The following is a 57,339-nucleotide window of genomic DNA, read 5'->3' as shown; positions in this document are numbered from 1 at the left end:
GCACCACCAGCAGCGAACTCAGTGCCATGCCCAGCCCGGCCAGCCAGGCGGGCATCCAACCCGCCACGGCCAGCGGCACGCACAGCGCGTTGTAGCCCGCAGCCCACCACAGGTTCTGGCGCACCACACGCAGCGTGCGGCGCGCCAGCAACACGGTCTGCGGCACCAGCGCCAGGCTGTCGCCCAGAACCACAAAATCTGCCCGCGACTGCGCCAGCGGCACGGCACGGCCAAACGCAAACGACACATGGGCCCCGGCCAGCACCGGGCCGTCGTTGAGGCCATCGCCCACCATGGCCACCTGGTGCCCGCCCGCCTGCAGCGCCCGCAGGGCCTCCAGCTTGCCCTGGGGCGAGCACTCGCCCTGCACCTGCGCAATGCCCGCCTGTGCGGCCACACGCTGCACGGCCCCCAATCGGTCGCCAGACAGCAACTGCACCGCCACGCCTTCCTGCTGAAGCGTGGCGACCACGGCTGGCGCCTCGCTGCGCAGGTCTTCCACCAGATCGAACCGGGCCAGCTCCAGCAGATCGCCACCGGCCCCTTGCTCAAGCCCTTGCGCCGACAGCACCACCTGCAACGCTGCAGTGCCCTGCTGCGCTGCCACCCCGGCGTGGCGGGCCGAGCCCAGCCAGACCCTGCAACCGGGCACAGCACCCGTGTTGTCCGACACCGTAGCGCTCAGACCCAGGCCCGCGTCCTCTTGCAGATTGGCGACACGCCAGCGCCCCTGCGGCGCTGGCACCGATGCCGAGGCGGCAGCCACCACCGCACGCGATGCAGGGTGCATGGAGTGGCGCGCCAGCGCGGCCGCCAGGCTCAGCACGTCGTCGGCCGACCAGCCCTGCATGGTGTGCACGGCCTGCAGAGCCATGCCGTCGCGGGTCAATGTGCCGGTCTTGTCAAACACCAGGGTGTCCACCTGGGCCAGCGCCTCCAGCCCCTGCAGGTTGCGCACCAGCACCCCGTGGCGCGCCAGGGTGCCCGCCGCCGTGAGCATGGCCACCGGCGTGGCCAGTGACAGCGCACAGGGGCAGGTCACGATGAGCACAGCCACCGCCACCATGAGCGCATGCCCGGGGTCCGACGGCCACCACCATGCGGCGGCCAGCCCCGCCGCCAGCAGCACGGCCAGCAGAAACGGCCGTGCAATGCGGTCGGCCAGCAAGGCCAGCCGGGGCTTTTGCAACGATGCGCTTTCCATCAGCGCCACGATCTGCGCAAACCGGGTCTGCCCGCCCGTGCCCTCCACCCGCACTTCAACAGGTGACTGCAAGTTGTAGCTGCCCGCCGTGACATGGCTGCCCAGCGGGCGTGCCACGGGGGTGGATTCGCCGGTCAGCAGCGCCTCGTCGGCATGTGTATTGCCTGCGGTGATGCACCCGTCGGCCGGAAAGGCCTCGCCCGGCAACACGCGGATGGTGTCGCCCACCACCAGGCGGCGCGTGGCCACGCGGGCAAAAATGCCGGTGGCCTCATCACGCCGCTCCACGCTGTCGGGCAGGCGGTTCATCACCGCCTCCAGCGCACCGGCTGTGCGGTCGCGCAGGCGCAGCTCCAGCCAGCGGCCGGTGAGCAGGAAAAACACGAACATGGTCAGGGAGTCGTAATACACCTCCTTGCCAAAGATGCCACTCGGGTCGAACGTGCCCGCCGTGCTGACCACAAAGGTGATCGCCATGCCCAGCGCCACCGGCAGGTCCATGCTGACGCGGCGCAGCCGCACATCGCGCAGTGCGCTGGCAAAGAAGGGGCCACACGAGAACACCACCATGGGCAGCGTGATGACCCAGGAGGCCCAGCGCAGCAGCTGCTCCATCTCGCCCGAGAGGTCGCCGGGCTGCGCCACATAGGCGGGCCACGCGTACATCATCACCTGCATCATGCAAAAGCCCGCCACCAGCCAGCGCCACAGGGCACGGCGGCTTTCACGCTGGCGCTGTGCGCGGGCAAACGCATCCATGGCCGGCATGGCGCGGTAGCCCGCGTTCTGCACGGCCTTCATCCACTGCGAGGGCAGCACCCTGCCCGGCTGCCACACCACGCGGGCACGGCGCGTGGCCGCACTCACGTCGGCCTGCAGCACGCCGGGCACGGCGCGCAGGGCGTCTTCGATGGTGAGGGCACAGGCGGCGCAATGCATGCCCTCCAGCACCACGTGCGAATCCCAGGTGGCGGCCTCGGGGCAGGCCAGCACTGCCTCGACGGCCTGGGCGGGCAAGGGGCTGCCTGCGGGTGTGCAGGGGCGGCCAAACGCCAGCCATTCCTGCGGGTCGTCCAGCAGCTGGGTGGGCGCGGTGGGCGATGAATCCGCCACGCCATCAGGCAGATGCGCCGGGGAGGCCACCGACGCATCGGGTCGAAACATTGACATGGTTCAAGCCTATCGTTGGGCCATGACAGGTACATTGACCTGCATCAAGTCCCGGAACATGATTCATCCTAAGCTTGATCCATCGTTTTGAGGAGACCTTTATGTACAAACGCATCCTGATCGCAACGGACGGCTCCCCCCTCTCGGACAAAGCCGTGGAACACGGGCTGTCGCTGGCCGCCCTCACCGGCGCCTCTGCGGTGGCCCTCAAGGTGGTGCCCCGCTACCCCCGCAGCTACTTTGAAGGCGGCATGCCCGTCGATGCCAACGATGTGAAGCGCATCGAAACGCAGTGGGGCGATGCGGCCCAGGCCATGGTCGATGGCGTGAAGGCCCAAGGCGAAGCCCAGGGCGTATCGGTCAAGCCCGTCATCGCCAAGTCCGACCTGGTGGCCGAGGCCATCATCTCTGCCGCCAAGAAGCACAAGTGCGACGTGATCGTGATGGCATCACATGGCCGCAAGGGCCTCAAGCGGCTGCTGCTGGGCAGCGAGACCCAGCATGTGCTGACGCACTCGCACATCCCGGTGCTGGTGCTGCGATAAGAAAATATGAACAAAAACAGCCGTTACCGCTCATCCATAAAGCGGTATTAGCTATCAATAAATGAGCAAAACAAATGGGGCCTGCGCGGCCCCATTTGTTCTTGTCCTGCCACCGGCCGTCTGGCCGTCTGGCTATCAGGCAAACAGCCCCTTGTGCTGCTCGCGCAGCAGGTTCTTCTGCACCTTGCCCATGGTGTTGCGCGGCAGTTCGGGCACCACAAAACACTTCTTGGGGATCTTGAAGTTGGCCAACTGCGACTTCAGCTGCGCCACGATGGCGTCGGGGTTCAGGCTGGCGCCGGGCTTGGCAATCACCACCGCCACACCGACCTCGCCAAAGTCGGGGTGGGGCACGCCCACCAGGGCACTCTCGGCCACGCCGGGCATGTCGTTGATGTAGCCCTCGATCTCGGCGGGGTAGACGTTGTAGCCGCCGCTGATGATCAGGTCCTTGCTGCGGCCCACGATGCTCACGTAGTCGCGCTCGTCCACCTTGCCCACGTCGCCGGTCTTGAACCAGCCGTCCGCCGTGAACTCTTCCTTGGTCTTCTCGGGCATGCGCCAGTAGCCCTTGAACACGTTGGGGCCCTGCACCTGGATGTTGCCGATCTCGCCCACGGGCAGCGGCTTGTTCGCGTCGTCCACCACACGCAGGCCCACCCCCGGCAGCGGAAAGCCCACGGTGGCACCGCGCCGCTCGGACTGCCCCGCGTGGCGCTTGTCGGCCGCGTAGGGGTTGGAGGTGAGCATGATGGTCTCGCTCATGCCGTAGCGCTCCAGGATGGTGTGGCCGGTGCGCCGCTGCCATTCGGTGAAGGTCTCGATCAAGAGCGGCGCAGAGCCCGCGATGAACAGGCGCATGTTCTTGGCCGCATCCTTGGTGAGCCCGGCCTCGGCCAGCAGACGCACATACAGCGTGGGCACGCCCATGAAGACCGTGGCGCGTGGCATGGCGGCCAGCACGGCCTTGGGGTCGAACTTGGCGAACCAGATCATCTTGCTGCCGTTGATGAGCGCGCCGTGGATGGCCACGAACAGGCCGTGAACGTGAAAGATGGGCAGCGCGTGGATGAGCACGTCACCACGGCCATCAGGCCCTCCGGTAGCCGTCCAGCCCCAGTAGTCCTTCAAGGTCACGGCATTGCTCAGCAGGTTGCCGTGCGTGAGCATCGCACCCTTGCTGCGGCCCGTGGTGCCGCTGGTGTAGAGGATGGCGGCCAGGTCGTCGGCCGACTTCTGCACCGGCTGGTGCACGTCACTGTGGTGCGCCGCGCGCTCCAGCAGGCTGCCCGTGCGGTCATCGCCGAGCGTGAACACATGGCCCGTGCCCTGGTTGAAGGCGATCTTGCTCACCCAGCCAAAGTTGCCGGGCGTGCACACCACCACACCTGGCTCGGCGTTGCCGATGAAGTACTCGATCTCGGCGCTCTGGTAGGCCGTGTTGAGCGGCAAAAACACATAACCCGCGCGCAGCGTGGCCAGGTACAGCACCATGGCCTCGACCGATTTCTCTACCTGTACGGCCACGCGGCTGCCCTCGGGCAGCTTCAGCGATGCCAGCAAGTTGGCCATGCGGGCGCTGGCGCGGTCCAGGTCGCCCCAGGTGTAGAACAGGGGCGTTCCATCGGGCGCCGTGGTCTCCACGGCGGTGCTCGACAGGTCGGCAGGGAAGGCTGCGCGCAGGGCGCTGAAGAGGTTGTGATGGCTCATGGCTTGGGCTTGGTTTTTTTGAAACAAGGAAGAAGGCGAAAGGCGGGCCTGCGGCGGTCCGGTCAAAACACCGGCGGGCGCTTGTCCAGGAACGCGGTGATGCCCTCGCGGTGCTCGGCGCTGTTGGCATAGCCGTAGGGGTCGGGGGCACCGTTTACTATCCTTTCGATAGCTGGAAACTCTTTACTGTCGCGCACAGAAGGCATTTTTAATGCCCTGAATGTCTGTTTGTTCAGGCGCGCAGCCTGCGGGGCGAGCGCCGCCACCCGCTGCGCACTGCCCAGGGCGTCGGTGGCCACCATGTCGTCGGCCACCACCCGGCTCAGAAAACCACGCACCAGCATGTCGGCAGCACTGAAGGTGGCGGCCTCCAGCAGCATCTGGCGCGCCACCACCTCGCCCACGGCGCCCGCCACCAGCTGCGCCTCGCGCGGGGCCATGGGAAAGCCGAGCTTGGCAATGGGCGCGCCAAAACGGGCAGCGCTGCCCGCAATGCGGATGTCGCAGCAGCTCGCAATCTCCACCCCCGCGCCCATGCAAGCCCCACGGATGCTGGCCACGATGGGTACATCGCAGGCCAGCATGGCGTGGAGCCCGCCCCACACGTCGTTTTCATGGAAGTCGCGCAGGGCGGCAGGGTCGAAACGAAAATCGGGGTACTCGGATATATCGCCACCAGCACAAAACGCCCCGCCCTCACCCGTGATGAGCACGCAGCGTGCATCGGCCCGGCGCTGAACATCTTCAAACACCGCACGCAGCTGCCGCCACATGGGCCGCGACATGGCATTCAGCCGCCCGGTGTGGCGCAGGGTGACATGCACCACACCGCCCTCACCGGCATTCATCAACACTTCACCCGACATCTTTGTTTCCATTCCCTTCACATACCGCCACGGCCTTCGTACCCGCGCTGCGCCATCGCCAGTGCCACCGTGGAACTGGCTCCGCCAAGCCACGGGTGGCGTCCCCCTTGGGGGGATGGCGCGAAGCGCCTCATGGGGTTAGTCAAGCTTTGCGCCGGAGGCTTTCACCACCGCCGCCCAGCGCTTGACCTCGCTGCTCACCATGCCCGCAAACTGCTGCTGCGTCATGCCGCCATACTCCGCGCCGTTGTTGGCCCAGATGGCCTTGAGTTCATCGGCACTGCCCAGCTTGCGCACCTCGTCCACGATGCGCGCCTGCACGTCGGCGGGTGTGCCCTTGGGCGCCCACAGGCCGTACCAGGTGGTCACGGTGTAGTCGGGCAAGCCCACTTCGGCAGCGCAGGGCACGTCAGGGAAGGCCGCATTGCGCTTGGCGCCCGACACCATCAGCGCCTTGATGCGGCCAGCCTTGATATGCGCTGCCGACGAACCCAGGCCGTCAAACATCATGTCCACCTGGCCGCCGATCAGGTCCTGCAGCGCAGGGCCTGCGCCCCGGTAGGGGATGTGGGTGATGAAGGTGCCCGTCTGCTGCTTGAAAAGCTCGCCCGCCAGATGGTGCGAGGTGCCCGCACCGGCCGAGCCATAGTTGAGCTTTGCCGGGTTGCGCTTGACGTAGTCCATGAACTGCTGAAAGTTGTTCACGGGCACGGCCTTGGGGTTGACCACCACCACCTGGGGCACGTTGGCCAGCAGGAACAGCGGCACGAAGTCCTTCTCGATGTCGTAGTCGAGCTTGGGGTACATCGACGGCGCAATCGCGTGGTGCACCGCCCCCATGAACAGGGTGTAGCCGTCTGGCGCCGCCTTGGAGGCAAAGCTGGCCCCCACCGTGCCGCCCGCGCCACCCCGGTTGTCGATCACCAGCGTCTTGCCAGTGGCCTTGGAAAACTGCGCCGCCAGCGGGCGCGCAAAGGCATCGGTACCGCCCCCGGCCGGAAACGGCACCACCAGGTTCACCGGCTTGGCGGGCCAGGCCGAGGCCTGCGCCCAGCTGCTGCCGCTGGCCAGGCCCAAGCCCGCAGCGGCAGCGCCCAGCAGCACATCCCGGCGTTGAATTCGCGATGGGTTTCTATTCATTCGCTTGTCTCCTGTCGTTGTAAAAAATCATTGTCAGCAACGCAGGCCGGGCGCCATGTGGGGCACCCGGCCACGCTCCGTCATTCACTCCGTCACGCACTTACCGACCAACTCACAACTCACTCACCCCATTGGCCGCCTACACCCTCATTCAGTCGCGGCACAGGCTGTCGATGTCGCCCGACACCGGCACCTTGCCCTGCGCCAGCAGGCTGCGGTGCTTGTCGATGCGTTTCAGGTCATACAGGTAATTCACCATGAGTCCGTACGACTGTTTCTGCCCCTTGGACGACGGATCGCCCGCCCAGTTGAGGCGCTCTACCCGAGCACCGTTGCCCAGGTGGAAGCGGGCCACCGGGTCCACCGGCTTGCCCTCCTGCATCTCGCGGCCCAGATAGTACGCGGCGCATTCCAGCAGCATCTGGCGTACGGGCGACCTGGCATCCAGCTCCAGCGCCTTGTCGATGGCGCCCAGCAAGTGCGTGGCCTGCGGCGGCTCAAAGCCCACGGCGCGGCCCAGTTCGGCCCGGCGTTTGTCGTCCAGGCGCTCCAGCATGGCGCCCGCATGTTTGGAAAGCCAGGCGCGGAAGCCCGGGATGGGCGACAACGTGGCAAAGGTGCGCAGGCGCGGAAACTCGGCAGTGAGCGTTTCCACCACATGCTTGATGAGCGAATCGCCAAAGCTCACGCCGCGCAGGCCCGTCTGCGTGTTGCTGATCGAATAGAAGATGGCGGTGGTGGCCCGTGTGATATCCACGGGCGCAGCGGCCTCATCCAGCAACGGGGTAATGCTGGACGAGATCTTGTCGAGCAACGCCACCTCCACAAAGATCAGCGGTTCGTTGGGCAGGCGCGGGTGGAAGAAGCCGTAGCAGCGGCGGTCGCTGTCCAGGCGGTTCTTCAGGTCGGCCCAGCTGCGGATGTCGTGCACGGCCTCGTACTTGATGAGCTTTTCGAGCAGCGACGCGGGCGAGTCCCACGAAAGGCGGCGCAGCTCCAGAAAGGCCACATCGAACCAGGTCGAGAACAGGTGCTCCAGCTCGGCATCGAGCGGCAGCAAGCGCTTGTCGGCCTTGAGCAAGGGCAGGATCTCGGCACGCATGTCCACGAGAAAGCGCATGCCTTCGGGGAAGGCCGAAAACCGCTGCAGCAGCCGCGTGCGCGGCGACACCAAAGCACGGCGCAGGCTGATCTCGGCCTGGCCCTCCTCGGCCGTGCCCGCCGCCGCTTCGTAACGCTGGCGGGCCGACTTGAAGCGCGTGGCATCGGGCGCGAACTGCTCGCACATCAGCAGCCACATGTCGCGCCTTTCCTCGGGCTCGGCCTTCGCATACCACTCGGCCACGGCCTGCGCGCGGCGCCCGCCTTCGATTTCGCTCACCTGCGGGGCCACCACCTCCTGCAGGTCGGCCAGCAGGCGGCGCAGCGCGCGGGGCGACAGTGCCTCCTGCCCCCGGCGCAGCGTGGCGGCCAGCCGCTCGTTGGTGGAACGTGGCACGGCCACCTTGGCCACCACATCGGTCACGGATTTGTCGAGGGCCGACTTGGCCAGCTTGTCACCGGCCTTGTCGGCCGCGGGGGCACTAGGGCGCAGGCGCGACACGCTGCGGGTGATCCATTCGGGGGTGCTGTTCATCATGGTGTCAACCTCGATTGCTGATTGCGGGCGATGTCGCGCAGCGCATCGCGCTGGCGCAACAGATGGGTGCGCATGGCCTCTTCGGCGGCTTCCGAGTCACGGGCCTTGAGGGCAGCAAACACGGCCAGGTGCTCGGCCAGGCTTTGCTGCAGGCGGCCCGGGGCGTGCAAGGTCTGGTGGCGCGCCAGGCGCAGGATCTTGCGCAGGTCACCAATCACCTGGGCCAGCCAGCGGTTATCGGCCAGCGTGATGAAGGCCTCGTGGATGGCGTAGTTGGCCTCGTAGTAATCGGTGATGCGCCCCTCGGCCGCACACTGCTGCAGCCGCTGGTGCAGCAGCTCCAGCGCCGCCACATCGGCCCCGCTCGCCTTGTTCGTGGCCTCGTGCGCTGCGCGGCCTTCCAGCAGCGCAATCACCGGGAACAGGTCGTCCAGGTCCTTGTCGGTGATCTCGGCCACAAAACAGCCCCGGCGCGGCTCGTGGCGCAGCAGCCCCTCGGCCACCAGCACCTTGAGCGCCTCGCGCAGCGGCGTGCGCGAGATTTCGAGCCGCTCGCACAGCGCGGCCTCGTCCAGAAAACTGCCGGGCCGCAGATCCCCCGCAAAAATCAGGTCCCGCAGCCGCGAGGCGACTTCATCGTGCAGGGAGTTCGGAACGGGACGCATGGTGGGCTGGGCTCCAGGGTCATCGACCCACTGAGATACCTTTTGATCGCTTGATTGCCATGGCGCGCAGATCAGAAGAAGCCGCCGCAGACACCCAACGGCTTGCCCCACCTTTACTGCTCGCAACACACCGTTAAATGCTGGCTACCGGGTGCATCGCTTCGCCATGCACGTAATTTCTCATAATTACGCAAAATAACAAGCAAAAAATGCGTATTGAAGGGTTCAGTTACACAAAAGTGGGGGATTGCGGCGGCGGAGCAACGTGGGGGCGCTGGGCGGGCGGTGCTGGACGCCCAAAAAACGCCACTCACGGCGCTCCGACCCGGTGACAGGGCTGACCCCATCTCATCGCGCCCCAGTCCGCTGACGGCAGACATCCCCCCCAGCGTTGCGCAAAAAAATAGCCCGCACGGGGCGGGCTAAATCTTGCATATCTCGATGCTTCGTGGGATCGAACCGTCAGAATTAACGGCATCGAGATGGTAGGGCCGCAATTGCCAGACAACAAAGATTGCAGGCCGCGAAGCGTGACATATGCCTCACTTTGCCCGTACGTGCGTCACAGAGTGCGTACGAGCGTCATTCAGAAAAAGCGGATCTGGTGCGAACGCATGGCGACCTCAATAGGCGGCGGAACTTCGCGACGGCAACACCAGATGCTGTTCGAAGAATGAACACGCCAAGTTTGCAACTGCATCTTGGATGGCCCTCCGATCGATCAAGGGATCGTCTACACAGAGTAGCGGTAGCTGTTTCTTGCCAGCAGCTGTGGGTTCCGCCAAAAAAACGTAGTGTCCAGCCGGACCATCAATCCAGGTGAGTTCAGCCGAAGCGATGTGATTCGCATAGCGGGAGCCATTCGATAGCGGCGGCACCTCTTGGTCGCCTGCCGTGACTACGATATGAACAGGCACGCGGATATCGGCCAGTCCGCCAGCGTCAAACGCCCCACCGAGCGCTGGGTTCATCACAAATGCCGCCTTGATCCGCTCGTCGCGGTACGAGCGCGCATGCTCTGCAACGGAGTTCACAAACGCAGGATCGGTGTTCATGAGTTCGTCCCACACCTTACCCACGTCGGGGAACTCGCGAGGACCCGCAGGCGCAGATTCACCGTTCGCGCGACTGAGCGCAAAAAAATGCTCCAGGCTGCAACGGCCACCCACGACGGTCAAAGCCGTGTAGCCGCCGAGCGAGAAGCCAGCAGCTCCGATACGAGCAACATCAACCCGATCACCCAAGAGCGGGTCCGCCAGAAGCTGATCCAGCGCAGCAGTCAAGTCCTTCGCGCGCTCCCACCACAGCAAAAATCCGTGTGGCACGTACGGCTCAATGCTTGTGTTGCCGTGGTGATTCACAGCCACAGCGATATGGCCTTGGGCCGCGAGAGCACGGCCAAGCCACCCCAGCTGGAATGCGCTGCCGCCGGTACCGTGCGACAACAGCACTACGGGAAAAACGCGAGGACTTGCCAAAACAGGCGCGTCGCGCGCCACATCGCGCAACAGAAACAATGGCTCCGGCGCCCCGATGAGGAAGTCCTCTTCCTCGGCTCCACCATCTGCCGGATACCAGATCACCGTAGTGAGAGGTCGAGCGTCAGACTTGGACCAGTTCTGTCGCGAAACATCCTTCCATCTTTTGACTTGCTGTCCAACCTTGTACATCGCTACTCCTATGTGACCTTGTTGCTGGCTCAGGGCAAGCTGGCTGCCCGGCGAACTGGCTCAACCTACTCCACCCCCGCAAACCCCAACACCAGGTGGTCAATCCACACCCGCAGCTTCGCGGGCAAAAACCGATTCGGCGGGTACAGCAGCCAGGCCGTGCCCGCGTACGAGGTCTTGTGCTGCCAGTCCGGCAGCACGGCCACCAGATCACCCCGCTCCAGCGCCGCGCGCGCCGTGAAGCCCGGCAGGCTGGCAATGCCCAGGTGGCTCAAAGCCGCCTCCAGCCGCACCTCGCTGTGGTTGGCCACGTAGCGGCCGCGCACGGCCACGGTGGCGGCTTCGCCCGCGCCTTCAAAACGCCAGTGCCGGTCGCGCTCGTCCTCGCCCAGGGTGATGCAGGCGTGCTGCTCCAGATCGCGCGGGTGCTGGGGATGGCCGCGCTCGGCCAGGTAACGCGGGCTGGCGCAGATGCAGTGGTGCAAGGTGGCGAGCGGCCGCCCTGCCAGGCCGGGGGGCGGCGTGTCGGTCACGCGCAGGGCCAGGTCGATGGATTCCTCGAACAGGTCCACCGTGCGGTCGGTGATGAGCAGTTGCACGTCCACCTCGGGGTACTTTTGCAAAAACGGTAGCACCAGCGGGTGCACCAGCTGGCGGCCCACGGCCTTGGGCATGCTCATGCGCACCAGGCCCGAGGGCGCGGCCGAGTGGGTGTCGCTCAGCGCCCACACCTCGCGCGCGGCGGCCACCATGGCCTGGCAGCGGCTGTAGGCGGCGGCCCCAGCGTCGGTGAGCTTGAGCTTGCGGGTGGTGCGCTCCAGCAGACGCACACGCAGAGCGCCCTCCAGCCGCGCCACCTGGCGGCTCACGGCCGATGGGGTGATGCCCAGCTGCCGGGCCGCTTCAGAAAAGCTGCCCGCGTCCACCACGCGCGCAAACACCGCCATGTCGGGCAGGCTGTCGAGGGGTTGATTGATGCTCATCGTGCACAAGTTCTGTTCCTGGATGGCGATTATCACCACGCATGCGCAAATCGATAATTTCAGTGCCCTGCAAAACTGCCGCAGAGCCCCCTCCTCCACCCACCGGCCCGCCTACCTTCCCCATGCACTCCACCCTGTCGCTCGCCCCCGCATCCCCCCTGGCCCCGCGCCTGTCTGACCTGGCGCTGCTGCTGGTCGCCGTGGTGTGGGGCACCAGCTATGGCGTCGCCAAGGGGGCGCTGGTGTTTTACCCCGTGCTGGGGTTTCTGGCCGTGCGTTTTTTGCTGACTTTTGCGCTGCTGCTGCCCGCGCTGCTGCGCGCCCCGGCGCCAGAGCGGCGCGATGCCCTGGCGGCGGGTCTGCCCCTGGGTGCGCTGATGCTGGGCATTTTTCTGTGCGAAACCTTTGGGCTGGCGCTCACGCAGGCCAGCAATGCGGCTTTTCTGATCAGCCTGTGTGTGGTGTTTACCCCGTTTGCCGAGTGGTGGCTGCTGCGCCAGCGGCCCGGCCGCGCGATGTTTGCCTTTGCAGCGGTCTCGCTGCTAGGCGCTGCGCTGCTCAGCGGCGGCTTTTCGGGCCAGTGGGGCTGGGGCGACGCACTGATGCTGGCTGCCGCCGTGCTGCGCGCCATCACCGTGTGCCAGACCACCCGGCTCGCCCGCCGCCGCAACGCACCCGTGCTGGCGCTCACGGCGGTGCAGGCAGGGGTGATTGGCCTGGGCAGCCTGCTGTTGGCACTGGCCCTGCCGGGCACACTGCCACCGCTGCCCTCGCTCTCCGATGGCAGCGCCTTCTGGCTGGCCTGCGTCTACCTGGTGCTGGGCTGTACGGTGTTTGCGTTTGTGGTGCAAAACTGGGCCCTGCGCCACAGCCCACCCACCCGCGTGGGCCTGCTCATGGGCAGCGAACCCGCGTTTGGCGCGCTGTTTGCGGTGTTCTGGCTGGGCGAGCAGCTCAGCCCCACCGCCTGGCTAGGCGGCGCGCTCATCGTTGGTGCAGCGCTGTGGACCATGGCCCGGCGCAGCCCATCGCCCGCCTGATGCTTCCTGGCCGCATCACGGCTTGGTGGGCGCTGCCGTCTGGCTGACCTGGCCAATCAGCCGGTGATAGAACCGGATCGCATCCGCATAGTTGGCAATCTCCAGCCGCTCGTCAGTGCCATGAAAACGCTTCAGGTCTTCTGAATTGGCACGCACGGGCGAGAACTTGAAGATGTGGTCGCTGATGGCGCCGTAGTGTTGCGAATCCGTGCCCGCCACCATCAGCCCCGGGGCCACCAGCACGTCGGGGAAAACCTCGCGGATGGTCTGGTTGAGCAGGCGGTACTGGGTGGAGTCGGTAGGCGCCACCTTGGACGCCTCGACCGCGCCGGGCAAGGTGCTCAGCTCCACCTGTGCGGCGGGCGCGCTGATCTTGCTGCGCACATGGTCCATCACATGCTCCTGGGTATCGCCGGGCAGCAGGCGGAAGTTGACCGTGGCCTCGGCGCGGCCGGGCACCACGTTGTCGCGGTTGCCAGCCTGAACGATGGTCAGCGCCGTGGTGGTGCGCAGCATGGCGTTGGTGCTGGCTGCGCCTTCGAGCTGCTTTTGCACCACGGGGCGAAACAGCCACAGGTTGGACAGCACCACACGGTTCACGCCGCCCATCTCGGGCGCCAGGGTGTCAAACAGCTCGCCCGCCACGCCCCGGATGCCGCCGGGCATCTGCTCCTCGTCCAGGCGCTTGAGCGCGTCACTCATCATGGCGATGGCGCTGCTGCCCTTGTGCGGCGGCATGGACGAATGGCCGGGCGTGCCGGACATTTTCATCACCACCGACATATAGCCCTTCTCGGCCACGCCGATGACGGCAGCGGGTTTGGACAGGCCGGGCATCACGCCGTCCAGAATCAGCAGGCCCTCGTCGATCACGAAGTCCAGCCGCACCTTGCGCTGTTGCAGCAGCGCGGCGATCTGGGCGGCGCCGCGCAGGCCGCCCACTTCTTCGTCAGCACCAAAGGCCAGGTAGATGGTGCGCTGGGGCGTGAAGCCGCTGGCCAGCAGCATCTCCACAGCCTCCAACTGGCTCATGAGATTGCCCTTGTCGTCCCACGAGCCCCGGCCCCAGACATAGCCGCCCTCGATGGCGCCGGAGTACGGAGGTTGCGCCCAATCGCCCTCGGTGCCGGGGGCCACGGGCACCACGTCCTGGTGCGCCATCAGCATTACCGGCGCGGCGCCAGCATCGCCGCCGGGCCAGGTATAGAGCAGGCTCAGGTCGCCTACCACTTCGCGCTTCAGTTTGGCGTGCACCAGCGGAAAACGCTGCTGCAGCAGCGCGTGGAACTGCAAAAACTGGCCCACATTGGCCTGGGCATCGTCGCGCGAGGACTCGGTGCGCAGGCGCACGGCCTCGGCCAGGCGCTGGGCCACGGCGGCATCGTCCACCGGCAGGCGGGCAATGGGCGGCACCTCCAGTTGGCGCGATCCCTTGCGCGCCGTGTTGATGCCCAGGGCGGCGGCCAGCAGCAGCACCAGAGCGAGCAGCCCGAGCAGGATTTTTTTGATCATCGACGTCGCAGCTTTCTCAGAAATGGATGGGCGCTGGCAAGCAGCGCACCGAAAAAGAAAGCGGATGCTAATGCGGTAACTAAATGTTAGTCCAATGCATAATTTCGGCCGATTTGTTCGGTTTTCTGCATGACAACCACCATTGCCCAGTTGCGCCACTTCATCGCCCTGGCCGACAGCGGCAGCTTCACGCGAGCGGCCGACAGCACCCAGCGCTCGCAGGCCGCCTTCAGCCGCAGCATCGCCATGCTGGAGGCGCACCTGGGCGCAGCGCTGGTCGAGCGCAGCGGCCACCGCAACGCGCTCACGCCCATCGGCCGTACGGTGCTGGAACATGCACGCCAGGTGGTGGCGCAGGCCGACGAGTTGCACCAGGTGGTGCGCCACCATGTCAGTGGCGAAGCGGGCGCGGTGCGCCTGGGAATGACCGCCACGCCCCACGCTCTGCTCGGCCGCCACCTGCTGCACATGGCCGCCACGCATACCGGCCACATGCGCCTGCAGTTGAGCGGTGGTGCCCAGGCCCAGCAGATACAGGCTCTGCGGGACCACACGCTGGATGCGCTGGTGATGGACCAGCGTTCCATCCCCGGCGCCCATGCCGATCTGGAGGTGCATCGGCTGGCACAGCTGCCCACTGGCGTCATGGTGCGCCCCGGCCATCCGTTGACGCAGCGCCATCCGATCATGTTTGCCGACCTCACGGGGTTTCCCGTGGCCTGCACCGGCATGAGCGTGGCGATGGGGCGGCTGCTGGTGCAGCGCCTGGGCCTGCAGGCGCATCCAGACACGCTGATCACCCTGGGCAGCGAATCGGTGGCCGATCTGCTGGACGTGGCCTGCCGCACCGACGCGATCTATCTGGGCATCATGGCCCCGGCGGCGCCCCTCCTCGCGCAGGGTCAGCTGGTGGCACTGGACATTCCGACGCAGGGCCTGGAGTCACACATCGCGTGGGTGCAACGCGTGGCGCGCGCACCCAACCCCGTGCTCGACGGCATCCGGCAGCAGGTGCAGGGCTGGCTGGACGAAACCGGCCTGTTGAGATAGGAGCTTGCTGGCAGCCGTCAGCCCAGCAGGGACGATCTGAACACCGGGTGCTCCCCGGGCAGCACCCGCTGCGCCAGCGGCGCAGCCAGGGCCATCCCCCGGTCGCTGTTCGTCAGCAGCACGAAGCCATCGCGGGTGGTGGGCGAGACCATGGCGAAATTGCGAAAGCCCGGGTTGTTGCCCCACTGCCAGAGCAGGGGGCCCGCCTGCGTGCGCTCGATGCCCCAGCCATAGCCCCATTCCAATGACAAATCCTTGTCTGCCACTACAGGGGCCGACAGAGCCAGTGCACACAGCTTCTCGTCAGATACGAAAGCCGCCAGCAAGCGCGCAAAGTCGCCGGCCGTGGTGTACAGGGATGCGGCGGCCACCGGCTGGCGCCATGTCACCCCACTGGCGCCGCCATCGGCATGCATTGCCCGGCCTGCGTAGGCGCTTTTCCACACCAGGCTGGAGTCGTGCATGCCCAGGGGCGCAAAGACCTGCGCGTCCATCCACGGTGCAATGGGCACGCCAGTGACGGCCTCCATCACGGCCTGCAGCAGCACATAACCTTCGCCGGAATAGCGCCAGCGCTGGCCGGGATCGAAGGCCGGAGCCAGTGCGCCGCCCGTCCAGTTAGGCAGGCCCGAGGTGTGGTTGAGCAGGCTGGCCAACGGAATGCGGACCAGCGTGCTGGCGGGAACCGTGTCGCTGGCGTCGCCCGGTGCGCGCCGCAGCGCATGCTGGTAGTGCACATAGCCCTGCGGCAGGTACTGCGAGACGGGCGCCTGCAGGTCCAGCTGCCCTGCCAGCACCAGGCGCAGCGCCCCGTAGGCGACGGCAGGCTTGGTCAGCGAGGCCGCCTGGAACACGGCGTCCGGGGCCACACTGCAGCGGCCTGCCACCTCGGTCGGCTGTGCCTTGCCGACACGCAATGTGGCGAATGCGGCAGCGCATACACCCAGCTCCGACGCCACCTCAACCACCGGCCGGCCCTGGTAGCGGGTCAGGTCTGCAGCGCACGAGGCCAGAAGTGGCGACGCCGCAGCACTGGCCAGCAGGAGCTGGCGGCGGGTCAGCGGTGGCAGAGCCATGTCACCAGGTCAGGACTTGGATGCAGTGAGTGCGCCCGTGCCGCCTTCGTGCTTGCCAGCCCACAGCCATAGCGCGATGCCACCCACGATCATCGGCACACACAGCCACTGCCCCATGCTCATGCCCAGCGACAGGATGCCCAGGAAGGCATCGGGCTCGCGGAAGTATTCGGCAATGAAGCGGAACACGCCGTAGCCGAACAGGAAGGCAGCTGCCACCTGGCCCTGGCGGCGCTCCTTGCGCGCGTACAACCACAGCAGGATGAACAGCAGCAACCCTTCCATCAGGAACTGGTAGACCTGCGAAGGGTGGCGTGGCTGCATCGAGCCACTGTGCGCAAACACCATGCCCCAGGGCAGATCGGAGCTGGCAAAGCGGCCCCACAGTTCGCCGTTGATGAAGTTGCCCACCCGCCCGGCCGCGAGACCCGTGGGCACGCAGGGCGCCACAAAGTCGGCCACCTGCAGCCAGGGGCGCTGGCGCGAATGCGCAAACCACAGCATGGCCACGATCACGCCCAGCAAACCGCCATGGAAGGCCATACCGCCCTGCCACACGGCAAAAATCTCCAGCGGATGGGTCAGGTAGTAGCCGGGTTTGTAGAACAGGCAGTACCCCAGCCGCCCGCCGATGACCACACCGGCCACGCCCAGGAAGAGGATGTCCTCCACGTCCTTGCGCGTCCAGGCGCCCGGGCCAGTGATGGAGGCGAAGGGCTCGTGCTGCAGGCGCCGGATGCCCAGCAGCATGAACAGGCCAAAGGCCGCCAGATAGGTAAGGCCGTACCAGTGAATGGCCAGCGGGCCGATCTGCAGGGCGACGGGGTCGATGTGGGGGTAGGTCAGCATGGTGGGCGGTATTGTGCCTTTGCGCGAATGGCCCGGGCGCTATGCGTCCAATCCACGCCATCCACCCACTCAATGCGAACGCGTCTGATCACCGTACGCATGCAGAGCGCGAATGCGGGGACATTGGCTTTGGGCCGCTCGGGACCGCGCGATACTCGCCGCCCAGAAGCAAAGGACAAAAACATGCAGGGAAACCCACAGGTCATCGAGTATTTCAAGGAACTGCTGCGCGGCGAGCTGGCCGCGCGCGACCAGTATTTCGTGCACTCGCGCACCTATGAGGATCTGGGCTTCATCAAGCTCTACACGCGCCTGGACCACGAGATGCAGGAAGAAACCCAGCACGCCGACGCGCTGCTGCGCCGCATCCTCTTTCTGGGCGGCCGCCCCGACATGCGCCCCAACCCCTTCACCCCGGGCGAGACCGTGCCCGAGATGCTGCAAAAAGACCTGGCCACCGAATACGAGGTGCGCGCCGCGCTGCAAAAAGGCATGGCCCTGTGCGAGAGCGTGGGCGACTACGTGAGCCGCGACCTGCTGCTGGCCCAGCTGCGCGACACCGAGGAAGACCACGCCTATTGGCTTGAAAAACAGCTGGGCCTAATCGACAAGATTGGCCTGCCCAACTACCTGCAGTCACAGATGGGCAGCGCGGCGGCGTAGGCCATACACCTCAAAACTTCAGAAGAAAATCGGCCTCTGCGCGCGACCAGCATGCCCGATATGCTATCAAAATAGAAGCAAAACCCATAAAAAAGCCGCACCCTCGGGATGCGGCTTTTTTGTGGGTGGAGGGGCGTTGCCCCTCCCCTGCGGCCGGTCAGTCTTCCAGCAGCGACAAATCGCGCACAGCGCCCTTGTCGGCCGACATCACCAGCTTGGCATAGGCCTTGAGCGCGGCCGACACCTTGCGTGGGCGCGGCTGGGCGGGCTTCCAGCCCTTGGCGTTCTGCGCTTCGCGGCGCTTGGCCAGTTCTTCATCGCTCACCAGCACATTGATCGTGCGGTTGGGGATGTCGATGCGGATGCGGTCGCCGTTCTGCACCAGGCCGATGGCACCGCCCGCAGCGGCTTCGGGCGAGCAGTGGCCAATCGACAGGCCCGAGGTGCCGCCCGAGAAGCGCCCGTCCGTCAGCAGCGCGCAGGCCTTGCCCAGGCCCTTGGACTTGATGTAGCTGGTGGGGTAGAGCATTTCCTGCATGCCGGGGCCGCCCTTGGGGCCTTCATAACGCACGATGACCACGTCACCGGCCTTGACCTTGTCGGCCAGGATGTTGGCAACGGCCTCGTCCTGCGACTCGGTGACATGGGCCGTGCCCTCGAACACCAGGATGCTTTCGTCCACACCGGCCGACTTGACCACGCAGCCGTCCACCGCGATGTTGCCGGTCAGCACGGCCAGGCCGCCTTCCTTGCTGAAGGCGTGGTCGTAGGAGCGGATGCAGCCCTCGGCGCGGTCCAGGTCCAGGCTGGGCCAGCGGGTGTTCTGGCTGAACGCCACCTGGGTGGGGATGCCTGCGGGGCCTGCCATGTAGAAGGTGCGCACGGCTTCGTCTTGTGTGCGCACGATGTCCCACTGATCCAGCGCGTCTTTCAGCGTGGGGGCGTGCACAGTCGGCACATCGGTGTGCAGCTTGCCCGCGCGGTCCAGCTCGCCCAGGATGGCCATGATGCCGCCCGCGCGGTGCACGTCTTCGATGTGGTACTTGTTGGTGTTGGGCGCCACCTTGCACAGCTGCGGCACGACGCGCGAGAGGCGGTCGATGTCGGCCATGGTGAAAGGGATCTCGGCCTCTTTGGCAATCGCCAGCAGGTGCAGGATGGTATTGGTGGAGCCGCCCATGGCGATGTCCAGCGTCATGGCGTTTTCAAACGCCTTGAAGCCCACCGAGCGGGGCAGCACGCGTTCGTCGTCCTGCTCGTAGTACTGCTTGGCCAGGTCCACGATGCGGCGGCCTGCACGCTTGAAGAGTTGCTCGCGGTCGGCGTGCGTGGCCACCACCGTGCCGTTGCCGGGCAGCGACAGGCCCAGCGCTTCGGTCAGGCAGTTCATGGAGTTGGCGGTGAACATGCCCGAGCACGAACCGCAAGTGGGGCAGGCCGAGCGCTCGACCTCGGCCACGTCGGCGTCGGAGTAGTTGGTGTCGGCGGCAATCACCATCGCATCCACCAGGTCGAGCTTCTTGAACTCCATGACCTTGGTGACCGGGTTGGCTAGGCGGGTCTTGCCCGCTTCCATCGGGCCGCCGGAGACGAAAATGACCGGGATGTTCAGGCGCATCGCGGCCATCAGCATGCCGGGGGTGATCTTGTCGCAGTTGGAGATACACACCATGGCATCAGCGCAGTGCGCGTTGACCATGTACTCGACCGAGTCGGCAATGATGTCGCGGCTGGGCAGCGAATACAGCATGCCGTCGTGGCCCATGGCGATGCCGTCGTCCACGGCAATGGTGTTGAACTCTTTTGCCACGCCGCCAGCGGCTTCGATCTCGCGGGCCACCAGCTGGCCCAGGTCCTTCAGGTGCACGTGGCCGGGCACGAACTGGGTGAACGAATTGACCACCGCGATGATCGGCTTGCTGAAGTCATCGTCTTTCATGCCGGTGGCGCGCCACAGGGAGCGGGCTCCTGCCATGTTGCGACCGGCGGTGGAGGTTTTGGAACGGTAGATGGGCATCGTGCTGGCTCAGGGAATATCGCGGGGAAGTGAAGCGGGCCACGGGAATAAAGACCCCTCTCGCACCCGTCGCAACAGCCTCTTGAGCCGTGCCGGGGGCAAACCTGTCAATTATCGCCCAGCCCTCTGGGCCCGCCCGGGGGCGGCGGCGTTGGGGATTGCGGGGGCAGCCCCCACGCCCCGCGACGGCGCTGGCAGAATGATCCATTCCGCTCCAGCCCCCAACCCCGAGACCAGGACGCCCCACGATGACCGACTCCAGCAAGCCCTCCGCGCCCATCAACCGCCGCAGCGCCAACATCACCCAGGGCAAGTCGCGCGCACCCAACCGCTCCATGTACTACGCCATGGGCTACGAGGAAGGCGACTTCGTGAAACCCATGGTGGGCGTGGCCAACGGCCACAGCACCATCACCCCCTGCAACAGCGGCCTGCAGAAGCTGGCCGACGCAGCCATCGCGGGCATCGAAGAAGCCGGTGGCAACGCCCAGGTGTTCGGCACCCCCACCATCAGCGATGGCATGGCCATGGGCACCGAAGGCATGAAGTACAGCCTGGTGAGCCGTGAGGTCATCAGCGACTGCATCGAGACCTGCGTGGGCGGCCAGTGGATGGACGGCGTGCTGGTGGTCGGTGGCTGCGACAAGAACATGCCCGGCGGCCTGATGGGCATGCTGCGCGCCAACGTGCCCGCCATCTACGTGTACGGTGGCACCATCCTGCCCGGCCACTACCAGGGCAAGGACCTGAACATCGTGAGCGTGTTCGAGGCCGTGGGCGAGAACGCGGCGGGCAAGCTGAGCGACTTCGACCTCAAGGAAATCGAAAAGCGTGCCATCCCCGGCACGGGCTCCTGCGGCGGCATGTACACCGCCAACACGATGAGCAGCGCGTTCGAGGCCCTGGGCATCAGCCTGCCGTATTCGTCCACCATGGCCAACCCGCACGACGAGAAGATGAACTCGGCCAAGGAGTCGGCCAAGGTGCTGATCGAGGCCATCAAGAAGGACATCAAGCCGCGCGACATCGTGACCAAGAAGTCCATCGAGAACGCCGTGGCCGTGATCATGGCCACGGGCGGATCGACCAACGCCGTGCTGCACTTCCTGGCCATTGCCCACGCAGCAGGCGTGGAGTGGAGCATTGACGACTTTGAGCGCGTGCGCGCAAAAACCCCCGTGCTGTGCGACTTGAAGCCCAGCGGCAAGTACCTCGCTGTGGACCTGCACCGCGCAGGCGGCATCCCGCAGGTCATGAAGATCCTGCTGAATGCGGGCCTGCTGCATGGCGACTGCCTCACCATCGAGGGCAAGACGATTGCCGAGGTGCTGAAGGACGTGCCGGACCAGCCGCGCGCCGACCAGGACGTGATCCGCCCCATCAGCAACCCCATGTACGCGCAGGGTCACCTGGCCATCCTGAAGGGCAACCTGAGCCCCGAGGGGTCGGTGGCCAAGATCACCGGTCTGAAGAACCCCGTGATCACCGGCCCGGCCCGCGTGTTTGACGACGAGCAGTCGGCACTGGAAGCCATCCTCGCGGGCAAGATCAAGGCCGGCGACGTGATGGTGCTGCGCTACCTGGGCCCCAAGGGCGGCCCCGGCATGCCCGAGATGCTGGCACCCACCGGCGCTCTGATCGGCGCGGGCCTGGGCGAGAGCGTGGGCCTGATCACCGACGGCCGCTTCTCCGGCGGAACCTGGGGCATGGTGGTCGGCCACGTTGCGCCCGAGGCCGCGGCGGGCGGCACGATTGCTTTCGTCAACGAAGGCGACAGCATCACCATCGACGCGCGCCAGCTGCTGCTGCAGCTCAATGTGCCCGACGAAGAGATCGCCCAGCGCCGCGCCGCCTGGACGGCCCCTGCCCCACGTTACACGCGGGGCGTGCAGGCCAAGTTTGCATTCAATGCATCGAGCGCCAGCAAGGGGGCGGTGCTGGATGCTTTTTGAAGCGTTATCGGTGGGCCATGAGGCCGGGTGAGTTCGGGGGGCAAGCTCAGCGGCCCCACCCGCTCCAGACAACAAAAAAACGCCCGAAAGCAATGCTCCGGGCGTTTTTTGTTGTTGGTGGGCAAACCACACCAGCGCTGCATCCAGCGCGCCAGCTGTTCAGCGCGGCTTGCGCGGCTGAATGCCCAGGGCTTCCTTGTGCTTGTTGATGCGGTCCTGCTTGCGCTGGTCCATTTTTTCCATGGCCTTGCGCTTGGTGTAGCCCGTGGAATCGGCCCAGGCCCACCACAGTGCTGTGGCCCCGAAAGGCGCCAGCACCCACCACCAGGACCAGGCCGCCACGGGGCCGATTTCGAAATATTTCAGTGCCAGTATGAGAAGGGAAAGACCCAGCAGATACATCGCAATCTCCAGAAAATGCCATCACAGGCCTGATTGATGCGGGACAAGGGTTTGTCAACCCAAGTCACTACAATCCCATTAAAAGCACTGTAACTCAACCACAGGAAATCCCACCATGAAGCGTACCCTGATCACTCTTGCCATGACGCTGTCGGTTGCGGCACCCGCAATGGCCGACATGGCCCTGGCGACATCGAAGAACTGCATGGCCTGCCATGCGGTGGACAAGAAACTGGTGGGCCCGTCGTACAAGGACGTGGCGGCCAAGTACGCAGGCCAGAAAGACGCCGTGGACAAGCTGGCTGCCAAGATCGTCAAGGGTGGTTCTGGCGTGTGGGGCCCCGTACCCATGCCTGCCAACGCACAGGTCAACGACGCAGACGCCAAGAAGCTGGCCGCCTGGGTGCTGACGCAGAAGTAAGTCACCGTTAAAGCCGCTGCGGCGCTGGGCGCAACGCCCCAAAGCCGCAACAAAAAAGCCGCGCCACAGGGTATGTGACGCGGCTTTACTTTTTTGGGGGTAATCGCCAGCGCTGCGCAGACCCCGCGTGCGCAGGGCACTACAAGATCAATTGGTCTGGGCCAATTGATCCAGAATTGCCGGATTCTGTGGCCACGTCACATCGCTGCGCGATATGAGTGTCCACGAACCCTGCAAGCGCTATGCGCGGGCGCCTTCGGCGCCCTCCTCGATCAGTTGGCCTTGGCCAACTGATCGAGAATTGCAGGGTTCTCCAATGTGCTGGTGTCCTGCGTGATGGCCTCGCCCTTTGCAATGCTGCGCAGCAGGCGGCGCATGATCTTGCCGCTGCGGGTCTTGGGCAGGTTGTCGCCAAAGCGGATGTCCTTGGGCTTGGCGATGGGCCCGATTTCCTTGGCCACCCAGTTGCGCAGTTCGTTGGCGATCTGCTTGGCTTCTTCGCCGGTGGGGCGGGCGCGCTTGAGCACAACAAACGCGCAGATGGCTTCGCCGGTCACATCGTCCGGGCGGCCCACCACGGCGGCTTCGGCGACCAAGTCGGTCTTGGACACCAGGGCCGACTCGATCTCCATCGTGCCCATGCGGTGACCCGAGACGTTGAGCACGTCGTCGATGCGGCCGGTGATGCGGAAGTAGCCCCGGTCGGCACTGCGCACCGCGCCGTCACCGGCCAGGTAGTAGCCCTTGAGCTCTTCGGGGAAGTAGGCCTTCTTGAAGCGCTCGGGGTCGTTCCAGATGGTGCGGATCATGCTGGGCCAGGGCTTCTTGATGACCAGGATGCCGCCCGCGCCGTTGGCGACATCATTGCCGGTTTCATCCACGATGGCGGCGGCGATGCCGGGCAGAGGCAGCGTGCAGCTGCCGGGCACCAGCGGCGTGGCGCCGGGCAGCGGGGTGATGACATGGCCGCCGGTTTCGGTCTGCCAGAAGGTGTCCACGATGGGGCAGCGCTCGCCGCCCACGTTCTTGTGGTACCACATCCAGGCTTCGGGGTTGATGGGCTCGCCCACGCTGCCCAGGATGCGCAGGCTCGACAGGTCCGAACGCGCGGGGTGCACGGCAGCATCGCCCTCAGCGGCCTTGATGAGCGAACGGATGGCGGTAGGCGCGGTGTAGAAGATCGTGCACTTGTGCTTTTCGATCATCTGCCAGAAGCGACCGGCGTTGGGGAAGGTCGGGATGCCTTCAAAGATGATCTGCGTGGCGCCCGCTGCCAGCGGTCCGTAGGCCACGTAGGTGTGGCCGGTGATCCAGCCGATGTCGGCCGTGCACCAGAACACGTCGTCGGCCCGCAGGTCGAACGTCCAGTCCATGGTGAGCTTGGCCCACAGCAGGTAGCCACCGGTGCTGTGCTGCACGCCCTTTGGCTTGCCGGTGGAGCCGCTGGTGTACAGGATGAACAACGGGTGCTCGGCCCCCACGGGCACGGGGGCACATTCGGTGCTCTGCCCGGCCAGAATCTCGCCAAAGGTCTTGTCGCGCCCAGGCACCATGTTGCAGGTCGTCGCCGTGCGCTCAAACACGAAGACGTTGCGGATGGTGTCGCAGCCGCCCATGGCCAGGGCTTCGTCGATGATGGCCTTGAGCGGCAGCTCCTTGCCCCCACGCATCTGGTAATTGGCGGTGATCACGGCCACCGCGCCCGCGTCGATGATGCGCTCCTGCACCGCCTTGGCGCTAAAGCCGCCGAACACCACGCTGTGCGTGGCGCCGATGCGTGCGCAGGCCTGCATGGCGATCACGCCCTCGATGGTCATGGGCATGTAGATCAGCACGCGGTCGCCCTTGGCCACGCCGTGGGCCTTGAGCGCGTTGGCAAACTGGCTCACGCGGGCCAGCAATTCCTTGTAGGTGATCTTGGTGACCGCGCCATCGTCGGCTTCGAAGACGATGGCGGTCTTGTTCTCGGTGGGGGTGCCGATGTGGCGGTCCAGGCAGTTGGCCGATGCGTTCAGCTCGCCATCGTCAAACCATTTGAAGAACGGGGCGTTGGACGTGTCCAGCGTGCGCGTGAAGGGCTTGCTCCAGTTCACGTTTTCGCGCGCCAGGCGTGCCCAGAAGCCCTCGAAGTCCTTGTCGGCCTCGGCACACAGTGCGTCGTAGCCCGCCATGCCGGAAACGCGGGCCGCCTTGACGACCGCATCGGACGGCGGGAACACGCGGTTCTCGACCAAAACGGACTCGATCGCGGATGTGGGCGCACTCATGGTGTTGTCTCCTGGTTTTGATGGAATTGAAATTGGGCGGTACTGTCGGGCGCAGCACTTACAAGCCACTGACTGGCGCGAAGCTTACAGAATCTACACCCTGCACCATGTCGGGATGGCCACTGGGGAGAAGGGCTGTCACACCACGCCCCTAAAATCGCGCGACCCCGGACCCTCCGATCTTTCCCTATCCCTCTATGACCCAGCCCAAAAACCCCGCCTCCCCGTCGCCCATGCGCCCCCTGCCCTCGCTGATTTTTGCCAGCCGCTGGCTGCAGTTGCCCCTGTACCTGGGCCTGATTCTGGCGCAGGCGGTGTATGTCTTCCACTTCTGGGTGGAGCTGGTACACCTGATCGAAGCCGCCTTTGGCAACACTGGGGCGCTCAAGAGTCTGGTCTCCAGCATTGGTTACAAGAGCGATTTTGAGGTCACCGCACTCAATGAGACCATCATCATGCTGGTGGTGCTGGCGCTGATCGACGTGGTCATGATCTCCAACCTGCTCATCATGGTGATTGTGGGCGGCTACGAAACCTTTGTTTCGCGCCTGCACCTTGAAGACCACCCCGACCAGCCCGAATGGCTGAGCCACGTGAACGCCTCGGTGCTCAAGGTCAAGCTGGCCACCGCCATCATCGGCATCAGCTCCATCCACCTGCTCAAGACCTTCATCAACGCCGCCAACTACGACGTCAAGGTGCTGATGTGGCAGACCATCATCCACACCGTGTTCCTGCTCAGCGCGCTGGCCATTGCACTGACCGACCGCCTGATGTCGCACACGGCCCCCGCTGCAAGCCACCACTGAGGCCCCGGCCACCGCAGCGCCATGCAATGCACGCAGTGCAACTGGCAGAACCCGGCCTCGTACACCCACTGCTTCAGCTGCAATGCGCCGCTGGCCGCAGCGGGTGAGGGGATCGGCCCACGCACTGCAGGGGCGGCCACTGCCAAGGCGCGCCCCCGGCCACAGTCGCCCTCCGTCCCATCGCCAGCACAGCACGCGCAGGCGGCCGTGTTCCCCAGCATGCTGGCGCGCCTGGGGGCCACGCTGATCGATGGCCTGGCCATGGCGGCCGTCCCGGCGGCCCTGCTGACCGCCTGGGCGCTGGCCAGCAGCGCCCTCGACGGCGCACCACCCGGCCCCCTGCTGGCCGCCGCGCTGGCGCTGGGCGCCTTGGGGCTACTCCTGCCGGGACTGATGGATGCGCTGGGCGCGGGCTCTTTCGGCAAGCGGGTACTGGGCCTGCGGGTGGTCACCCGCACGGGCGAGCGCCCGGGCGTGGCGCGCTCGGCGTTGCGACACTTCCTGAAATACTCGCTCACCCTCGGCCTCACGCTGGCCGTGCCGTTTCTGCTGCACCGCCTGCTTACAGCGCTGTTTGGCGAGCGCGGCCTGCACAGCTCCATGACGGGCACCTTTGTGGTTGCGCGCGATGCCGACGATGCGGCCATCCGCGAGGCGATTGCCAACGCCCCAGGGCCCGGCTGGTTCCTCAAAGGGCTGGTGGTGCTGGGCGGCCTGGCGGTGCTGGGCCTGGCCGTTGTGGTGACGTTGGTGCTGTGGAGCCCCCGCAGCGAGCCCGCCAACCCGTTGCGCGACACCGTGCGCCAGCTTGACGGCGCGGCGCGCGTGGTGCTGCAGCTGGTGGAGAACCACTACCGCAGCACAGGCAAGTTTCCGCCCAGTGCAGCCGCCATCGGCCTGGGTCCGTCCGGCCCGACCGAACGCCTGCCTGCGGGCTTCCAGGCCCTGAGCATCGACCCCGCCAGCGGCGTGGTGCGGCTGACGATTGCCGAGGGCGTGGGTGGCACAGAGGGCGCAGCCCTGGCGGGCAAGCACCTGGTCTACACCCCGCTGCTGCGCACCCGCAAACAGCAGACCGACATCCGCCAATGGCAATGTGGCAGCGACGACATTGCGCGCAGCGACCGCCCGTTCCAGTGCCGCCACGCGTCCACCCGTGCAGCGCCGTAGGGAGGCCGTGGCCCGGCCCGGGCCCGGTGCATGGCGCTGTTGAACGGCGCAAGGACCAAAAACTTGAATAAAAACAGTGCTTACCGCGCAACAGTCATGCCCTGATAGCTATTAAAAATATAGCAACCACACCCCACCCTCCCGCTCCCAGATTTCTCCCCAATCGGGCGGCACAGTGCAGGCCATCCCCCCACTGTTCCTACCTGCAGGAGAAATCCATGGACCACAGCCTCCACAACCCACTCCCCTCTGCTCCCCTCACCCCTGCCGCGCAGGCCTCTGCCAACCGCCGTCTTGCCCTGAGCGCCCTGGGCTCGCTGGGTGTCGCCACCCTGTGGGGTTGCGGCGGAGGGGGCAGCGACACTGCCGCCACGGACACCACCGATACCTCCGGTACGGGAACAGGCACTGGAACCGGGACCGGAACGGGAACCGGCACCGGGACGGGTACAGGCACCACCACCACCTGCTCGGTCGTGCCCGAGGAAACCGCCGGCCCCTACCCCGCCGACGGCTCCACGGCCAGCAACAACACCTACAACGTGCTGGCGCTCAGCGGCATCGTGCGCTCGGACATCCGCAGCTCCATCGGCTCGTCCACCCAGGTCGGGGGCGTGCCGCTCACCATCACCATCACGCTGACCAACACCCAGGCCAGCTGCGCCCCGCTCGCGGGCTACGCCATCTATCTGTGGCACTGCACGCAGGACGGCAACTACTCGGTCTACACCTCCAACAACATCGCCGACAACTACCTGCGCGGCGTGCAGGCCACCGATGCCAGCGGCACCGTCACCTTCACCACCATCGTGCCCGGCTGCTACGCAGGCCGCATGCCCCACATGCACCTGGAGGTGTACCCCAGCCTCGCCGCCGCCAGCAACGCACGCAACAAGGTCAAGACCACGCAGCTGGCCTTCCCCACCGCGCTGCTCAGCAGCATCTACAGCAGCAATGCGGGCTACAGCGCCAGCGTGCGCAACCTGGCTGCCATCACCTTTGCCACCGACAACGTGTTCAGCGACGGCACCGCGCTGGAGATGACCACCATGCAGGCCAACACCGGCGGTGGCTACGCCGCCAGCATCACGATCTCGATCGCGGCCTGACCCCAACCCCTCTCCTTCACAAGGTAACCCCATGTCCCTGATTCGCAGCTCTCTCGCCCGCCTGGCCCTTCTGGCCCTGGGCGCCACCACCGTCGCCGCCTGGGCCCAGCCAGAGCGTGGCGGCACCCCGCCCGCACCACCGCCCGAGGCGTACGCCGCCTGCAAGGGCAAGGCCGAAGGCGCCAGCGTCACGCTGACCATGCCCGACGGGAAATCACTGACAGGCACATGCCGCACAATGAATGGCACCCTGGTGGCCATGCCCGCAGGCGGGCCTGGTGGCCCCGGCGGCGCGGGCGGCCCGCCACCTGCCCGCTGATCGCTGAACGCCACCCCAGCTCCATGCCCCACCTGACCCTGCACCGCAAAGCCTTCCTCGCCCTGGCCGCCCTGCTGGTGGCCCTGCTGCTGATCTTTGCGGGCTTCTCGCGCCTGGGTCTGCAGCGCGGGCTGGGGCCGTATGTGGCCGAGATCGAGCTGGCGCGCATGGACTGGCTGGCCGAGCGCCTGCAGGCCCACCACGCCCAGGCGGGCGGATGGGACAGCCTGCGCAGCCAGTCCACGCTGTGGGGCCGCCTCAGCCACCCCGGCGGTGGCCCGCGCCGCCCCGGCCCACCGCCCTCGGGCGATCCCGGCAGTGCGCCCGACACACGCCCCGGCCCGCCCCCGGGCCAGGCAGAGTCGGCCCCTCCGCCCCCACCGCCCGACGACCTGCGCAGCCAGGGCCCGGGCAGCTTCCCGCCCCCACCGCGCCACCGCGATGACATCTACCCCCGCCTGGGCCTGCTCGACGCGCAGGAGCGCCTGGTGGTGGGCACCGCGCCCCAGCCCGGCGGCGCACGCCTGGCGCTGCGCGGCGAGGGCGGCCAGACCATCGGCCACCTGGTGCTGGCGCCGCCCCAGGGCGTGCGCAGCGAGGCCGACCAGGCCTTTCTGGCGCAGCACCTGGGCTTTGTGGCCTGGACGGGCCTGACCGGGCTGGCGCTGGCGCTGCTGCTGTCCGGCTGGCTGGCCCGGCGCTGGCTGGGCCCGGTCGAGGCCCTGGCCACCGGCGCACGCGGCATTGCACAAGGCGCCCTGCACACCCGTGTGCCCGTGCACGGCAATGACGAACTGGCCCAGCTGGCCCGCACCTTCAACACCATGGCCGAACAACTGAGCAGCATCGAGGCCAGCCGCCGCCAGTGGCTGGGCGACGTGGCCCACGAGCTGCGCACCCCCCTGGCCGCCATGCGCGCCGAGATCGAGGCCGTGCAGGACGGCATCCGCCCCTTTGACGACAAGACCGCGCTGCGCCTGCACCGGCAGGTGATGCGCCTGATCCAGCTGGTGGGCGACCTGCGCGCCAGCCTGGATGCAGCGGGCACCAGCGCGCCCTCGGCCCAGGTGCCCGTGCACCCGCTGTCACTGCTGGGCGAAGCACTGGCGTCGATGCGCCCACGCCTGGCGCAGGCGGGCATCGATGTGGACACCACGGGCCTGGACGCTCTGGCCGCACAGGTGCCCGCGCCACTGGTGCTAGGCGACGCGCAGCAATTGCACCAGGTGTTTTTGAACCTGCTGGAGAACAGCTTGCGCTACACCGATGCTGGTGGCCTGCTGCAGATCACGGCGCGCGAAGTGGCAGCCCCCGGCAGCGCGGCCCACCTGCCGATGCTGCAGGTGCAACTGGACGACAGCACGCCCGGCGTGCCCGCGCACGAGCTGCCCCGCATCTTTGAGCGCCTGTACCGCGCCGAGACCTCGCGCAACCGCGACCATGGCGGCTCGGGACTGGGCCTGGCGATCTGCCGTGCCATCGTACTCGCACATGGCGGCACGCTGGCGGCCGAGGCATCGCCCCTGGGCGGGCTGCGCATCACGCTGACTCTGCCCCTTCTGGACAACACCGCCCCATGAGCCCACGCATCCTTGTCGTCGAAGACGAACCCGACATCGCCACCATCGTGGTGGACTACCTGCGCCACGCGGGCTACACCGTCGAGCACCAGGTCGATGGCCGCGCAGCCCTCGCCAGCATCGTGGCCGCGCCGCCCGACCTCACGCTGCTGGACATCATGCTGCCCGGCATGGACGGCCTCGACATCCTGCGCCAGGCGCGGCGCCACACGCAGAACCCCATCATCATGCTCACTGCCCGCGTGGAAGAGGTGGACCGCCTGATTGGCCTGGAGCTGGGCGCGGACGACTACATCTGCAAGCCGTTTTCGCCGCGCGAGGTGGTGGCCCGCGTCAAGGCCGTGCTGCGCCGCAGCGCTGCAGCGCAGGAGCCACCGACGGCCCCCACCACGGTGGCAGCGCTGGCGCTCGACGAATCACACTGGCAAGCCACATTGCACGGCACGCCGCTCAACCTCACACGCCGCGAATTCAAGCTGCTGCAGGTGCTGGCGCGCCAGCGGGGCCGCATCTTCTCGCGCGCCCAACTGCTCGACCAGGCCTATGACGACACGCTGGACGTGAACGAGCGCGCCATCGACAGCCACATCAAGAACCTGCGCAAAAAGCTCAAGGCCGCCAGTGGTGATGACACCGACTGGATCCGTTCGGTGTACGGCGTGGGCTTTGCGCTCGACCCGGGCGCAACGAACTGAGCCAGCGTGCCGCAGTGTCGCGCAGGTGCAGCGACGCAGGGCGGCAGGCCGGGGCCCGCCGCTAAACTGGCGCTTTCGCCCCCTGCCGACCCTGCACGGCGCAGTGGCCGCCCCGGCCCTGCGCCCAGAGAGCCCGCCCATGTATGCCACCACCCTGCCCGAGTCCGCCGCCAGCCTTGAACACCCCCTGCAGCGGCCCTTATTGAGCCCGGCGGAGCGCGAGGCCATCAACCGGGGCCGCTGGTTTGCCGCGCTCACACCCTCGCTGCGGCACGACATCTTCCGGCTGGGCCGCGTCACACGCTATGCACATGGCCAGGCGATCGTCCTGCAGGGCGAACCCGCCCAGGACTGGTTTGCCTGCGCCAGCGGCGCCATCCGCTTTCGGCGCACCACACCCGCAGGCAAGCAGGTGACGCTGGCCTATGTAGAGCCCGGCATCTGGGTGGGCGAGGCCGAGGTGCTGCACGGCGGGCCGAACACCTATGACGGACATGCCCACGGGCCCACCACGGTGCTCAGCCTGGCCGAGGGCGTGTTCCGCCAGCTGCTGCGCGCGCACCCCGAGTTTGGCGAAGCGCTGCTCACGCTGCAGGCACGGCGCATGCGCTACCTGTACTGGATGATGGAAGACATGGCCACCCTGCCCCTGCGCGCACGACTGGCCAAGCAGCTGCTGCATGTGCTGCGCCGCTTTGGCGAGCGCGCCGCCATGCCGGGCCAGCGCGGCGCCATCGGGCTGTCGCTGGTGCAGGATGAGCTGGCGCAGCTGCTGGGCGGCTCGCGCCAGCGTATCAATGTGGAACTGAAATGGATGGAGCGCGAGGGCATCATCGGCATCCACCAGCGCAGCATCGTGGTCTACCAGCAGGACCAGCTCGAAGCACTGGCGCAGCAGGAGGTGTCGGACGCCCGGGCCGAAACAATGGGCGGCAGCCAGGGCAATTCGCCGCGCTGAGAACCGGTGAGGAGGCAGGCCGCCCCGTCAGCCCCCACTCTCCCGGCACACCTCAAACCATCAAATTTGATAGCAAACAGCGCTTGATGGACGCGCGCAAACGCCTATTTTCTTCATAAATCCAGTGGCATACAGGGCACACTGGGGCGCAGCACCCCACGCTGGCGTCAACGCCCCACCATCTGCGCTGGCACCACCCACTGGTCAAACTGCTCGCCCGTCACATGGCCCGAGGCCACAGCCGCCTCGCGCAGGCGGGTGCCTTCCTTGTGCGCCTTCTTGGCGATGAAGGCCGCCTTGTCGTAGCCGATGTGGGGGTTCAGCGCCGTCACCAGCATCAGCGATTGCTCCACCAGGTCGTTGATGCGCGCCTGGTTCGGCGCTATGCCCACGGCGCAATGCTCGTTGAAGCTGGCCATGCCATCGGCCAGCAGGCGCACGCTCTGCAAAAAGTTGTGGATGACCAGGGGGCGGAACACGTTCAGCTCGAAGTTGCCCGAGGCCCCGCCGATGTTGATGGCCACGTCGTTGCCCATCACCTGCGCGCACAGCATGGTCAGCGCCTCGCACTGCGTGGGGTTGACCTTGCCGGGCATGATGGACGAGCCCGGCTCGTTCTCAGGGATGGTGATCTCGCCCAGCCCGCTGCGCGGGCCGCTGGCCAGCCAGCGCACGTCGTTGGCAATCTTCATCAGGCTGGCCGCCAGGGTCTTGAGCGCACCGTGGGCATGCACCAGCGCATCGCAGCTGGCCAGGGCCTCGAACTTGTTGGGGGCGGTGACCAGCGGCAGACCGGTCAGGTCGGCCAGCTCCTTCGCCACCGCGTGCGCATAACCGGCAGGCGCATTGAGCCCGGTGCCCACGGCCGTGCCCCCCAGGGCCAGCTCGCCCAGGTGGGGCAGCGCGGCGCGCACATGCTGCTCGCCATGCTGCAGCTGCGCCACCCAGCCCGAGATCTCCTGGCCCAGCGTGAGGGGGGTGGCGTCCTGCAGGTGCGTGCGGCCGATCTTCACGATGCCGTCAAACGCCTTCGCCTTGGCCGCCAGCGTGGTGCGCAGGCCGTGCAGCGCGGGCAGCAGGCGGTGCATCAGCGCGTCCACCGCCGCCAGGTGCATGGCGGTGGGGAACACATCGTTGCTCGACTGGCTCTTGTTCACCTCGTCGTTGGGGTGCACCAGGCGCGCTTCGCCGCGCGGGCCACCCAGCAGCTCGCTGGCGCGGTTGGCCAGCACCTCGTTCATGTTCATGTTGGTCTGCGTGCCCGAGCCGGTCTGCCACACCACCAGCGGGAACTCCTGCAGGTGGCCGCCGCCAATCACCTCGTCCGCCGCCGCCACGATGGCCGTGGTCTTGGCGGCGTCGAGCAGGCCCAGCGCGTTGTTCACATAGGCACTGGCCCGCTTGACCTGGGCCAGCGCGCGGATCAGCTCGGGCGCCATCCTCTCGCCCGAGATCGCAAAGTGGTGCAGCGAGCGCTGCGTCTGCGCGCCCCACAGCCGGTCGGCAGGCACATCGATGGGGCCGAAGGTGTCTTTTTCGGTGCGGACTGCGGTCGGGGCGGGGGTGGAGGTTTTCACGGGTGGGCCTTGCCGCTCAGCGAGCGAATGGGAGTGGAACGAAACACCAGACCGCAGCATACCCACCCCAGGCCACGGCGCGCCACCACCCCTCTTCTCCCCCGACAGGCCCGCGCAAGCCCGGCAGGGGATAATTAAGGGTTCGCGTTTTCCCTAAAACCCCCACCGCCATGACCACGACGACCATTCGCCAAGAAGACCTGATCGAATCCATTGCCGGCGCGCTGCAGTACATCAGCTACTACCACCCCACCGACTACATCGCCCATCTGGCACGCGCCTACGAGCGCGAGAAGAGCCCGGCGGCCAAGGATGCGATCGCCCAGATCCTCACCAACAGCAAGATGAGCGCCACCGGCCAGCGCCCCATCTGCCAGGACACCGGCATCGTCAACGTCTTCCTGAAAGTGGGCATGGACGTGCGCTGGGAAGGTTTCAGCGGCAGCCTGGACGACGCCATCAACGAAGGCGTGCGCCGTGGCTACAACCACCCCGACAACACGCTGCGCGCCTCGGTCGTGGCCGACCCGCAGTTCGCCCGCAAGAACACCAAGGACAACACCCCCGCCGTGATCTTCACCGAGATCGTGCCCGGCAACACCGTGGACATCACCGTGGCGGCCAAGGGCGGCGGCTCGGAGAACAAGTCCAAGATGTACATGCTCAACCCCGGCGACAACGTCGTGGACTGGGTGCTCAAGACCGTGCCCACCATGGGCGCTGGCTGGTGCCCGCCCGGCATGCTGGGCATTGGCATCGGCGGCACGGCCGAAAAGGCGGTGCTGATGGCCAAGGAAAGCCTGATGGACGACCTGGACATGTACGAACTGCAGGCCAAGCAAGCCAGCGGGGCCGAACTCGACAATGTCGAAAAGCTGCGCCTGGAGCTGTTTGAAAAGGTCAACGCCCTGGGCATCGGCGCCCAAGGCCTGGGCGGCCTGACCACAGTGCTGGACGTCAAGATCAAGATGTACCCCACGCACGCGGCCAGCAAGCCCATCGCAATGATCCCCAACTGCGCCGCCACGCGCCACGCGCACTTCGTGATGGACGGCTCGGGCCCCGTGTACCTCACGCCCCCGAGCCTCGACCTGTGGCCCAACGTGGACTGGGCGCCCGACTACAACAAGAGCAAGAAGGTCAACCTCGACACGCTGACCAAGGAAGAAGTGGCCAGCTGGAAGCCGGGCGACACGCTGCTGCTCAACGGCAAGATGCTCACCGGCCGCGATGCCGCACACAAGCGCATCCAGGACATGCTGGCCAAGGGCGAGAAGCTGCCCGTGGACTTCACCAACCGCATCATTTACTACGTGGGCCCCGTGGACCCCGTCAAGGGCGAGGCCGTGGGCCCCGCAGGCCCCACCACCGCCACGCGCATGGACGGCTTCACCGAGATGATGCTGGCCCAGACCGGCCTGATCGCCATGGTGGGCAAGGCCGAGCGCGGCCCGGTCGCCATCGAGGCCATCAAGAAGCACCAGAGCGCCTACCTGATGGCCGTGGGCGGCGCCGCCTACCTGGTCTCCAAGGCCATCAAGACCGCCAAGGTCGTGGGCTTTGAAGACCTGGGCATGGAAGCCATTTACGAGTTCGACGTGGTGGACATGCCCGTGACCGTGGCCGTGGACGCCGGCGGCACCAGCGCCCACATCACCGGCCCGGCCGAGTGGCAAAAGCGCATCGCCTCGGGCGAGTTCAAGGGCATTGAAGTCGCCACGGCCTGAGCCCCGGCCCTGCACCGAGCCCCGTGCCAGGCTCCGTTCCGGCACCAGGGCAACGGCTCTCTAAACCGCCCTCGGGCGGTTTTTTCTTGCGCGCTTGCACCTTCCAGCACGGGAGCGGCGTCTTTCCTACAATCCACGCTTTCGTCCAACAGCCAGAGCTTGGTTCCTCGATGCCGCAGGCCTCTTCTCCCATCGGTGTTTTTGACAGTGGCGTCGGCGGGCTGAGCGTGCTGCGCGCGCTGCTGGCCGCCATGCCGCACGAACGTTTTGTGTACCTGGCCGACAGCGCCCACGCGCCTTACGGCGAACGGGGCGACGCCTATGTGGCGGCGCGCACCCATGCCATCACACAGTACCTGTGCGAGCAGCATGGCATCAAGGCCCTGGTCGTGGCCTGCAACACCGCCACGGCAGCCGCCATCCACGAAGTGCGCAGCAGCCACCCCACGTTGCCCCTGGTGGGCCTGGAACCTGCCATCAAGCCCGCGCTGGCCGTCACCAAGACCGGGCACGTGGGCGTGATCGGCACGCGGGGCACGCTGACCAGTGCGAAGTTCGGCAAGCTCATGGCTTCACTGGCAGGCCAGGCGCAGTTTGTTGTGCAGCCCTGCGATGGCCTGGCCCATGCCATCGAGCGCAGCGTGGCGCTTCCAATAGCCGCCCCGGACAGCCCCGTCGAAGCCACCGAGACTGGCGCGCTGTGCGCGCGTTATGTCCAGGCCATGGGCAGTTTTGGCACCGCCGCTGGGCAGATGGACACCCTGGTGCTGGGCTGCACACACTACATCTTTGTGGCCCATGAACTGCGCGCGCTGGTGGGGCCTGACGTCCAGTTCATCGAGACCGGCGAGCCCGTGGCCCGCCAGACGCGGCGCCTGCTGGAAGCTGCTGGCCTGCTGCATGTGCCCGCAGAAACTCGGCCGGGCCAGCCCCCCGTACCGCAGTCTGAGGCCACGCCCCCGGTGCAACTGCTGACCACAGGCCCCGTCGCCATGCTGGAGGCCGCGGCGCAGCGCTGGTTGGACCTGCCCGCGAGTTGCTGCCAGTCTGTGCAAGTGCCCTGATTCAAAGCAAAAATCGGCCTCTGTGCGCGTCCACCAAGCCTGAATAGCTATCGAAAGAATAGCAATTCCGGCTTATGTCACAGCTCTCAGGGCTGCTCCACACCCCACAACCGGGTGCCCGCGTGTTCCACATGCGTGAGGTACAGCCGCAGGTCGAACTCGTACTGGTGGTACTGCGGCTCCATGTGGGTGCACAGCTGGTAGAAGGCTTTGCCATGGTCCTTCTCACGCAGGTGGGCCAGTTCGTGGACCACGATCATGCGCAGAAACTCGTCCGGCGCCTGCTTGAACATCGCGGCAATGCGGATCTCGTGTTTGGCCGTCAAGCGATTGCCCTGCACACGCGACACCGCCGTGTGCAAACCCAGCGCGTGGCGCACCACGTGGATCTTGTTGTCGAACAGCACCTTGTTGACTGTGCCCGCGTTGCGCAGGTAGCGCGCCTTCAGCTCCTGCGTGTAGTCGTACAGCGCCTTGTCGCTGCGCACGGCATGGGCAGCGGGGTACTTGCGTTGCAGCACCGCACCGAGCTTTCCCTGCACCAGCAGGTCGCGCGCCTGCGCCTGCAAGGCCGCAGGGTAAGAACGCAGATAAGGGAGGTCGGAGGTCATGGGGGAGCAGCGTGGCTGCAAGGCTGCAACGCGGTGGCAAGACGGCGGTCAGCCGCGCAGATGCCCGAGCCACAGCAAGCCAGTGCGGCCAACCTGCGGCGTTGAAAGCCTTGCTTGCAGCGAGGATGTCAGTGCAGGTGGCGGGGACGGCGACCACCGCCGCCACCATGGCCACTGCTGCCTGGCCCCCCCGGGCCGCGCGGGGGCTTGCCGATTTCCAGCGAGTTCACCAGCGCATCAAACCGTTGGCTGAAAAGCTTGTCGATTTCCGCGACCACGCCCCCCAGCTCGGCGCCATCAAAATGGCGCTCCATCATGTTCACCACGTCCTGCACCAGCAAATCACGCTGCACCTGCATGATGGCGGCCGGGGTGGGCCCCACGAAGAGCATCACAAAGTCGTCGCGCGACTCGGCGCCCTGCTCTTCCTCTTCCTCGTCAAAGTCGGCGTCGTAGAACGTGACCTCGATCGCGGCCCCCTGCTCGGCCAGTTCGTTGAGGCTCATGCACATCTCGTCGAGCGACTGGCGAAAGTCTTCATCGCCCCGCACGGTCCAGCACATTTGCAGCAAGTGCTCTTGCGCATCGAACTTGATGCCTGGCTCTTCCTCGTAGGCACTGGCAGCGCCATCGGCCAGCGAACGGGCTCCAGCGTACTTCCACAAAGGCTTGAGCGCTTCCTGGAGCTGGTCAAAACTCACATCAGCGCGCAAGGGGACCTGTCCGTGGACGTGGATTTCAAAGGGAGCGTTGTAACTTGACATGATTGAATCCTAGAGCCTGTTCAATGTCTTTTTGGAGTCGCACAAGTCCCTTGCCCACAGGGTTGGAGTGAAATCGGGCGATTGGACGCCCCGGTTGCTTGCATGGGCATGAGCCCATACTGCGCAGCCGGAGCATCCACTCATCCCGATTGCACTCCAATGCGATCTCCAAAAAGACATTGAACAGGCTCTTCGTGGTGCCCCGAGCCGGGGTCGAACCGGCACGCCCCTTTTCAGGAAAGCGGCGGATTTTAAGTCCGCAGTGTCTACCAATTTCACCATCGGGGCGCCGGCCGCTGAGCGCACACCTGCATTGCAGCGTAACCCGGGCAGCACATGCGCGCAATGCCCTGTCGCATCTCGGTCCACAGGCTTGCGCTGGAAAACGACGCAACCCGGCGGACCAAGAAAAAAGGGAAGCCTAGGCTTCCCTTTTCAAAATTGGAGCGGGAAAAGAGTCTCGAACTCTCGACCTCAACCTTGGCAAGGTTGCGCTCTACCAACTGAGCTATTCCCGCATTTGCTTGCCGCCTTAACGTTTCCGTTAGTGCTTATCAGCAAGCCTCAAATTATATCGCTATTTTTGGCCTCATTCGATTGCTGGCCAAAAATTTTCCAATCACCACCCAGCCTTGCCCGTCTTCATCACAACCAGGATCTCCAAAGATCCTGAGCCATCGACGGTGCAGACCGTATCTGGAGGCGCGGTCCGGAGTCGAACCGGACTAACCGGATTTGCAATCCGGGGCATAACCGCTTTGCTACCGCGCCAGGAATTCACATTCCTCTGACAAAAAAGGGAAGCATTTGCTTCCCTTTTTCTGGAAATTGGAGCGGGAAAAGAGTCTCGAACTCTCGACCTCAACCTTGGCAAGGTTGCGCTCTACCAACTGAGCTATTCCCGCATTTACCGAAGCCTTACATTGTACAACGTTTGCTGCGATGGAATGAATTGTAGCGCATTTTTGGAGCTCTTCAAAAAATTTTGCGTCAATGTTTCAAACCATCGGCCACCGCTGACGAGGCGGCTGCTTTTTCGGCCGGAGCCGGCGCCACCACCGCCACCGCCACCTCTTCGTCCGTCAAGGGCACGGGTTTGCTCTCCAGCGCCACTTCCAGCACCTTGTCGATCCAGCGCACGGGCACGATTTCCAGCCCGCTCTTCACGTTGTCGGGTATCTCCTGCAGATCCTTCACGTTTTCTTCAGGGATCAACACTGTCTTGATGCCGCCGCGCAAAGCTGCCAACAGCTTTTCCTTAAGCCCACCAATCGCAGTGACTTCACCCCGCAACGTGATTTCGCCGGTCATGGCCACATCACCGCGCACAGGGATGCCCGTCAGCGCCGAAACAAACGCGGTGGTCATCGCAGCGCCCGCGCTCGGGCCGTCCTTGGGCGTGGCGCCGTCTGGCACGTGGATGTGGATGTCGCGCTTCTCGAACGCTTCATCCTTGATACCCAGGATGCGCGCACGGCTGCGCACCACCGTGCGGGCAGCCTCTACGGACTCCTTCATCACATCGCCCAGCGAGCCGGTGCGCGTGATCACGCCCTTGCCGGGCATGATGGCCGCTTCAATGGTCAGCAGGTCGCCGCCCACTTCGGTCCAGGCCAGGCCCACGACCTGCCCCACCTGGTTTTGCAACTCGGCGCGGCCATAGGTGTACTTGCGCACACCCAGGAAGTCGGGCAGGTTGTCCGCTGTCACTACCACCTGGGGCGTGAGCTTCTTGAGCTGCAAGCCCTTCACCACCTTGCGGCAGATCTTCGAGAGCTCGCGCTCCAGCGAACGCACGCCCGCCTCCCTTGTGTAGTACCGCACCATGTCGCGCACGGCGGCTTCGGTGATCAGCAGTTCCTCGTCCTTCACGCCATTGTTCTTGAGCTGCTTGGGCAGCAGGTACTTCATGGCGATGCTGGTTTTTTCGTCCTCGGTGTAACCCGACAGGCGAATCACCTCCATCCGATCCAGCAAAGCGGGCGGGATGTTCATCGAGTTGGACGTGGCCACGAACATCACGTCGGAGAGGTCGAAGTCCACCTCGACATAGTGGTCGCCGAAGGTGTGGTTCTGCTCGGGGTCCAGCACCTCGAGCAGCGCGCTCGATGGATCGCCCCGGAAGTCCGTGCCCAGCTTGTCGATCTCGTCGAGCAGGAACAGCGGATTGCGCGTGCCCACCTTGGAGAGGCTCTGCAGAACCTTGCCCGGCAGCGCGCCGATGTAGGTGCGGCGGTGTCCACGGATCTCGGCTTCGTCGCGCATGCCGCCCAGGGCCATGCGAACGTACTTGCGACCCGTGGCCTTGGCAATCGACTGGCCCAGCGAGGTCTTGCCCACACCCGGCGGCCCCACCAGGCACAGGATAGGAGCCTTCACCTTGTCCACGCGCTGCTGTACCGCGAGATATTCGAGGATGCGGTCCTTGACCTTGTCCAGGCCGTAATGGTCTTCGTTGAGCACGCCCTCGGCATTCACCAGGTCATGCTTGATCTTGGTCTTTTTGCTCCAGGGCAGGCCTGTGAGCACGTCGATGTAATTGCGCACCACGGTCGCTTCGGCGGACATGGGCGACATCAGCTTGAGCTTCTTGAGTTCGGCCTCAGCCTTCTTGCGCGCTTCGGCGGGCATCTTGGCGAGCTTGATCTTCTTCTCGATCTCCTCGATGTCGGCACCTTCGTCGCCCTCGCCCAGTTCCTTCTGGATGGCTTTGACCTGCTCGTTCAGGTAGAAGTCGCGCTGGTTCTTCTCCATCTGGCGCTTCACGCGGCCCCGGATCTTCTTGTCCACATTGAGGATGTCCACCTCGCGGTCGAGCTGCTCGAACAGGTTTTCGAGGCGCGCCTTCACGTCCGACAGGTCCAGCACCACCTGTTTGTTCTCCAGCTTGAGCGGCAGATGCGCGGCAATGGTGTCGGCCAGGCGGCCGGGATCGTCGATGCTGGAGATGGATGTGAGGATCTCGGGCGGAATCTTCTTGTTGAGTTTGACGTATTGGTCAAACTGCTGCATCACCGCACGGCGCAGGGCCTCGATCTCACTGGGCTTGTTCGCCTCGGGCGTGGCCTCGACCGGCGTGACGGTGGCCATGAAATGCGTTTCGGTGTCGTCAATGGAGGTCACCAGCGCGCGCTGCTGCCCCTCCACCAACACCTTCACCGTACCGTCAGGCAGCTTGAGCATCTGCAGGATGGTGGATACGCAGCCGACGTCGAACATGTCCGACACCGAGGGTTCATCCTTGGCGGCAGCCTTCTGGGCAACCAGCATGATGCGGCGATCGGCCTCCATGGCCATCTCAAGCGCCTTGATGCTCTTGGGACGGCCCACGAAGAGCGGGATCACCATGTGGGGGAACACCACCACATCGCGCAATGGCAACAGTGGCAGGTCAATGGGGGTGGCTGGCAGGGGGGTATGTCCGGACATGGAAATCCTCAAAGTGCTCTGTGGAAGTGGTTCCACATGTGGGGATTTTCAACCCTTGCGCGCAGCCGTACTGGCGCAAGGGTTGATGGTGCAAGGGGCAGCAACAGGGCGCCCGCTCCGGTCATTTCAGGCCTTCTTGGCCGCTTCGCGGTAAACGAGCAGCGGCGGCTTGTTTTCTTCGATGGTGGATTCATCCACCACCACCTTTTCAACATTGCTGGTGTTGGGCAGGTCGAACATTGTGCCGATCAGCGATTGCTCCAGGATCGAACGCAATCCCCGCGCGCCAGTCTTGCGAGCCAGAGCCTTGCGGGCAATGGCCTTGAGTGCTGCAGGGCGGATCTCCAGGTCTACGCCCTCCATCGACAACAGCTTGCTGTACTGCTTGACCAGCGCGTTTTTGGGCTCGGTCAGGATCTGCACGAGCGCGTCTTCACTCAACTCGGCCAGCGCGGTGACCACGGGCATACGGCCCACCAGTTCGGGGATCAGGCCGAACTTGATCAGGTCCTCGGGCTCGATCTCGGTGAACACCTCGGTCAGCGAACGCTGCTTTTTGCTCTTGACCGATGCACCAAAACCGATGCCCGACGCTTCGGTGCGGTTCTCGATCACTTTCTCCAGGCCCGCGAACGCACCGCCGCAGATGAACAGGATGTTGGTCGTGTCGATCTGCAGAAAATCCTGGTTCGGGTGCTTGCGCCCGCCCTGGGGCGGCACACTGGCCATGGTGCCCTCGATGAGCTTGAGCAGCGCCTGCTGCACGCCCTCGCCCGACACGTCACGCGTGATGCTGGGGTTGTCCGACTTGCGCGAAATCTTGTCGATTTCGTCGATGTAGACAATGCCTCGCTGGGCACGCTCGACCTCGTAGTTGCAGCTTTGCAGCAGCTTTTGGACGATGTTCTCCACGTCCTCGCCCACATAGCCCGCCTCGGTCAGCGTGGTGGCATCGGCCATCACAAAGGGCACGTCCAGCATGCGCGCGAGCGTTTGAGCCAGAAGCGTTTTGCCTGAGCCCGTGGGGCCGATCAAGAGGATGTTGCTCTTGGACAGCTCCACATCGTCCTTGTGGGCCTTGTCCTTGTGGCGCAGGCGTTTGTAGTGGTTGTACACCGCCACCGCCAGCGTGCGTTTGGCCACTTCCTGGCCAATCACGTAGTTGTCGAGGTTGTTTTTGATCTCTACCGGTGTGGGCAGGTCGCTGCGGCCTTCACGGGCCAGGTCACCAGCCGGAAGTTCATCGCGAATGATCTCGTTGCACAGGTCAATGCACTCGTCGCAGATAAAGACCGACGGACCGGCGATCAGCTTCTTCACTTCATGCTGGCTTTTGCCGCAGAAAGAGCAGTAAAGGGTTTTTTCGCTGGAAGAGCCTTTTTTCTCGGCCATGGGGGCAATGCCTTGTTACGTACGGAAAGTTGTCGGGATGATAACCAAATAAAAAACGGCGTCTTCCCCGGGGGAAAACGCCGCTGTGCGAGCCTGTGGCGATCAGGAGCGCTTGCTGATCACCTGGTCCACCAGGCCGTATTCCTTGGCCTCGTCGGCCGAGAGGAAGTAGTCACGCTCGGTGTCGCGCTGGATTTTTTCCAGCGACTGGCCCGTGCGCTCAGCCAGGATGTTGTTGAGCTGTTCGCGGGTCTTGAGGATCTCGCGCGCGTGGATCTCGATCTCGGTGGCCTGGCCCTGCATGCCACCCAGCGGCTGGTGGATCATGACCTTGGAGTTGGGCAGTGCAAAACGCTTGCCCTTGGCGCCCGCCGCCAGCAGGAAGGCACCCATGCTGGCCGCCATGCCCGTGCACAGGGTCGAGACATCGGGCTTGATGAAGTTCATGGTGTCAAAAATCGCCATGCCAGCGCTCACCGAGCCGCCGGGCGAATTGATGTAGAACGAAATGTCCTTGTCGGGGTTCTCACTCTCCAGGAACAGCAGCTGCGCCACCACCAGGTTGGCGGTCTGGTCGTTGACCGGACCCACCAGAAAAATCACGCGCTCCTTGAGCAGGCGCGAGTAGATGTCATAGGACCGCTCACCACGGCCCGACTGCTCGATGACCATGGGGACCATGCCCAGGCCTTGTGTTTCCAATGCGCTCATGTTTTCTCCAGTCAAGCAGGTACTGTACCCAGAAATGAATTGGGGCCTGTGCACGAAAGCACAAGCCCCTGTGTGACGGCAACAACCGGGCAGTTAGGCAACCAACCGCCCGGCCAGACCCATCAGCCCTGTTGGGCCATCAGTTCGTCGAACGACACGGTCTTCTCGACCACCTTGGCCTTGCCCAGCACGAATTCGGTCACGTTGTTTTCGATCACAACGGCTTCGACTTCGGCCAGGCGCTGGCGGTCGCCGAAGTACCAGCGCACCACGTCTTCAGGCTTCTCGTAGCTGGCAGCCAGCTCGTCGATGTGGGCCTTGAGCTGCTCGGGCTTGGCCTGCAGTTCGTTGGCACGCACCAGCTCGGCCAGCACCAGGCCCAGGCGCACGCGGCGCTCGGCCTGGGGGCGGAACACGTCTTCAGGGATCTCGGCCTTGTCGGCGTCCTTGATGCCGCGTTGCTTCAGCTCGGCGCGGGCGCCTTCGAGCAGGCGGGCGATTTCAGCCTGGATGCTGGCGTTGGGCAGATCCAACTCAGCCTTGGCCACCAGGGCGTCCATCACGGCTTGCTTGTTGCGGGCCAGCAGGCGGAACTTGACTTCGCGCTCCAGGTTCTTCTTGATGTCGGCGCGCAGGCCGTCCACGGAACCGTCGGCGATGCCCAGCGACTTGGCCAGTGCGTCGTTCACTTCGGGCAGGTGGGCCGCTTCGATCTTCTTCACGGTCACGAGGAAGTCGGCAGTCTTGCCAGCCACGTCCTTGCCATGGTATTCGGCAGGGAAAGCCAGGGGGAAGGTCTTGCTTTCGCCCGACTTCATGCCGCGCACTGCGTCTTCGAATTCCTTGAGCATCTGGCCTTCGCCGACCAGGAACTGGAAGTCTTCGGCCTTGCCGCCATCAAAGGGTTCGCCGTCAATCTTGCCGGCGAAATCCACGGTCACGCGGTCACCGTCTTGGGCGGCAGCGTCCAGGGCGCGCTGGGCGAAGCTGCGGCGCTGCTTGCGCAGGATGTCAATGGTCTTGTCGATGGCAGAGTCGGTCACTTCGGACGACAGCTTTTCGACTTCGGCGTCCGACAGGTCGGCGATCTTGACCTCGGGGAACACTTCAAAGACGGCGTCGAAAGTCACCTGGCCTTCGGGAGCGCCTTCCTTTTCGGTGATACGGGGCTGGCCGGCCACACGCAGGTTGGCTTCGTTGGCAGCCACGGCGAAGGCTTCACCGACCTTGTCGTTGAGCACTTCGTACTGCACCGAGTAGCCATAACGCTGGGCCACCACGTTCATGGGGACCTTGCCAGGACGGAAACCGTCCATCTTGACGGTGCGAGCCAGGCGCTTGAGGCGCGTATCGACTTCGGACTGGATCAGGGTGACGGGCACGCTCAGCGTGATCTTGCGCTCGAGCTTCTCAAGGGTTTCAACAGTAACGGCCATGGCTATTCCTCTTATGAATGTGGATCGTGCTGGCTGCAGCGCAGCAGCGCCGTGTTCCGCAAAGTCTCACATGGGTGGTGCGCGGGGGGGGACTCGAACCCCCACACCATTGCTGGCGTCAGGACCTAAACCTGGTGCGTCTACCAATTTCGCCACCCGCGCGGTTCTACAACAAACAAACAGGCGGCAACCTCAGCTGCCGCCTGCGTGAAATCGGTCAACCTTCTATTTTACCCTGATGCGGGCTGGGTGGGAATCAAACCCCTCCAAGAACCTCTGGCGCAGGCCGTTTGACCCGGAACCAGGCGGCGTACATCGCAGGCAGCGCCAGCAGCGTGAGCACGGTGGCCACAATGAGCCCGCCCATGATGGCCACCGCCATCGGCCCCCAGAACACGCTGCGTGACAGGGGGATCATGGCCAGCACCGCCGCAGCGGCCGTGAGCACGATGGGGCGCAGGCGGCGCACGGCGGATTCGACGATCGCATCCCAGGCAGGCACGCCGCGCGCGCGGTCCTGTTCGATCTGGTCAATCAGGATCACCGAGTTGCGCTGGATCATGCCCATGAGCGCAATCACTCCCAGCAACGCCACAAATCCGAAGGGCCGGTTCAGCACCAGCAGCGCCGCCGCCACCCCCGCCAGGCCCAGCGGCCCGGTCAGGAAGACGAGCATCGCGCGGCTGAAGCTGTGCAACTGCAGCATAAGCAGGGTGAAGGTAATGAACAGCATCACCGGCAAGCCGGCCGCAATCGAGGCCGAGCCCTTGGAGCTTTCCTCCACCGCACCCGCCACTTCGATGCGGTAAGCGCCCTGCCCCGAGGCGCGCCATTGCGCCTCGATCTTCTGCAGCGCTGGCTGCAGTGCCGCCGTCACCGTGGCACCCTGCAAGCCCTCGGTCACGTCGCCCTGCACCGTGATGGCGTAGTCGCGGTTCTCGCGCCACATCACGCCCGGCTCCCAGGTGAACACGGGCTTGGCGATCTGCGTGAGCGGGATCGACTTGCCCGAGGCCGTGGGCAGGTACGCGTTGGCAATGTCGGTGATAGCGTTGCGCTCGTCCAGCGGCTGGCGCAGCAGGATGTCGATGAGCTTGTCGCCCTCGCGGAACTGGCCCACCTGCGTGCCCGAGAGGATGGTCTTGGACGCCTGGGCGATGGACTGGCTGGTGACGCCCAGCGCGCGCGCCTTGGCCTGGTCCACTTCGAGGCGCAGCACCTTCACGGACTCATTCCAGTTGTCGTTCACGCCACGCATGTCGGGGTTCTGGCGCAGCTGGGCCTTCACCTCGTCAGCGCGCTCGCGCAGCACCAGCGGGTCCGGTCCCACCACACGGAACTGCACGGGGTACGGCACCGGTGGTCCATTGGGCAGCAGCTTGACACGGCCGCGCACCTCGGGGAACTCCTCGGCCAGCAAGCTGGGCAGCTTCACGCGCAACGATTCGCGCAGCTTCAGGTCCTGCGGCAACACGATGAACTGCGACACGTTGCTTTGCGGAAACACCTGGTCCAGCGGCAGGTAGAAACGCGGCACACCCGAACCCACCCAGGTGCTGACCGCGGTCACGCCGGGCTCGGCCAGCAGGCGCTGCTCGACGCGCTTGGTGACCTCTTCGTTGCCCGCAAACGAGGTACCCTCGGGGAACCAGATGTCCACCAGGATTTCAGGCCGGCTCGAATCCGGGAAGAACTGCTGCTGCACCTTGCCCATGCCCACAATGCCCAGCGCAAAGGTGAGGATGGTGGCGCCGATGGTGAGCCAGCGGTGCTGCACGCACCAGTCCACCAGACGGCGGAAGGTGCGGTAGAACGGGCTGTCGAACACCTCGTGCGGGTCATCCGTCACGCCCTTGTTCGCCTGCGCGGCCAGCACATGCGGCGGCACCTTGAGCAGCAGCGTGCCCAGGTACGGCACAAAGTACACCGACACGATCCAGCTGAGCACCAGCGCAATCACCGTCACGGCAAAAATCGCAAACGTGTACTCGCCCGTGGTGGACTTCGCCAGCCCGATGGGCAAGAACCCGGCCGCCGTGATCAGCGTGCCCGTGAGCATGGGCATGGCCGTGAGTTCGTAGGCAAAGGTGGCGGCGCGCACCTTGTCGTAGCCCTCTTCGAGCTTGAGCACCATCATCTCGACGGCAATGATGGCGTCGTCCACCAGCAGGCCGAGCGCAATGATGAGCGAGCCCAGCGAAATCTTGTGCAGGCCGATGCCCCAGTACCACATGGCCAGAAAGGTCACCGCCAGCACCATGGGGATGGTGATGCCCACCACCAGGCCGGGGCGCGGGTCGATGTACCAGCGCTTCCACAGCGGGTTCTTGCCCGGCCGCTTGTGAAAGCCCAGGCTGATGAAGCTCACCGCCAGCACGATGACCACGGCCTCGATCAGCACCCGGACGAACTCGTTCACCGAGGTGGACACGGCCTTGGGCTGGTCCTGCACATTCACGAGCTTGACGCCCGCTGGCAGCGTGCCGCCGATGCGGTCGGTGGCGGTGTGCAGCGCCTTGCCCAGCGCAATGATGTCGCCGCCCTTGGCCATGGAGACGCCCAGTGCAATCACCTCGCGGCCCTGGTGGCGCACCTTCACGGTGGCCGGATCCACATAGCCGCGCTTGACCTCGGCAATATCGCCCAAGCGCAGCTGCGCACCCGAGGGCCCCCGGATCGGCATGGCCGCCAAGTCTTCCACGGCGTTGAACTGGCCTTGCACCCGCACCTGCACCTGGTCCTGCGGGGTCTGGATGGCACCAGCGCTTTCCACCGCGTTTTGCTGGCCCAGCTGGGCTAGCACCTGGTTCATGTCCAAGCCCAGCTGCGACAGGCGCTTTTGCGAGATTTCGATGAAAACCTTTTCATCCTGCACGCCAAACAGCTCGACCTTGGCGACATCGGGCACGCGCAGCAGCTGCTGGCGCACATCATCGGCAAACTGCTTGAGCTCGGCGTAGCTGAAGCCCTCGGACTCCAGCGCATAGATCACGCCGTACACATCACCAAAGTCGTCATTGAAGAACGGCCCCTGGATGCCTTGTGGCAGGGTGTAGCGCATGTCACCCACCTTCTTGCGCACGGTGTACCAGACATTGGCCACATCGCCGGGTTTGGACGAGTCCTTGATCTGGAAAATGATCTGCGACTCGCCAGGCTTGGAGTAGCTGCGGATCTTGTCGGCGTAAGGCACCTCCTGCAGCGTGCGCTCGATCTTGTCGGTGACCTGCTCGGCCACCTGCTGCGCCGTGGCACCAGGCCAGTAGGTGCGCACCACCATGGCACGGAAGGTGAACGGCGGGTCTTCGTCCTGCCCCAGCTGGAAGTAGGCTGCAAAGCCCAGCAGCATCAACACCACCATGAGGTAGCGGGTGAGCGCGGGATGGTCGAGCGCCCATTTGGAGAGGTTGAACCCCTCTTTGGGTTGTTGTTGTGACATGCGTGGCCCTCAGTTGGCAGCCGAGGCCGGGTTTGCTACCAATTCAGGAGCTGCTTTCGTTTTACCAGCGGGCGGAGAAGCCGTTTTTGGCTGATAAACCATCACCTTCTGCCCGGGCGAGAGCACATGCACGCCCGTCGCCACCACCTGCATGCCGGGCGTGAGGCCCGCCGCCACCACGGCTTCGTTGCCGTCGGCCGTGGCGATCTGCACCGGCTGCGACTTCACGCTGCTGCTGGCCGGGTCATACACCCACACGGCCGTGGCCTGGCCCTCCTGGCGCAGCGCGCTGGTGGGCAGCTTGATGGCCGGGATGCCCGCATGGCTCAGTGCCTTGGGCGTGACGTACACGGTGGCGCCAAGCGCGGGGGCTTCAGCGCTATCGATGGCCACCTTGACCTGGTAGGTGCGCGTGGCCGCATCGGCGCTGGCCGCCACCTCGCGCACCGCGCCCGCCAGCGTGGCGCCACCGGACCAGCCACGCACAGCCACTTCCGAGCCCACGGCAATCTGCGCCACCTTGTCCTCGGGCACCGCAAACACCACATCGCGCGGGCCGTCCTGGGCAATGCGCACCACCGGCGTGCCCGCAGCCACCACCTGGCCCGGCTCGGCATCAATGCCGGTCACCACACCCGACACATCAGCCACCAGCGTGGTGTAGGCCGCCTGATTACCCTGCGACGACAGCTGTGCGCGCGCCTGGTCCAGCGTGGCCTGCGCGGCTTTCAGCGTGGCTTCGCGGCGCTCCAGCTCGGCACCGCTGATGAAGTTCTGGTCTTTCAGGGTCTGGTAGCGCTTGAGGTCTGCCGCCGCCAGGTCACGCTGCGTGGTGGCCGATGCCAGCTGCGCGCGCGCAGCGTCGGTCGCCAGCTGGTAGTCCTTCGGGTCCAGCTGCGCCAGCACCTGGCCGGCCTTCACATGCTGGCCCAGCTCGGCCTGGCGCTTGACGATCTTGCCCGCCACCCGAAAGCCCAGGCGCGACTCGACCCGCGCCCGCACCTCGCCCGAATACTCCAGGCTGGACTGCAGCGCACCCACGCCCACCGTAAGCAGCTTGACGGAGCGCACCGGCTCCTCGGGCGGCGCGGGGCGCGAACAGGCGGCCAGCAAAGAGGCGGTGGCCAGCACCAGCAAGAACCGGGGTTGCCGTTGGAGGGGCCGCAAAGCGGAGGGTGTGCGCATGGGAAATCCGGTGAAAAAAAGGGCCACAAGGAAGAAGCGACGGAACAGCACGCGCAGCACGGGCCTCGCGACCTGCGCTGCAACGGGATGGGGGCCAGTCTCCTTGTCCCTGAAAAGAATTGCTCTTGATTACTGACTGACCGGTTAGTAATCTATGAGAAGCGCCCCCACCTTGTCAAGCGACAATCCGGGGTGTGAACGACCGCCACAGCCCCTCCAACCCCTACAGCCCAACTCCCCCGGCAGCCGCACCCATTGCCGCTCCGGCCGGTGCGTCCACTGCGCCTGCACCCGCCATGGTCCAAGCCCCCCCCGTGACGCACTACGAGAACTTCCCCGTCGCCTCGTTGCTGTGCCCGCCCCACCTGCGCCAGCCCATCGCCGCCATCTACGCCTTTGCCCGCACGGCCGACGACATTGCCGATGAAGGTGACGCCACACCGGCCGCCCGCCTGGCCGACCTTGCGGCCTACCTGGCCGATCTGCGCGCGATTGCCCAGGGCCAGCCGCCCTCGCCCCGCTGGGCCAGCGTGTTCCTGCCGCTGCAAGGCGTGCTGCGCAGCCACCAGCTGCCCGTGCCGCTGCTCGAAGACCTGCTCAGTGCCTTTGCCCAGGATGTGGAAAAAACCCGCGATGCCGAAGGCTACGCCGACCGCGCCGAGCTGCTGGACTACTGCCGCCGCTCGGCCAACCCCGTGGGGCGCCTGCTGCTGCACCTGTATGGCGTGGGCGACGCGCAGGCGCTGCGGCAAAGCGATGCGATCTGCACCGCGTTGCAGCTCATCAACTTCTGGCAGGACCTGTCGGTGGACATCCCCCGCCACCGCCACTACCTGCCGCGCGCCGACTGCGCTGCCCATGGCGCCTGCCAGGCCGAGCTGCTGGCCCTGCAAAGCACGCGCGAGAACGCGCGCCTGATTGCCGACTGCGCCGACTGGGCCCGCACCACCATGTACAGCGGCGCGCCCCTGGTGCACCGCCTGCCCGGCCGCGCGGGCTGGGAGCTGCGCCTGGTGGTGCAGGGCGGCTTGCGCATCCTCGACAAGGTCGAGGCCCTCAAAGGCGGCAGCCTGCACACCCGCCCACGCCTGCATGCCTGGGACTGGGTGGTGATGCTGGGCCGCGCGCTGGTGATGTAAGAAGAAAGATTCATGGGCCACAAGGCGCGCTGACACGCGCGCTTGCACCAGCCTAAAAATCAAACAAAATCACCCCCCATCGCCTATCCATCAAAGGCTATAAGCTATTATTTTTATAGCAAATTGCCACCATTTGTTGCCCTAACCCTGACCAGCGCGATGTCACAGGGCAGGGATAGCGAGCATGCCGGAGGTGCGGTGTGCGGTTAGCCTCGCCGCCACCTGCCGCCGCCGAAGCGGCTTCACTCAATACCCCAGGGCCCGCGCCACAAGCGCACTGGCCCGAAGCCCTTCCGGTCACACACCCACCATGTCCGTCAGCGTTTTCGACCTCTTCAAGATCGGTATCGGCCCGTCCAGCTCCCACACCGTGGGGCCCATGATTGCGGCGCGGCAGTTTGCCTGCCAATTGCAGGGCACCCTGGGCCTGGCCGCCGTGCACCACGTCACGGTGGAACTGTTTGGCTCCCTGTCTGCCACCGGCGTGGGCCACGGCACCGACAAGGCCGTGCTGCTGGGCCTGGCCGGGCACGAGCCCGACCACATCGATCCGGACCAGATCCAGCCCGCCATCGCCGACATCCGCACCCGGCAAACGCTGGCGCTGCTGGGCGAGCATGTGGTGCCGTTTGTTGAAAAAGAGCACCTGCTGTTCCGCCGCAAAAGCCTGCCGCTGCACCCCAACGGCATGGCGTTTCACGCGTTTGACGCGCAGGGCAACGAAATTGCTGCGCGTGAGTACTACTCGGTGGGCGGTGGTTTTGTGATCGACGCGGCGGGCGAGCGTGTGCTCAACAGCGCTGCCACTGCAGGGCCTGATACGGCCGGCCATGCCCAGGGCCTACCCCACCCCTTCCGCACCGGGGCAGAGCTGCTGGCCCAGTGCCAGGCCACCGGGCTTACCCCGGCCCAGCTCATGGCCGCCAACGAACAACACTGGCGCAGCAGCGCCGAGGTGCGCCGCCAGCTCATGGCCATCTGGAAAACCATGGCCGGTGCCGTGCAGCGCGGCTGCGCCAGCACCGGCACCCTGCCCGGCCCCATGCACGTGCGCCGCCGCGCGGCCGAGCTGCACCACAAGCTCAGCAGCGCCCCCGAGGCCGCGCTGCGCGACCCGCTCTCGATGCTGGACTGGGTGAACCTCTACGCCATGGCTGTGAACGAGGAGAACGCCGCTGGCGGCCGCGTGGTGACCGCCCCCACCAACGGCGCGGCGGGCGTGATCCCGGCCGTGCTGCATTACTACGTCAACTTCTTGCCAGGCGCCAACGAGGACGGCATCGCCACCTTTTTGCTCACCGCCGGTGCCATCGGCATCATCTATAAGGAGAACGCATCTCTCTCGGGCGCCGAGGTAGGCTGCCAGGGCGAGGTGGGCGTGGCCTGCTCCATGGCGGCAGGCGCGCTCGCAGCCGTGATGGGCGGCAGCCCCGAGCAGATTGAGAACGCCGCCGAGATCGGCATGGAGCACAACCTGGGCATGACCTGCGACCCCGTGGGCGGCCTGGTGCAGATCCCCTGCATCGAACGCAACGCCATGGGCGCCATCAAGGCCATCAACGCCGCCCGCATGGCGCTGCGTGGCGACGGCCAGCATGTGGTCTCGCTCGACAAGGTCATCAAGACCATGATGCAGACCGGCGCGGACATGAAGATCAAATACAAGGAGACCTCGCGCGGCGGCCTGGCCGTGAATGTTGTGGAATGCTGACAAATCTGTCACCAATGTGACACAACGGCAGATGCCGCAGCACAATGCGCGGCGTGCAGCCTCGCGCGCTTCCTGGGACGCCTGGCATGCATGGCCCCGTCACCTTTTCCGTTTCCTATGCATCTCTTCTCTGCGCTGCGAGCCCTGCTGCTGATCCTTCCCCTGTCCTGCATGTCCCCTGGCGCCTGGGCGCAAGACACCCTCACCCACATTTCCAAGACCGGCGAATTGCGACTGGGGCACCGCGAGGCATCCCACCCCTTCTCCTACAAAGACCCAGCCACCGGGCAGGTGCGTGGCTACAGCGTTGACATCTGCACCAGGATTTATGAGGAGCTCAAGAAAGAACTCAAGCGCCCCGACCTGCGCCTGACCTATGTGCTGGTGGACGGCAAGAACCGCTTGGCGGACCTGAAAAACAACGTAGTGGACCTGGAATGCGGCACGACCACCAACACCCTGGAGCGCCAGAAGGAAGTCGCCTTCAGCCACCACATCTTCATTGCCACCACCGCCTTCCTCGTGCGCAAGGACTCGGGCATCAAGACGGTGGACGATCTGAATGGCAAACGCATTGCCGTCGAACGGAAAACCACCAATGACGGCCTGCTGGCCACCAACGAACGCACCTACCACCGCAAATTCATCTACGTGCCGGTAGACAGCACCGCACAGGGATTGGATGCACTCACGCGCCGGGAGGCAGATGCAGTTTTTGCAGACGATGCAGGCCTATGGAGCCCCATGACCCGGCTGGGCAAGGCCATGGGGGACTACCAGTTTCTGGAAAAGCGCCTTTCGGTAGAGCCCTACAGCATTGGCCTGCGCAGGCAAGACCCTCGCTTCAAGGAGCTGGTAGACCAAGTCACCCGCCGCCTGATCCAGACCGGGGAGATGGCGGCTCTCTACAAAAAGTGGTTCCACTCGGACCAAGGCACGCTCCCCATGAGCGTCTTCATGCGCGAAGCGCTCAAGCGGCCCAGCGACGTGGGCGTGGAACAAATCGCCTTTTGATGCCCTTCGGCCTGCCGCAGAACAGTCAGGCCAAACTGCGGAGTTGCGGCCTCCGCCAGCTGCCCGGTTGCCGTGGCGGGCCATGTCCGCCATGGGACAATCGCGCCCCATGACCCCACAGCAATACGTACAGCAAAAAGCCGTGGCCTCGGGCAGCAGCTTCTACTACGCCTTCCTGTTCCTGCCGGCCCCGCGCCGCGCCGCGATCACGGCGTTTTATGCTTTCTGCCGCGAAGTGGACGATGTGGTGGACGAAGTCTCCGACCCTGGCGTGGCGCGCACCAAGCTGGCCTGGTGGCAGGGCGAGGTGGCCAAGGCCTATGCGGGCCAGCCCACCCACCCCGTGATGCAGGCGCTGATGCCGCTGGCGGCCGACTATGGCATTGAACAACGCCACCTGCAGGCCGTGATCGACGGCTGCCAGATGGACCTGGAGCAGACCCGCTACCTCGACTTTGCGGGCCTCAAGGGCTACTGCCACCTGGTGGCGGGCATCGTGGGCGAAGTCGCCGCACGCATCTTCGGCCAGACCGACCCGCGCACCACCGAATACGCCCACAGGCTGGGCCTGGCCTTCCAGCTCACCAACATCATCCGCGACGTGGGCGAAGACGCGATGCTGGGCCGCATTTACCTGCCGGTGAACGAGCTGCAGCAGTTTGATGTGAAGGCACACGAGATCTTGAAGCGCACCTACTCCGACCGCTTCACGGCGCTGATGCGCTTTCAGGCCGAGCGCGCGCACCGGCTGTACGACGAAGCGTTTGCCTTGCTGCCCGATGCCGACCGCCGCGCCCAGAAACCCGGCCTGATGATGGCCAACATCTACCGCACCCTGCTGCGCGAGATCGAGCACGAAAACTTCCAGGTGCTGCACCAGCGCATCCGCCTCACGCCGCTGCGCAAGTTCTGGCTGGCGTGGAAGGTGCAAGCCCTGGGCCGGATGTCTTAGCCGTGGGCCCGCGTCCATGAAGGTCGCCGTCATCGGCGCAGGCTGGGCGGGCATGGCCGCCGCCATTGCCCATGTGCAGGCAGGGCGCCAGGTCACCGTGTTCGAGGCCGCGCGCACCGTGGGCGGCCGGGCGCGCGCCGTGCCGGGCGCGCTGCCCGATGGCACGCCCGCCACGCTCGACAACGGCCAGCACATCCTGATCGGCGCCTACGCCGAAAGCCTGCGCCTGATGCGGCTGGTGGGCGTGGACATCGATACTGCGCTGCTGCGCCTGCCGCTCACGCTGCAGTTCCCCGACGGCCAGGGCCTGCAGCTGCCCGACCTGCCCCCACCCCTCGATGCGCTGCTGGGCATTGCCCGCGCCAAGGGCTGGGGCTGGCGCGACAAGCTGGCACTGCTGCGCACAGCCACGGCCTGGCAGCTGCGCGGCTTTCGCTGCGCGCCCGCCACATCGGTGGCCACGCTGTGCGCGCCGCTCACGCCCCGGCTCATGGCTGAGTTCATCGACCCGCTGTGTGTGTCGGCCCTCAACACCCCCGCCAACCAGGCCAGCGGCCAGGTGTTTCTGCGCGTGCTGCAGGACAGCCTGTTCAGCGGGCGCGGCGGCTCCAACCTGCTGCTGCCACGTGCGGACTTAGGCGCCCTCTTTCCCGAAGCCGTTGCCCACTGGCTGCAGCAGCAAGGCGGCCAGGTCCTCACCGGCCAGCGCATTCAGCGCCTGCAACCATTGCCCGGCGGGCGTTGGCAGCCGGTAGTGGCCGCCAACGGCACCGAAGAACCCGGAGCGTTCGACCACATCACCCTGGCCTGCCCGTCCTGGGAGGCCAGCCGCCTGGTCGAAGGCCTGGCAGGCACGGCGGGCCTGGCCGGTGCAGCCCGCTGGAGCGCCACCACCAGCGCCCTGCGGTTTGAGGCCATCACCACCGTCTATGCCCACGCCCCGGGCGCCCACCTGCCCCTGCCCATGCTGGCGCTGCGCAACACCGCTACCCACCCGGCGCAGTTTGTGTTCGACAGGGGCCAGCTCGACGGCCAGCACGGGCTGCTGGCCTTTGTGGTGAGCGCCAGTGATGGGGACCGCGCATTGATCGAGCAGCAGGTGCTGCAGCAGGCCGCCGCCCAGCTGGGCCTGACCGGCCTGCAGCCCGTGCAGACCGTGGTGGAAAAACGCGCCACCTTTGCCTGCACCCCTGGCCTGCAGCGGCCCGGCATGCAGGTGCTGCCGGGGCTGACGGCCTGCGGCGACTATGTGGCAGGCCCCTACCCGGCCACGCTGGAAGGCGCCGTGCTCAGCGGCACGGCAGTAGCGGCACAAGCCTGAACCCCGCTTTGACGGCCCGGGGTGCCTCGGGTAAACCCCAGGCCGACTGACAGCATTCCGAAAGCACGCTGCGCACACCATACGCCGGGCAACGCCACAACGGCTTTCACGGAGACACCCATGCTGTTCGACAACGACACCAACCCCGCCTTCCACCCCACCCGCCGCCACCTGCTGGGCGCAGGCAGCGCCCTGGCACTGGGCGGCCTGCTGCCCGCCGCTGCGTCGGCCCAGGCCGCATGGCCCGCCAAGTCTGTGCGTTTTGTGGTGCCCTTTGCACCGGGCGGCAGCTCCGAGATCGTGGCGCGCTCCACAGCGGCCGAGCTGAGCAAGACCCTGGGCCAGAGCGTGTTTGTGGACAACAAGCCCGGCGCCGCAGGCAACATCGCCATGCAGGAAGTGGCCCGTGCCGAAGACCAGCACACCCTCATCCTGGGCCACATCGGCACGCTGGCCGTCAACCCCTACATCTTCGACAAGCTGCCCTACGACGCCAACAAGGACTTCAAGCCCGTGAGCCTGCTGGCCAAGGTGCCCAGCCTGTACGTGGTGCACCCCGACGTGCCCGCCAAGAACCTCAAGGAGTTCATCGCCTACGCCAAGAAGAACCCGGGCAAGCTCAGCTACGGCTCGGCAGGCAATGGCAGCGCGGGCCACCTCGCGTTTGAATACCTCAAGATGACCGCCGAGATCTTCATGCTGCACGTGCCCTACCGGGGCACCGGCCCCATGATGACCGACCTGCTCTCCGGCCGCCTTGATGCCGCATCGGTGGGCGCTGCGGCCCTGCTCCCGTTCATCAAGTCCGGCAAGGTGCGCTGCATCGCCACCGGCTCCACCCAGCGCCTGCCGCAGCTGCCCGACGTGCCCACAGTAGCCGAACAGGGCTTCCCCGGCTTCGAGATGACGCAGTGGTACGGCATGCTGGCCCCCGCGAGCCTGCCCAAAGAACACCTGGACAAGCTGGCCGCCGAAACCATGAAGGCCGTCAAGGCCCCCGAAGCCCTCAAGCGCCTGAACGGTGACGCCGCCGAAGCCATCGGCGGCACACCCGCGCAGTTTGCACAGTTCATTGCGGCGGAGCAGGCGCGCTGGCAGAAAGTAATCAAGCGCGCGCAGATCAAGCCAGATTGAGAAGGGGGGCGTTGCGTTTCAGCGCAAGATGCCCCATCCAATGGAAAGCCCCAGCACATAGAGGGCTCCCACAATGACGCAGGCCTTCAACCAGCCTTCACGGGAGGGGGTGTCAGCGATGTCTTCTCCTCCCATGGCGGAGATCAGTCCTGCAAGAAAGTACGCCAACCCTGTGATGGCATGCAGCAAGATGTTGGGCGCCAACGCGCCACACGCGGCGCCCGACATTGCTCCAGCGGCCAGCAAGGAGCCCATCGCATCAGAGGGGCCGCCCAACGCAGCCCCCGCAAAGCCGAGCAGCAACGCCAAAAGGCTCCCTGCGGCAATGCCCAACAGCGCGCAGGCGACCTTGAAAACCAAGCTGGACGACCACCAGCCGCCTGCGTCTCTCACCCTCTCTTCCATGCGCCATCTGTGGGACAGCCCCCGCAAAGGCCGCTTGTCACGTTTGTCCATACCCTCTCCCTCTTTTGTCCTGCGCATCGTAGTCGCACGCCATAAGCAAGCGCAGCAAAAGCCGAAACAAGCACCGCAGTAGCATTCCCCCATGCGCATCCTCCTGGCCGAAGACGACCACAACCTGGGCACCTGGCTCAGCCGCGCGCTGGAGCATGCGGGCATCCAGGTGGAATGGGTGAACGACGGGCGCCTGGCCGACCGTGCGCTGCAGCAGCACGACAACTACGACGCGCTGGTGCTGGATCTGGGTCTGCCCGGGCTGGACGGTCAGGCCGTACTGCAGCGCCTGCGCGACCGCGACCAGCGCCTGCCCGCGCTGATCCTCACGGCCCGCGATTCGCTGGACGAGCGTGTGCGCTCGCTCAACGCGGGGGCTGACGACTTTCTGGCCAAGCCTTTCGAGCTGGCCGAGCTGGAGGCCCGCCTGCATGCCCTGGTGCGCCGCGCACGCGGCAACGAGCACCCGCGTCTGGCCTGTGGCGCGCTGGTGTACGACAACCCGCGCAAGCAGTTCATGCTGCATGGCGAGCCCCTGGCCCTGTCGCCGCGCGAGCACGCCGTGCTGCGCGTGCTGGTGCAGCGCAGTGGCGAGCCGTTTTCCAAGCAGCAGATCCTGGACCGCGTGTTCTCTGACGACGAGGACGTGCACCCCGAAGCCGTGGAAGTGTTTGTGCACCGCCTGCGCAAGCGGCTCGATGGCAGCGGTGTGCGCATCACTACGCTGCGCGGCCTGGGCTATGCGCTGGAAACAGGCTGAACCATGACACTGATCGCGCGCCTGCGCCGCGCCAGC

General features: G+C 65.7%; 47 protein-coding genes and 5 tRNA genes (2 of these 52 only partly in view). 23 read left to right on the top strand and 29 right to left on the bottom strand.

The features are described from left to right. Positions 1–2,368, bottom strand: partial view of a heavy metal translocating P-type ATPase gene (locus tag CBY09_RS06440; RefSeq protein WP_094287544.1) — the 5' portion only. The gene continues 167 nt to the left of window position 1, outside the view; only the first 2,368 of its 2,535 coding nucleotides appear in the window; it begins with the start codon at positions 2,366–2,368; the stop codon falls past the left edge of the window. Positions 2,369–2,475: 107 nt separating this feature from the next. Between CBY09_RS06440 and CBY09_RS06435 the strand changes: the two genes are divergently transcribed. Continuing rightward, on the top strand, positions 2,476–2,919 hold the full coding sequence (locus tag CBY09_RS06435; protein WP_094287542.1) for a universal stress protein: 444 nt from the start codon (positions 2,476–2,478) through the stop codon (positions 2,917–2,919). Between the two features lie 135 nt (positions 2,920–3,054). Here CBY09_RS06435 and CBY09_RS06430 read toward each other — a convergent pair whose 3' ends face one another. The 7 genes from CBY09_RS06430 to CBY09_RS06400 form a co-directional block, all read right to left on the bottom strand. Continuing rightward, on the bottom strand, positions 3,055–4,629 hold the full coding sequence (locus CBY09_RS06430) for a malonate--CoA ligase (protein ID WP_094287540.1): 1,575 nt from the start codon (positions 4,627–4,629) through the stop codon (positions 3,055–3,057). Positions 4,630–4,691: 62 nt separating this feature from the next. Then, entirely contained in the window at positions 4,692–5,495 is an 804-nt protein-coding gene (locus CBY09_RS06425; protein ID WP_094288083.1) for an enoyl-CoA hydratase/isomerase family protein, read from the bottom strand. A gap of 138 nt (positions 5,496–5,633) precedes the next feature. Further along, on the bottom strand, positions 5,634–6,635 hold the full coding sequence (locus CBY09_RS06420) for a Bug family tripartite tricarboxylate transporter substrate binding protein (protein WP_094287538.1): 1,002 nt from the start codon (positions 6,633–6,635) through the stop codon (positions 5,634–5,636). A gap of 151 nt (positions 6,636–6,786) precedes the next feature. Continuing rightward, complete coding sequence (locus CBY09_RS06415) at positions 6,787–8,271, bottom strand: malonyl-CoA decarboxylase (protein ID WP_094287536.1); 1,485 nt, start codon at positions 8,269–8,271, stop codon at positions 6,787–6,789. Further along, the gene (locus tag CBY09_RS06410; protein WP_094287534.1) at positions 8,271–8,939 is read right to left on the bottom strand and encodes a GntR family transcriptional regulator; all 669 of its coding nucleotides are present in this window, start codon (positions 8,937–8,939) and stop codon (positions 8,271–8,273) included. The genes CBY09_RS06415 and CBY09_RS06410 overlap by 1 nt, the downstream gene beginning before the upstream one ends. Before the next feature lie 623 nt (positions 8,940–9,562). After that, positions 9,563–10,609: an alpha/beta hydrolase family protein gene (locus CBY09_RS06405; protein WP_094287532.1), complete on the bottom strand. Its 1,047-nt coding sequence runs from the start codon at positions 10,607–10,609 to the stop codon at positions 9,563–9,565. A gap of 65 nt (positions 10,610–10,674) precedes the next feature. After that, a complete protein-coding gene (locus CBY09_RS06400) occupies positions 10,675–11,592 on the bottom strand; it encodes a LysR family transcriptional regulator (RefSeq protein WP_094288081.1) in 918 nt (305 codons plus the stop codon). A 122-nt stretch (positions 11,593–11,714) separates the two neighbouring features. Here CBY09_RS06400 and CBY09_RS06395 point away from each other — a divergent pair, with 122 nt between their 5' ends. Beyond that, entirely contained in the window at positions 11,715–12,632 is a 918-nt protein-coding gene (locus CBY09_RS06395; RefSeq protein ID WP_094287530.1) for a DMT family transporter, read from the top strand. Between the two features lie 15 nt (positions 12,633–12,647). Here the strand turns inward: CBY09_RS06395 and CBY09_RS06390 are convergent, their stop codons facing one another. Beyond that, positions 12,648–14,144 carry a M20 family peptidase gene (locus CBY09_RS06390; RefSeq protein ID WP_094287528.1) on the bottom strand — a complete coding sequence of 499 codons (1,497 nt, stop codon included), beginning with the start codon at positions 14,142–14,144 and terminating at the stop codon, positions 12,648–12,650. Between the two features lie 129 nt (positions 14,145–14,273). Between CBY09_RS06390 and CBY09_RS06385 the strand changes: the two genes are divergently transcribed. After that, entirely contained in the window at positions 14,274–15,194 is a 921-nt protein-coding gene (locus tag CBY09_RS06385; RefSeq protein WP_094287526.1) for a LysR family transcriptional regulator, read from the top strand. 17 nt (positions 15,195–15,211) lie between these two features. Here CBY09_RS06385 and CBY09_RS06380 read toward each other — a convergent pair whose 3' ends face one another. After that, entirely contained in the window at positions 15,212–16,270 is a 1,059-nt protein-coding gene (locus CBY09_RS06380; RefSeq protein WP_094287524.1) for a serine hydrolase domain-containing protein, read from the bottom strand. Positions 16,271–16,279: 9 nt separating this feature from the next. After that, positions 16,280–17,119 (bottom strand): prolipoprotein diacylglyceryl transferase, encoded by an 840-nt coding sequence (lgt, locus tag CBY09_RS06375; RefSeq protein ID WP_094287522.1) that lies wholly within the window; start codon positions 17,117–17,119, stop codon positions 16,280–16,282. A gap of 183 nt (positions 17,120–17,302) precedes the next feature. Here lgt and bfr point away from each other — a divergent pair, with 183 nt between their 5' ends. After that, entirely contained in the window at positions 17,303–17,782 is a 480-nt protein-coding gene (gene bfr, locus CBY09_RS06370; protein WP_094287520.1) for a bacterioferritin, read from the top strand. A gap of 157 nt (positions 17,783–17,939) precedes the next feature. On the opposite strand, the gene ilvD (CBY09_RS06365) is transcribed toward bfr, so the two are convergent. Beyond that, a complete protein-coding gene (ilvD, locus tag CBY09_RS06365; protein WP_094287518.1) occupies positions 17,940–19,799 on the bottom strand; it encodes a dihydroxy-acid dehydratase in 1,860 nt (619 codons plus the stop codon). Between the two features lie 248 nt (positions 19,800–20,047). Here ilvD (CBY09_RS06365) and ilvD (CBY09_RS06360) point away from each other — a divergent pair, with 248 nt between their 5' ends. Continuing rightward, complete coding sequence (gene ilvD, locus CBY09_RS06360) at positions 20,048–21,751, top strand: dihydroxy-acid dehydratase (RefSeq protein WP_094287516.1); 1,704 nt, start codon at positions 20,048–20,050, stop codon at positions 21,749–21,751. A gap of 159 nt (positions 21,752–21,910) precedes the next feature. On the opposite strand, the gene CBY09_RS06355 is transcribed toward ilvD (CBY09_RS06360), so the two are convergent. Continuing rightward, complete coding sequence (locus CBY09_RS06355) at positions 21,911–22,153, bottom strand: TIGR04438 family Trp-rich protein (protein ID WP_063461808.1); 243 nt, start codon at positions 22,151–22,153, stop codon at positions 21,911–21,913. A gap of 115 nt (positions 22,154–22,268) precedes the next feature. Between CBY09_RS06355 and CBY09_RS06350 the strand changes: the two genes are divergently transcribed. Next, the gene (locus CBY09_RS06350; protein WP_063461807.1) at positions 22,269–22,574 is read left to right on the top strand and encodes a c-type cytochrome; all 306 of its coding nucleotides are present in this window, start codon (positions 22,269–22,271) and stop codon (positions 22,572–22,574) included. 272 nt (positions 22,575–22,846) lie between these two features. On the opposite strand, the gene acs is transcribed toward CBY09_RS06350, so the two are convergent. Beyond that, positions 22,847–24,841, bottom strand: coding sequence for an acetate--CoA ligase (gene acs / locus CBY09_RS06345; protein WP_094287514.1), 1,995 nt, complete (start codon positions 24,839–24,841; stop codon positions 22,847–22,849). 197 nt (positions 24,842–25,038) lie between these two features. On the opposite strand from acs, the gene CBY09_RS06340 reads away from it, so the two are divergent. From CBY09_RS06340 to CBY09_RS06310, 7 genes are all read left to right on the top strand, one after another. After that, complete coding sequence (locus CBY09_RS06340) at positions 25,039–25,650, top strand: TIGR00645 family protein (protein ID WP_094287512.1); 612 nt, start codon at positions 25,039–25,041, stop codon at positions 25,648–25,650. Between the two features lie 21 nt (positions 25,651–25,671). Beyond that, positions 25,672–26,820, top strand: coding sequence for an RDD family protein (locus CBY09_RS06335; protein ID WP_094287510.1), 1,149 nt, complete (start codon positions 25,672–25,674; stop codon positions 26,818–26,820). Between the two features lie 218 nt (positions 26,821–27,038). Next, the gene (locus CBY09_RS06330) at positions 27,039–27,929 is read left to right on the top strand and encodes a dioxygenase family protein (RefSeq protein WP_094287508.1); all 891 of its coding nucleotides are present in this window, start codon (positions 27,039–27,041) and stop codon (positions 27,927–27,929) included. A 31-nt stretch (positions 27,930–27,960) separates the two neighbouring features. Then, positions 27,961–28,248 carry a hypothetical protein gene (locus tag CBY09_RS06325; protein WP_094287506.1) on the top strand — a complete coding sequence of 96 codons (288 nt, stop codon included), beginning with the start codon at positions 27,961–27,963 and terminating at the stop codon, positions 28,246–28,248. 23 nt (positions 28,249–28,271) lie between these two features. Further along, positions 28,272–29,828 carry an ATP-binding protein gene (locus tag CBY09_RS06320; RefSeq protein ID WP_094287504.1) on the top strand — a complete coding sequence of 519 codons (1,557 nt, stop codon included), beginning with the start codon at positions 28,272–28,274 and terminating at the stop codon, positions 29,826–29,828. Next, positions 29,825–30,523 (top strand): response regulator, encoded by a 699-nt coding sequence (locus tag CBY09_RS06315; RefSeq protein WP_094287502.1) that lies wholly within the window; start codon positions 29,825–29,827, stop codon positions 30,521–30,523. Before CBY09_RS06320 ends, CBY09_RS06315 begins: the two co-directional genes overlap by 4 nt. A gap of 139 nt (positions 30,524–30,662) precedes the next feature. Beyond that, on the top strand, positions 30,663–31,481 hold the full coding sequence (locus CBY09_RS06310) for a Crp/Fnr family transcriptional regulator (protein ID WP_094288079.1): 819 nt from the start codon (positions 30,663–30,665) through the stop codon (positions 31,479–31,481). 167 nt (positions 31,482–31,648) lie between these two features. On the opposite strand, the gene fumC is transcribed toward CBY09_RS06310, so the two are convergent. After that, on the bottom strand, positions 31,649–33,058 hold the full coding sequence (gene fumC, locus CBY09_RS06305) for a class II fumarate hydratase (RefSeq protein WP_094287500.1): 1,410 nt from the start codon (positions 33,056–33,058) through the stop codon (positions 31,649–31,651). Positions 33,059–33,228: 170 nt separating this feature from the next. On the opposite strand from fumC, the gene CBY09_RS06300 reads away from it, so the two are divergent. Both CBY09_RS06300 and murI read left to right on the top strand, forming a co-directional pair. After that, complete coding sequence (locus CBY09_RS06300; protein WP_094287498.1) at positions 33,229–34,785, top strand: fumarate hydratase; 1,557 nt, start codon at positions 33,229–33,231, stop codon at positions 34,783–34,785. A 170-nt stretch (positions 34,786–34,955) separates the two neighbouring features. After that, positions 34,956–35,849 carry a glutamate racemase gene (murI, locus tag CBY09_RS06295; protein WP_094287496.1) on the top strand — a complete coding sequence of 298 codons (894 nt, stop codon included), beginning with the start codon at positions 34,956–34,958 and terminating at the stop codon, positions 35,847–35,849. An 86-nt stretch (positions 35,850–35,935) separates the two neighbouring features. Here murI and CBY09_RS06290 read toward each other — a convergent pair whose 3' ends face one another. The 13 genes from CBY09_RS06290 to CBY09_RS06230 all read right to left on the bottom strand — a co-directional run bounded on the left by CBY09_RS06290 (position 35,936) and on the right by CBY09_RS06230 (position 48,816). Beyond that, a complete protein-coding gene (locus tag CBY09_RS06290; RefSeq protein ID WP_094287494.1) occupies positions 35,936–36,460 on the bottom strand; it encodes a M48 metallopeptidase family protein in 525 nt (174 codons plus the stop codon). Positions 36,461–36,588: 128 nt separating this feature from the next. Further along, positions 36,589–37,224, bottom strand: coding sequence for a DUF6806 family protein (locus tag CBY09_RS06285; RefSeq protein WP_063461795.1), 636 nt, complete (start codon positions 37,222–37,224; stop codon positions 36,589–36,591). Positions 37,225–37,419: 195 nt separating this feature from the next. Then, positions 37,420–37,512: transfer RNA gene (locus CBY09_RS06280), tRNA-Leu, on the bottom strand. A 154-nt stretch (positions 37,513–37,666) separates the two neighbouring features. Next, positions 37,667–37,742: transfer RNA gene (locus tag CBY09_RS06275), tRNA-Gly, on the bottom strand. A gap of 179 nt (positions 37,743–37,921) precedes the next feature. Further along, a tRNA-Cys gene (locus CBY09_RS06270) sits at positions 37,922–37,995 on the bottom strand. Positions 37,996–38,053: 58 nt separating this feature from the next. Beyond that, a tRNA-Gly gene (locus tag CBY09_RS06265) sits at positions 38,054–38,129 on the bottom strand. An 85-nt stretch (positions 38,130–38,214) separates the two neighbouring features. Further along, positions 38,215–40,653 carry an endopeptidase La gene (lon, locus tag CBY09_RS06260; RefSeq protein ID WP_094287492.1) on the bottom strand — a complete coding sequence of 813 codons (2,439 nt, stop codon included), beginning with the start codon at positions 40,651–40,653 and terminating at the stop codon, positions 38,215–38,217. Positions 40,654–40,779: 126 nt separating this feature from the next. Next, the gene (gene clpX / locus CBY09_RS06255; RefSeq protein ID WP_094287490.1) at positions 40,780–42,045 is read right to left on the bottom strand and encodes an ATP-dependent Clp protease ATP-binding subunit ClpX; all 1,266 of its coding nucleotides are present in this window, start codon (positions 42,043–42,045) and stop codon (positions 40,780–40,782) included. A 102-nt stretch (positions 42,046–42,147) separates the two neighbouring features. Next, positions 42,148–42,756 (bottom strand): ATP-dependent Clp endopeptidase proteolytic subunit ClpP, encoded by a 609-nt coding sequence (gene clpP / locus CBY09_RS06250; RefSeq protein WP_063461792.1) that lies wholly within the window; start codon positions 42,754–42,756, stop codon positions 42,148–42,150. A gap of 122 nt (positions 42,757–42,878) precedes the next feature. Beyond that, positions 42,879–44,192 carry a trigger factor gene (tig, locus tag CBY09_RS06245; protein WP_094287488.1) on the bottom strand — a complete coding sequence of 438 codons (1,314 nt, stop codon included), beginning with the start codon at positions 44,190–44,192 and terminating at the stop codon, positions 42,879–42,881. 75 nt (positions 44,193–44,267) lie between these two features. Then, positions 44,268–44,354 (bottom strand) — tRNA-Leu (locus CBY09_RS06240). Between the two features lie 94 nt (positions 44,355–44,448). Beyond that, positions 44,449–47,631: an efflux RND transporter permease subunit gene (locus tag CBY09_RS06235; RefSeq protein ID WP_094287485.1), complete on the bottom strand. Its 3,183-nt coding sequence runs from the start codon at positions 47,629–47,631 to the stop codon at positions 44,449–44,451. Between the two features lie 9 nt (positions 47,632–47,640). Next, positions 47,641–48,816, bottom strand: a complete 1,176-nt coding sequence (locus CBY09_RS06230; protein WP_094288066.1) for an efflux RND transporter periplasmic adaptor subunit — start codon at positions 48,814–48,816, stop codon at positions 47,641–47,643. 296 nt (positions 48,817–49,112) lie between these two features. On the opposite strand from CBY09_RS06230, the gene hpnC reads away from it, so the two are divergent. The 6 genes from hpnC (at position 49,113) to CBY09_RS06200 (ending at position 56,087) form a co-directional block, all read left to right on the top strand. Beyond that, a complete protein-coding gene (gene hpnC / locus CBY09_RS06225; protein WP_094287483.1) occupies positions 49,113–49,955 on the top strand; it encodes a squalene synthase HpnC in 843 nt (280 codons plus the stop codon). A 310-nt stretch (positions 49,956–50,265) separates the two neighbouring features. Continuing rightward, complete coding sequence (locus CBY09_RS06220; protein WP_094287481.1) at positions 50,266–51,666, top strand: L-serine ammonia-lyase; 1,401 nt, start codon at positions 50,266–50,268, stop codon at positions 51,664–51,666. A gap of 117 nt (positions 51,667–51,783) precedes the next feature. Continuing rightward, complete coding sequence (locus CBY09_RS06215) at positions 51,784–52,680, top strand: amino acid ABC transporter substrate-binding protein (RefSeq protein ID WP_240515598.1); 897 nt, start codon at positions 51,784–51,786, stop codon at positions 52,678–52,680. A gap of 109 nt (positions 52,681–52,789) precedes the next feature. After that, entirely contained in the window at positions 52,790–53,632 is an 843-nt protein-coding gene (gene hpnD / locus CBY09_RS06210) for a presqualene diphosphate synthase HpnD (RefSeq protein ID WP_094287479.1), read from the top strand. 16 nt (positions 53,633–53,648) lie between these two features. After that, on the top strand, positions 53,649–54,953 hold the full coding sequence (gene hpnE / locus CBY09_RS06205; RefSeq protein ID WP_094287477.1) for a hydroxysqualene dehydroxylase HpnE: 1,305 nt from the start codon (positions 53,649–53,651) through the stop codon (positions 54,951–54,953). Between the two features lie 120 nt (positions 54,954–55,073). Then, entirely contained in the window at positions 55,074–56,087 is a 1,014-nt protein-coding gene (locus tag CBY09_RS06200; RefSeq protein WP_094287475.1) for a Bug family tripartite tricarboxylate transporter substrate binding protein, read from the top strand. Positions 56,088–56,105: 18 nt separating this feature from the next. Here CBY09_RS06200 and CBY09_RS06195 read toward each other — a convergent pair whose 3' ends face one another. Then, a complete protein-coding gene (locus CBY09_RS06195) occupies positions 56,106–56,543 on the bottom strand; it encodes a hypothetical protein (RefSeq protein WP_063461783.1) in 438 nt (145 codons plus the stop codon). Between the two features lie 91 nt (positions 56,544–56,634). Between CBY09_RS06195 and CBY09_RS06190 the strand changes: the two genes are divergently transcribed. After that, positions 56,635–57,303, top strand: coding sequence for a response regulator (locus tag CBY09_RS06190; RefSeq protein ID WP_094287471.1), 669 nt, complete (start codon positions 56,635–56,637; stop codon positions 57,301–57,303). 3 nt (positions 57,304–57,306) lie between these two features. Beyond that, positions 57,307–57,339, top strand: partial view of a sensor histidine kinase gene (locus CBY09_RS06185; protein WP_094287469.1) — the 5' portion only. 1,365 nt of this gene lie beyond the right edge of the window; 33 of the gene's 1,398 nt are visible here — the first part of the coding sequence; its start codon is at positions 57,307–57,309; its stop codon lies beyond the right edge, outside the window.

The organism is Acidovorax kalamii, from assembly GCF_002245625.1.
In the GTDB taxonomy this organism is placed as follows: domain Bacteria; phylum Pseudomonadota; class Gammaproteobacteria; order Burkholderiales; family Burkholderiaceae_C; genus Acidovorax; species Acidovorax kalamii.
This window is presented reverse-complemented; position numbering and strand designations above follow the sequence as displayed.

Bases quoted from the DNA above. Each gene is read 5' to 3' on its own strand.
- CBY09_RS06435 (WP_094287542.1), top strand. From the start codon at position 2,476: ATGTACAAACGCATCCTGATCGCAACGGACGGCTCCCCCCTCTCGGAC.
- CBY09_RS06430 (WP_094287540.1), bottom strand. From the start codon at position 4,629: ATGAGCCATCACAACCTCTTCAGCGCCCTGCGCGCAGCCTTCCCTGCC.
- CBY09_RS06425 (WP_094288083.1), bottom strand. From the start codon at position 5,495: ATGTCGGGTGAAGTGTTGATGAATGCCGGTGAGGGCGGTGTGGTGCAT.
- CBY09_RS06420 (WP_094287538.1), bottom strand. From the start codon at position 6,635: ATGAATAGAAACCCATCGCGAATTCAACGCCGGGATGTGCTGCTGGGC.
- CBY09_RS06415 (WP_094287536.1), bottom strand. From the start codon at position 8,271: ATGAACAGCACCCCCGAATGGATCACCCGCAGCGTGTCGCGCCTGCGC.
- CBY09_RS06410 (WP_094287534.1), bottom strand. From the start codon at position 8,939: ATGCGTCCCGTTCCGAACTCCCTGCACGATGAAGTCGCCTCGCGGCTG.
- CBY09_RS06405 (WP_094287532.1), bottom strand. From the start codon at position 10,609: ATGTACAAGGTTGGACAGCAAGTCAAAAGATGGAAGGATGTTTCGCGA.
- CBY09_RS06400 (WP_094288081.1), bottom strand. From the start codon at position 11,592: ATGAGCATCAATCAACCCCTCGACAGCCTGCCCGACATGGCGGTGTTT.
- CBY09_RS06395 (WP_094287530.1), top strand. From the start codon at position 11,715: ATGCACTCCACCCTGTCGCTCGCCCCCGCATCCCCCCTGGCCCCGCGC.
- CBY09_RS06390 (WP_094287528.1), bottom strand. From the start codon at position 14,144: ATGATCAAAAAAATCCTGCTCGGGCTGCTCGCTCTGGTGCTGCTGCTG.
- CBY09_RS06385 (WP_094287526.1), top strand. From the start codon at position 14,274: ATGACAACCACCATTGCCCAGTTGCGCCACTTCATCGCCCTGGCCGAC.
- CBY09_RS06380 (WP_094287524.1), bottom strand. From the start codon at position 16,270: ATGGCTCTGCCACCGCTGACCCGCCGCCAGCTCCTGCTGGCCAGTGCT.
- lgt (WP_094287522.1), bottom strand. From the start codon at position 17,119: ATGCTGACCTACCCCCACATCGACCCCGTCGCCCTGCAGATCGGCCCG.
- bfr (WP_094287520.1), top strand. From the start codon at position 17,303: ATGCAGGGAAACCCACAGGTCATCGAGTATTTCAAGGAACTGCTGCGC.
- ilvD (WP_094287518.1), bottom strand. From the start codon at position 19,799: ATGCCCATCTACCGTTCCAAAACCTCCACCGCCGGTCGCAACATGGCA.
- ilvD (WP_094287516.1), top strand. From the start codon at position 20,048: ATGACCGACTCCAGCAAGCCCTCCGCGCCCATCAACCGCCGCAGCGCC.
- CBY09_RS06355 (WP_063461808.1), bottom strand. From the start codon at position 22,153: ATGTATCTGCTGGGTCTTTCCCTTCTCATACTGGCACTGAAATATTTC.
- CBY09_RS06350 (WP_063461807.1), top strand. From the start codon at position 22,269: ATGAAGCGTACCCTGATCACTCTTGCCATGACGCTGTCGGTTGCGGCA.
- acs (WP_094287514.1), bottom strand. From the start codon at position 24,841: ATGAGTGCGCCCACATCCGCGATCGAGTCCGTTTTGGTCGAGAACCGC.
- CBY09_RS06340 (WP_094287512.1), top strand. From the start codon at position 25,039: ATGACCCAGCCCAAAAACCCCGCCTCCCCGTCGCCCATGCGCCCCCTG.
- CBY09_RS06335 (WP_094287510.1), top strand. From the start codon at position 25,672: ATGCAATGCACGCAGTGCAACTGGCAGAACCCGGCCTCGTACACCCAC.
- CBY09_RS06330 (WP_094287508.1), top strand. From the start codon at position 27,039: ATGGACCACAGCCTCCACAACCCACTCCCCTCTGCTCCCCTCACCCCT.
- CBY09_RS06325 (WP_094287506.1), top strand. From the start codon at position 27,961: ATGTCCCTGATTCGCAGCTCTCTCGCCCGCCTGGCCCTTCTGGCCCTG.
- CBY09_RS06320 (WP_094287504.1), top strand. From the start codon at position 28,272: ATGCCCCACCTGACCCTGCACCGCAAAGCCTTCCTCGCCCTGGCCGCC.
- CBY09_RS06315 (WP_094287502.1), top strand. From the start codon at position 29,825: ATGAGCCCACGCATCCTTGTCGTCGAAGACGAACCCGACATCGCCACC.
- CBY09_RS06310 (WP_094288079.1), top strand. From the start codon at position 30,663: ATGTATGCCACCACCCTGCCCGAGTCCGCCGCCAGCCTTGAACACCCC.
- CBY09_RS06300 (WP_094287498.1), top strand. From the start codon at position 33,229: ATGACCACGACGACCATTCGCCAAGAAGACCTGATCGAATCCATTGCC.
- murI (WP_094287496.1), top strand. From the start codon at position 34,956: ATGCCGCAGGCCTCTTCTCCCATCGGTGTTTTTGACAGTGGCGTCGGC.
- CBY09_RS06290 (WP_094287494.1), bottom strand. From the start codon at position 36,460: ATGACCTCCGACCTCCCTTATCTGCGTTCTTACCCTGCGGCCTTGCAG.
- CBY09_RS06285 (WP_063461795.1), bottom strand. From the start codon at position 37,224: ATGTCAAGTTACAACGCTCCCTTTGAAATCCACGTCCACGGACAGGTC.
- lon (WP_094287492.1), bottom strand. From the start codon at position 40,653: ATGTCCGGACATACCCCCCTGCCAGCCACCCCCATTGACCTGCCACTG.
- clpX (WP_094287490.1), bottom strand. From the start codon at position 42,045: ATGGCCGAGAAAAAAGGCTCTTCCAGCGAAAAAACCCTTTACTGCTCT.
- clpP (WP_063461792.1), bottom strand. From the start codon at position 42,756: ATGAGCGCATTGGAAACACAAGGCCTGGGCATGGTCCCCATGGTCATC.
- tig (WP_094287488.1), bottom strand. From the start codon at position 44,192: ATGGCCGTTACTGTTGAAACCCTTGAGAAGCTCGAGCGCAAGATCACG.
- CBY09_RS06235 (WP_094287485.1), bottom strand. From the start codon at position 47,631: ATGTCACAACAACAACCCAAAGAGGGGTTCAACCTCTCCAAATGGGCG.
- CBY09_RS06230 (WP_094288066.1), bottom strand. From the start codon at position 48,816: ATGCGCACACCCTCCGCTTTGCGGCCCCTCCAACGGCAACCCCGGTTC.
- hpnC (WP_094287483.1), top strand. From the start codon at position 49,113: ATGGTCCAAGCCCCCCCCGTGACGCACTACGAGAACTTCCCCGTCGCC.
- CBY09_RS06220 (WP_094287481.1), top strand. From the start codon at position 50,266: ATGTCCGTCAGCGTTTTCGACCTCTTCAAGATCGGTATCGGCCCGTCC.
- CBY09_RS06215 (WP_240515598.1), top strand. From the start codon at position 51,784: ATGCATCTCTTCTCTGCGCTGCGAGCCCTGCTGCTGATCCTTCCCCTG.
- hpnD (WP_094287479.1), top strand. From the start codon at position 52,790: ATGACCCCACAGCAATACGTACAGCAAAAAGCCGTGGCCTCGGGCAGC.
- hpnE (WP_094287477.1), top strand. From the start codon at position 53,649: ATGAAGGTCGCCGTCATCGGCGCAGGCTGGGCGGGCATGGCCGCCGCC.
- CBY09_RS06200 (WP_094287475.1), top strand. From the start codon at position 55,074: ATGCTGTTCGACAACGACACCAACCCCGCCTTCCACCCCACCCGCCGC.
- CBY09_RS06195 (WP_063461783.1), bottom strand. From the start codon at position 56,543: ATGGACAAACGTGACAAGCGGCCTTTGCGGGGGCTGTCCCACAGATGG.
- CBY09_RS06190 (WP_094287471.1), top strand. From the start codon at position 56,635: ATGCGCATCCTCCTGGCCGAAGACGACCACAACCTGGGCACCTGGCTC.